We start from the raw sequence: 44952 nt of genomic DNA, 5'->3' as shown, positions 1-44952 counted from the left end.
CTTTTACAATGATCAATTAACAGTCAGCAATTCACAATAATTGTTTATTGCTTATTGTTTACTAAACATCGTTTCGTTGAAATCCAGGGAGTCGAACCCTTACCCTGCCCCTATCGGCGATCTCTGTTTTTCAGCACTTTTTAATGAACTTGCTCTCCCTGAAAGCGGCTGCAAATATACAACTCTTTTTCTTTAACCTCCAAACTTTATTTTAAAGTTTTTTAGAAAATTTTAAGCTGCTGTAAACACTACTTTTTATAAGAACTCCGCTCTTTTCGTTTGCCTCAAAAGCGGCTGCAAATATACAACGCTTTTTTATTTCCCAGCAAACTTTTTTGAAGAAAAATTTTATTCTTTTTTCTTCCCGTTTCCTTCTCAGTACCTACTCTCAATGAACTCCCGCTTCCTTTCCAGCATCGCTGCTTTCCCTGTAAGCGGCTGCAAATATACACCTGAATTTCTATTACGCAAGCCCATTCCCCATCTTTTTTTGGGCTTTTTTTAAGAAAGCACCTTAACTGGCTGAAAACTGCCGTTTTAAACCTGAAACTTTTTTTTCTTGAAATTGAAAGCTGCAGGATTGTCGCTAAGTCGTAGTACAAATTTGACAATTATCGGGCGCTCCTTATTATAGGTAGTACCAAATGTAGCGCCAATTAATCTGAAGAGGAATAACCTAATTTCTGCTTCAAATTTTGGTTTTTAACCTTCCATCTTTATCTGGTATCGCTAATAAAGCCACCTTCTCTTGAAAAAAAGGAAGGAACCACACTCCAAAAAAAGATCATGTCTTTAAAATGGCAATTATCGGCATTTCGCTGTAAGGATATCTCCAAAAGAGGGTTTAAAATCCCCGTCTTCTTCTTTTTTCAACAAACTCGTTCTTATCTCCTCTTTCCTGATTCAAAAAATCTCCCGCAGCTATCGCAGACTCTTTTTCAAAACTCTTCACTCCTTTTGCGTTAGGGATAGCAGCGGCATCCTTATAGCGGAAAAAAGTCTATGCCCAAATTTGGCAATTATCGGCCTCCTTATATATACTTTGCTTCTTCGCTATTCCTAAAACCGCTATAAGATAGAGCGGATAGCCCGGCCGCGACCTTTTCCGGGAGCGGAAACGCCCAAATAATTATTTACAAAACGCCTGGTGAAAAATAAAAGAACTTAATGTTTGTTTTAATATTCCTTCAATTTTAATAGAAAAGAATCTGCAAACTAATTTTTCAACCTACCTAAATTAATGAAAATAAATATGTTATAAAAATAGAAACAGAAAAAATTAGCTTCTTTTATTGCTGTTATTATTCTTCTCCCTCCACTTATTGGTAAGCTCGATGTATTTAAAATCTAAAGCTGTAGCTTGTGGTTCCAGTATTTCTGCCTGAAAAGATCTTTGAAGAATATCCTCGATTAGAAAATCTTCCTGATTATTCTTAGGGTCATACTCTTCCTTTAAGGAAATATCAAACAAACTGGCTGTAGTGTTGTACCAGAATGCGCGCCACCCACTCTTGAGGTTTCTTATGAGGTTAAAAGCTGTGGTTCCTGTTTGCCTGTGAATTAATTTTACGAGAATTTGTCCTTCTGTATGTGTTAGTTTTTTTAACTCTTCAGAAAATTGATCCTCAATATAATTCTGAACAATTTTAGTATACCTCTTACGGGCAGACTTAGATTTAATATCCTCTAACCTACTATTAAGTTCCAACAATCGTTCTGAAGCCAATTTGGCATAAGGATAAACTTTCCTGGTTTTCCTCCTTAATATAAGGTATTGTCTTCTCTCCTCATTATTGCTAAACTTCAGTTTTCGTAAAAGCACCACTTCATCCAGATCTATACTTGTCCTGGGAACTGTATCGCCAGCAATAATCATATAGGTTTCCTGGATAGTGTCGTTCGTCATATCTTCCTGAGCATAAACGCTTGAGCAAACAACTCCCATCAATATCATTAAAATATATCTCACGCTACCATCTTAATTTTCAGAACAGATTCTGCTAAAATCATTCCAAAATTAGTGAATCTACAATTGCAAAGCATTTTATTCTTATTAAATTCGTACAAATTTTAAAAAGCATGATAGTAGAAGACATTTTAGATAAAGAATCAGTCAATTTTCTTGAAAAATACCTAAACAATGCCGCCCCAACAGGTTATGAATCTCAAGGGCAAAAACTTTGGATGGACTACCTGCGGCCTTATGTAGATGAATTTATTACAGATACTTATGGTACTGCAGTGGGAGTGATAAATCCTGAAGCAAAATTTAAAGTTGTTATTGAAGGGCATGCAGATGAAATTTCGTGGTATGTTAATTATATCACAGACGATGGTCTTATTTATGTGATTAGAAATGGCGGAAGTGATCACCAGATTGCTGCTTCCAAAAGGGTGAACATCCATACCAAAAAAGGGATAGTAAAAGGTGTTTTTGGATGGCCGGCAATCCATACGCGTAAAAAGGAAGAAGAGCAGTCCCCAAAACTGGAAAATATATCGATAGATGTAGGTTGTAGCTCTAAAGAAGAAGTTGAGAAATTAGGAGTTCACGTAGGATGTGTAATTACTTATCCTGATGAATTTTTTATTCTTAATGAAGATAAATATGTAAGCCGTGCCCTGGACAATCGTATTGGCGGATTTATGGTGGCGCAGGTTGCAAAACTTTTAAAAGAGAACAAGAAAGAATTGCCTTTTGGTTTATACATCACCAACTCTGTACAGGAAGAAATAGGGTTACGTGGTGCCGAAATGATAACGCAGCGCATAAAGCCGAACGTGGCTATAGTAACAGATGTTACCCACGATACCACAACACCAATGATTGAAAAGAAAACTAATGGTCTTACAAAGATTGGCGATGGTCCGGTAATTTCTTATGCGCCTGCCGTACAAAACAATTTGAGGGAACTTTTGATTGAAACTGCAGAGAAGAACAACATTCCATTTCAGCGAATGGCTTCTTCACGATTTACGGGAACAGATACAGATGCTTTTGCTTATAGCAATGGCGGAGTAGCTTCGGCACTTATTTCGTTACCTTTGCGCTACATGCATACCACAGTTGAGATGGTGCATAAAAAGGATGTGGAAAATGTGATTCGTCTTATTTATGAAAGTGTACTCCAGATTAAAGACGGGGAAACCTTCAGCTACTTCGATTAATTGATCTGAATTATAAAAAATCACTCCTTTTTGGTTTCTTCTGAAAAGGAGTTTTATATTTTGACAGCTTAAACTTTCACAATATTTTATCAGATCGCAGTTGTAATTCAGATTATATTGTGGAAAAAAGCAATGACTCTTTCTCCTGAAGAGGTTAATACTATTATCGAAAATCCCAGAGAGGCCATAGGAATGGCCAATCTCACCTACGTTTCAGAACATCATCTTTCCATTACACGGAAAAAAGTAGGGCGGGGATTTGCTTACTACCGGAAAGATGAAAAAATTTCTGACATTAAAACCTTGGATCGTATAAAGAAGCTCGTGATCCCTCCGGCATGGAAGGATGTGAGAATTTCGCACCTTAAAAAAGGCCATTTACAGGTAGTAGGTCGCGATGATAAGGATAGAAAACAATATATGTACCATCCTTTATGGACAAAAATCCGGAACCAGACGAAATTCTTTAAAATGGCTGCTTTTGGGGACAAGCTTCCTAAGATCAGAAAACAGGTTGATGAAGATCTGGACCTCCCCGAGATGAGCAGGCGCAAAATTCTGGCACTTATCATTCGCTTAATGGAAGAAACCCACATTAGGATTGGAAACGATTATTACGCTAAAAACAACAAAACCTACGGACTCTCAACCTTTCGCTCCCGACACCTTAAAACCTATAAAAATGAAGTGAAATTTGAGTTTATAGGTAAAAAGGGAAAAGAACATTCGATTAGCGTAAAGGACAAGCAACTCATAAAGCTCATTAATCAATGTGAAGAAATTCCCGGTTGGGAACTCTTTAAATTTTACGATGAAAACGGAGATAAACACGCCATAGACAGTGGGATGATCAACGAATATATCCACGATCTTAGTGGCGACATGTTCTCTGCAAAAGACTTTAGAACATGGTCTGCAACAAAGATTTTTTTTGAGACGCTAAAAGAACTTGGATATACTGAAGATGAAAAAGAAAACAAGAAAAACCTGATTACTGCCTTTGATGCCGCCGCCACGGGTTTGGGAAATACCCGCAGCGTATGCCGGACCTATTATGTACATCCAAAAATTGTCTCCTCTTACGAGAGTGGTGAAATTGTCCCTTATTTCAAGAAAGTAAAGGAAGACGAAAAGAAGAACTACATCTCACTCTCTGAAACAGAAAAAATTATTCTGAAGATGATCAAGGATTATGAGATCGAAATTTGAAATTTTGGGCTTCCGCTTTAGAAGATCTTTTTCCGAAGAAATTCCAGCTTCTCTTTGTAAATTAGCGGTATGAAGAACACCATTGCAGCAAGAATAGCAGACTTTCTTAAAGAATTTCCACCTTTTTCCCTTCTGGAAGAGAAACATCTCCTTACTATTTCAAAGGAGGTAAAGGTAATTTACATGGAGAAGGGAAAACCCGTTTTCAGAAAGGGTGAGAACGGTCACGAACATTTCTATATCGTAAATAAAGGGGCCATAGACCTTCAGAAGGTAAATGAAAACGGAGAGTCAGAAACCATTGATAAATGTGACGAGGGTGATATATTTGGTCTAAGGCCTTTATTTGCCAAAGAAAATTACCTTATTAATGCCGATACCGAAGAAGAAAGTATCTTATATGCTATTCCCATTTCCATTTTTAAACCAATAGCTGAAAATAATTCGAGGGTAGGTAATTTTTTAATAGAAAGTTTTGCTTCCAATACCCGAAATCCCTATTCCCCTGAACATAGAGGACAACTGGTAACAGATAATACTGTAGATTTTAAAACAGATGCACTGTACGAACTGCAGCCCGTACCAATAGTAAAAAGAATCATCACTGTACCACCGGAAACTACAATTAGGACTGCCGCCAACCTTATGAGCAATAAAAAAGTGGGATCTATTCTTGTTGTCGAAAACGAACTTCCAATAGGTATTGTTACCGATGTTGATTTTAGAACAATGGTGGCTACGGGAAGATTGAGCATCGATACGCCGGTTTCAGAAATTATGACTTCGCCCGTTATCTGCTATTCCAGGAACATCAGCATAGCACAGGCACAGTTAACTATGATGAAGCACCATATTAACCATATTTGCATCACGAGGGATGGCACTCCAAATACAAAAGTAAAAGGAATAGTATCTGAACATGATATTATTGTATCCCAGGCCAACAACCCTTCTGTATTAATGAAGGCTATAAAAAGGGTTCCCAGCACAAAGAAGCTAAAGAAAGTGAGGAACAAAATAATGCAGCTTTTAAAAGGATACCTGGATCATAATATTCCGCTTACCCACATCTCGAAAATTATGTTCGAGCTGAATGATGCTACTATTAAGAGGGTTATAGACCGCTGCATAGAAAAAATGGAAACTCCGCCACCGGTAAAATTCGCCTGGCTTTCCCTTGGCAGCCAGGGACGAAAAGAGCAGTTACTGCATACAGATCAAGACAATGCCTTAATTTTTGCAGATGTTCCTGAAGATAAACTGGAAGAAACAAAAGAATATTTTCTGAAGTTGTCTAAAAAAGTAACAAAAAGACTTAATATCATTGGCTACGAATTTTGTCCGGCAGATATGATGGCCAGGAACCCGCTTTATTGTCTAAGCCTGCAGGAATGGAAAGATAAATTTTCTGACTGGATTGTAGAACCGGGATCAGATGAGATTTTGCTATGTTCTATTTTCTTTGATTATGACATTTCCTATGGAGATGCCAGTCTCTCTAATGCGCTGGCTGATCATATTTATAAAGAAATTAGTGGCTATAAAAAATTCCTTACTCTACTTGCGGCAAGTGCGCTGCGAAACCCCACTCCGTTAGGATTTTTCCGTCAGTTTTTAGTGGAGCATGATGGGGAAAATAAAGACTTTTTTGACATTAAAAAACGTGCTATTACTCCGCTTACAGATGCGGGCCGGGTTCTAAGTCTTTCACACCAGGTGAAAAATATGAGCAATACTGCAGAGCGTTTCGAGAAACTGGCACAATTGGAGCCGGCCAATAAAGAACTGTACCTCGCCTGCTCCTACTCTTCCAAGGCGCTGCTTAAATTCAGGACCAAACAAGGTTTGCTGCATAAGGACAGCGGAAGATTTATCAACCTTCAGGATTTGAGCAAAGAAGATAAAATTAAACTTAAACGCTGCTTTAAAAGTATTAAAGACGTGCAGGAGTTAATCAAGTTCAGATTCGAAATTTCATCCTTCATATCATGATATTTAACTGGTTTAAAAAGAAGGAACCGGAAAACCTGCCGGATTTTTGGTGCGCTTACGCAAAGAAATTTGATCAAGAACTTCCTGAAAGAATTGCCGATGTTCGGTTTGTTGTTCTGGATACCGAAACCACGGGTTTTGATTATAAAGAGGACCGGATGCTCTCCATTGGTGCTGTTAGCGTGCAACACAACCAAATAGACATGGCTGATAATTTCGAAATATATATTGATCAGGAAAAGTTCAATCCGGAATCTGTGAAGATCCACGGAATAATTCGGAATGAAAAAGTAGCAACTTTATCTGAAGAAGAAGCGGTCAAAGAATTTCTGAAATATATTGAAAATGCAGTACTTGTGGCTCATCATGCCAATTTTGACATCACAATGATCAATAAGGCGCTGAAGCGAATGGGGCTCCCGAAACTAAAAAACCGAATCTTAGATACGGTAATTCTGTATAGGAAAACAAGAATTATTTCGAACTTAATAAACCGGGATAAAAATTATTCCCTGGACGAAATAGCTGAAGCTTATACCATCGATGTCTCAGACCGGCATACTGCAGCCGGCGATGCCTTTATAACAGCGATTGCATTTTTAAAAATTATGAGTCGGCTCAATAAAAACGGACAAATGGGAAGAAAAAGCTTATTTAGATACTAAAAAAGGCTGCTTCAGGATAAACTCCAGAAACAGCCTTTTTAAAGAAATATTTCTTTATAATTACAAAGTAGTATCTATTAATTCCTGAACAATTTCCGGATTTAGCAGAGTGGAAGTCACCAAGCTTCGAAGAATCTTTCCAGGTGGTTTTAGAAAAATTTCTAAATACTTTTCGGTTTCTTGCTATTCATAGAACTCATATCGAGAATTATAGATTGACCAATTAGATGAAATTGATTCTACTCTATATTGATCTTTAATTAAATAATTGTATTGATAATCCCTTAAAGGACTAAAATAATCATCACCGCTATAAGGTTGTTCTCTTCTGGTATAAAAGATATTTTTTGAAAATGGATTATTAACAATTGTCGCTCTCCAGGGCTCTATGGATTTCAAATAATATAATGGATTGACGACATTGGGATGATAATCCAAATATTCAAATTGAAGTGTATCATTTAAGTAAGCAGCAATTACATTTTCACCAGAAAATTCAAAATTCCTTTTCTGATATATTGATCTACTACCTTCTTCATGGTTAACTTCTATTTCAAATAAATTTCCATTTTTATAAATAAGGTTAGTAGTGCTATAACTAGTGGAAATCGTACATTTTTCACCATTCCAAATGATCCCATAATCCAAAGAATTACTACCGTCGCCGTTTACTTCTATAAGTCTACCTTCCTCGTCATACTCAAAATAAATATTTTCATCACCACCATAATCTGCTTCTGTAACAAAACCTGCTTCTATAGTATATTCCCTTTCAATCAATACCGTTGTATCATTTGTACCATATGGTATCCAGTAAACAATTTCTTTAACCTTTGAAAAATCAGGAATTTTTTCTGAAGAGGGATTATCTCCATCATCACTACACGCTATGCACAAAATAAGAAAGACAAACGAAAAAACCTTTTTCATAATGGATTGTATAATTACTACAAAAATTCAGTCTTCCGGTAAAATTTTTGCAAAGCATTCATTCCTTCAGCATAACCGATTATAACCTTAAAAATTTACATCGAACTCTCGATAATTTCATCAACCACTTCAGGATTAAGTAATGTGGAAGTATCTCCAAGATTTGAAGTATCATTTGACGCAATTTTTCTCAAAATCCTTCTCATAATTTTACCACTTCTTGTTTTTGGCAAACCACTCACAAACTGAATTTTCTCCGGTTTTGCAATTGGTCCTACCCTGTCAGAAATCGACTGATTAATTTCCTTTCTCAGGTTATCCTGATTCCTGGATTCTCCCGTTTCTTTCAGAATAACAAAAGCGTACAGCGCATTTCCTTTAACATCGTGAGGGTAACCTACAACCGCAGATTCTGCTACTGCAGGATGTTCATCTATAGCATCTTCTATAGGTGCCGTTCCGAGATTATGGCCGGAAACAATGATTACATCATCTACCCTACCTGTGATGCGGTAATATCCAACTTCATCGCGCAAGGCACCGTCTCCGGTGAAATATTTATTTTCAAAAGCCGAAAAATAAGTGTCTTTATATCGCTGGTGATTTCCGTAGATCGTACGCGCCATAGAGGGCCACGGAAATTTGATACACAGTCTGCCATCTACCTGATTCCCTCTCAATTCTTCACCATTCTCGTCCATAAGCGCCGGCTGAATCCCCGGAAATGGCAATGTTGCATAAGTCGGTTTGGCCGGTGTAACATAAGGGATTGGAGAAATCATGATTCCGCCGGTTTCTGTTTGCCACCAGGTATCCACGATGGGGCTCTTATTTTTACCAATATTGTCATTGTACCAGTGCCATGCTTCTTCATTAATAGGTTCTCCAACTGATCCAAGAACTTTTAACGAAGAAAGATCATATTTTTCCACGAACTCAATATTCCGCTTAGCGAGCGAACGTATGGCTGTTGGAGCTGTGTAAAACTGATTCACCTTATGCTTTTCAACCACTTCCCAAAAACGACCATAATCAGGATAAGAAGGAACACCTTCAAACATTAAAGTTGTAGCGCCGTTTGCCAGTGGTCCGTACAAAATATAGGAATGGCCGGTAATCCAGCCAATATCGGCAGTACACCAGTAAACATCTTCTTCTTTATACTGAAAAATATTTTTAAAAGTATAAGCCGTATAAACCATATAACCTCCCGTGGTATGCACCATTCCTTTTGGAGTGCCGGTAGATCCTGAAGTATAAAGTATAAAAAGCGGATCTTCAGCATCCATAATCTCAGGCTGACATTCTGAAGATGCCTCGTCCAGTAACGGCTGCAGCCATTTGTCCCGACCTTCTTTCATGTCAATATCGGCACCAACTCGCTTTGCAACAAGGACGGTTTCAACATTTGGGCAATCTTCAAGAGCTTTATCCACGATTCCTTTTAAATCCAGCGTTTTGTTTCCGCGGAAGGAACCATCAGAAGTTATCAGCATTTTACAATCTGCATCATTGGTTCGGGTGGCCAGTGCTGTCGCCGAAAAACCTGCAAAAACAACAGAGTGAATTGCACCAATCCGTGCACAGGCAAGCATTGCTACAGAAAGTTCGGGAATCATAGGCAGGTAAATACAAACTTTATCACCTTTTTTAATTCCGTTGCTCTTCAGAACATTTGCAAATTTATTCACCCTTTCCAGAAGCTCACTATAAGAAATATGCTGCGCTTCTTCTTTAGGATCATTAGGTTCCCAGATAATTGCCGTTTTATCGCCCCGTGTAAATAGATGCCGGTCGATACAATTTTCTGTAATATTCAGTTTTGCATTTTCGAACCATTTAATTTCCGGTTTGGAAAAGTCCCAGCTAAGCACATTAGTCCATTTTTTACGCCATGTAAAATGCTCTTCTGCCACTTCTTCCCAAAAATTTTCAGGTTCCCGGACAGATTTCCGGTATACCTGGAAATACTCTTCTAAATTTTTAATACTATAATTACTCATTTTCTAGGAAAGTTGGTTATCATTAATAATTACTTCGGAAAATGTCTCTCTCATAATTCGGAGAGGAAAAAATATATTTAAAGTCTTAATATATTTACCGAGTTCTTTATTTAAGTTATAAATCTATTGAAATTTGACTAAATCAGCAGTAGTTTTCTACGTTTTTAACCGGAAATTATCCTAATAAAAAAGCGATATAGAAAATATACCGCTTTTATTATTCTGTAGTTTTATGTAAAAATTACTGAAGCTATTCCTGATTGGTGCTCATCAGGATATAATATCGATAATTGCCATTTCAGGCATGCCTCTTTAACCAAGATAATTCAGCACATTTTTATCAATGCGTTGCTGAATATTGGAAACATCAGCCTTCACAAATTCTTCTCCGGTAATCTTCTCATAAAGCTCTATATACCTTTCTGAAACAGAAGCAATGTACTCATCACTCATTTCCGGAACTTTCTGTCCTTCCAGCCCCTGGAAATCATTCTGAATAAGCCACTGCCGTACAAATTCCTTCGAAAGCTGTTTTTGAGGCTCTTTCTTCTGCTGGCGCTGTTCATAACCTGTGGCATAGAAATAGCGTGAAGAATCGGGCGTATGAATTTCATCTATAAGGACGATATTTCCGTCCCTGGTTTTTCCGAATTCATATTTTGTATCCACGAGGATTAATCCGCGTTCTGCAGCAATTTCAGTCCCACGTTTAAATAATTTCCTTGTGTAATCTTCCAGCACTTTATAATCTTCTTCAGCAACAATTCCTCTTTTTAAAATATCTTCTCTGGAAATATCCTCATCATGATCCCCGTGCTCAGCTTTTGTCGCCGGAGTGATTATGGGAGTCGGGAATTTGTCATTTTCCTGCATCCCTTCAGGCATTGCTACTCCGCACAAAGTTCTTTTCCCCGCCTTGTATTCCCTGGCAGCATGACCGGAAAGATAACCGCGAATAACCATCTCTACCTTAAAAGGCTCGCAGGTAACTCCCACGGCAACGTTAGGATCTGGAGTGGCTTCCAGCCAGTTTGGCACAATATCCTCGGTATCCTTCATCATCTTGGTGGCAATTTGATTAAGGATTTGTCCTTTATACGGAATTCCCTTCGGCATCACCACATCAAAAGCCGAAAGCCTGTCGCTGGCAATCATTACCAGCCGCTCGTCTTCTAAAGCGTAAACGTCACGTACTTTTCCTTTATAAACCGACTTCTGGCCGGGAAAATTGAAATTTGTTTCTGTGATTGTATTGTTCATTTTCAAAATCTATTGCAATTTTTAAATCAATCGCTTCAAAAACGATAAAAAATAATTTGAAGGATCATTCTTAGTGTCTTTTCGAGCGGAGTCGAGAAATATCTACTTTGAAACTCATAGCTTTCAACTGTGCTCAAGCTGACAATAGCGGAATTATATAATCTCTCCTCCGGAAAACCTCACAGGTTTTCGAAACCTGTGAGGTTTCACCATACCAAACTAATCTGTATGTTCAATTTCTTTGTAGGCGGCGATCACTTTTTTCACCAGTCGGTGTCTTATCACGTCTTTGTCATCCAGGTAAATAATTCCAACTCCTTTGACATCTTTCAGAACTAGAAGCGCTTCTTTTAAACCGGAAATCACCCTTCGCGGAAGGTCGATCTGCCCGGGATCACCGGTAATCATAAATTTGGCATTTTTACCCATCCTGGTAAGGAACATTTTCATTTGGGCATGAGTGGTGTTCTGTGCTTCATCCAGGATTACAAAAGCATTGTCCAGCGTTCTACCGCGCATAAATGCCAGAGGAGCGATCTGGATAATTCCTTTTTCAATAAAAGTTTCCAGCTTTTCATGCGGAATCATATCACGGAGTCCGTCGTAAAGTGGTTGCATGTAAGGATCCAGTTTCTCCTTAAGATCGCCTGGAAGAAAACCAAGATTCTCCCCTGCCTCTACCGCAGGCCTTGTGAGAATAATTCTTTTTACCTGCTTTTCCTTCAGCGCTTTTACGGCGAGCGCCACACCGGTATATGTTTTCCCTGTTCCTGCAGGACCTACCGCAAAGATCATATCATTTTTAAAACTCAGTTCGACAAGCTTACGCTGATTGGCTGTTTGTGCCTTTATCAGCTTTCCGCTAACGCCGTGTACTAAAACCTGTCCGCTTGCTTCAGATGCGCTGTAATCTTCCTTACTATCACTCGTAAGCACCCTTTCAATCACATTTTCATCAAGCTTATTGTATTTTCCGAAGTGATCCATTAACATATTAAAACGCAAGTCAAATTCCTCCAGCATTTCTTCGTCTCCAAAGACTTTTATTTTACTGCCCCTCGCAACAATTTTTAATTTAGGAAAGTACTTCTTAAGAAGTTCTATATGTTCGTTCTGCTGACCAAAAAATTCTCTTGGATTAATTTCCGAAAGTTCGATTACAAGTTCGTTCAAAAGCCTATGGTTTTATATTAATGTAAAGTGGGAAGTGTCTCAAATTATCAACTGATTTTTATATTTGTTATTTCGGCCGGTTCTATTGGCACCGCCTGTTTTTGCTTGTTAAGAAGATTTAAATTTAGCCAATTTTCAATTGTATTGATTAAAATAAAATTATCTTCGCTTGCTATACAAACTTAGGTAAAAAAACCCGTTACAACTTAAAAAATATATTAACATTCACCTATGGCCATCATCACTTTAACGACCGATTTTGGAGAGAAAGATTATTTTGCAGGGGCGGTTAAAGGAGCTATTTACAGTGAATTAGACGAAGTTAGAATTGTTGATGTTTCACATTCTGTTTCCCCTTTTCATATAAGTGAGGCCGCTTACATTATCAAAAATGCCTATAAAAGCTTTCCTAAGGGCTCCATTCATATTATTGGTATAGATTCTGAATTAACTCCGGAAAATAAACATCTGGCAGTTTACCTGGATGAGCACTATTTTATTTGTGCCAACAACGGAATTTTATCTTTACTGGCTTCAGAAATTAATCCTGAAAAGATCGTCGAGATAAATATCCATGATAAGATTGAAACCAATTTCCCGGTGCTGGACGTCTTTGTGAAAGTGGCCTGCCACCTTGCCCGCGGGGGAACTCTTGAGGTTATTGGAAAGAATATCAAGGAGATTAAATACCTGAAACAGTTAGAGCCTATAATTAATTCCGATAAGAACCAGATTATAGGACATGTGCTTTATATTGATAATTACGGAAATGTGGTGACCAATATTACCCGAAAATTTTTCGAAAATATCGGTAAAGGCAGGGACTTTGTATTAAGTGCCCGTATGGTCACTTTTTCTGAAATACACGAAACCTATAGCGACGCTATAAATTTTGATCTTGAAAAGGATAAACGCGGAGAAGAGGATGGCAAAAAACTTGCTGTTTTTAATTCCGCAGGATATATAGAACTGGCTATTTATAAGAGCAATCCGCATACGGTAGGTAGTGCTTCCACTCTTTTCGGACTGGACCTTTTGGATACAGTCACTATTAATTTTGAATAAATGCTGGTAAGAATTGTAAAAATGAGCTTTGCTCCCGAAAATATTGAAACTTTCCTCAATAACTTTGAAGAAAACAAAATGAAAATCCGTGCATTCGAAGGTTGCAAATTTTTAGAATTGTATAGAGGAAAAGACAATACCAATCAGTTTTTCACGTATAGTTACTGGCAGAATGAACAAGCGCTGGAAAACTATCGGAATTCGGAATTATTTAAAGCAGTCTGGGCAAAAACCAAGGTTCTTTTCAACGAAAAACCCGAAGCCTGGAGTGTGAATAAGGAGTGGAGCAGCGAGAAGTGAAGAGTGAAGAGTGAAGAGTGAAGAGTTTTTAAAAAAAATTTGAAATTAACAATCAACAAATAAAAAACTCATTTCGAAAATTTGTCAACAACAGACAGCCCATCACTGATAATTGATAATTGAAGAAAAATGTTCGCGATACTAAATAAAGAAATACAATCCTTTTTTTCCTCGCCAATCGGGTACCTGGTGATTGGGATATTTCTGGTGGTTTGCGAATTGTTCCTTTTTGTTTTTTCCGGAGAATATAATATTCTGGATAATGGTTTTGCAGATCTGAAGCCGTTCTTTAATCTCGCCCCGTGGATCTTTATTTTCCTGATTCCGGCGATTACGATGAAAAGCTTTTCCGAAGAAAAAAAACAGGGTACGATGGAATTATTACTGACCAAACCAATCGGGTTATGGCAGTTAATTTCCGGGAAATATCTGGGTTCGCTGATATTGGTGATTTTAGCTATTGTCCCTTCAATTCTGTACGTAATCACAATTTATCAGCTTGGGAATCCTGTAGGAAATCTTGATGTGGGCGCAACTTTGGGTTCTTATCTCGGACTCATTTTTCTTGGTGGTTGCTATACGGCAATCGGAATTTTTGCTTCCAGCCTTACCAATAACCAGATTGTAGCTTTTATCGTTGCTGTTTTTCTCTGCTTCCTCTGCTATTTTGCGTTCGAAGGTCTTGCGGGTTACGGAATTTTTGAAAATGCCACTTACGGACTCGAATACTTCGGAATTAGTTTCCACTACCAAAGCATCAGCCGCGGAGTAGTAGATACGCGTGATATCATCTATTTCCTCAGCCTTATCTTTTTATTTCTGAAGCTTACACACCTCAGTTTAAAATCAATTCAGCAAAAATCCTGATCTTGAAGAAAACCGGCACATATAAATCCCTGGCGATCCTGATAGTAGGTTTAATCCTGCTGAATGTCTTGGCTGCCAATTTCTTTACGCGTTTTGATCTTACGCAGGATAATCGCTATACGCTTTCTACTGCATCAAAGAATATAATTGAAGACATCGAAAAAACAGTGATTATCGATGTTTTCCTTCAGGGAAATTTTCCGCCGGAATTCCGCAGGCTTCGAAATGAGACGAGTCAGCTTTTAGAAGAATTTGCTGCTTATAACTCCAATATCAGAGTCAATTTTATAAATCCAATAGAAGAAGGTCAGGATGCAAATGCTGTCGCGCAGGAGTTTCTTCAAATGGGGATGACGCCGGCGAGAGTAAGCGTTCAGGAAAGCGGAAAAACCAGTGAGGAAATTATTTTCCCATGGGCGATTGCCAATTATGAAGATAAAACGGTGAAAATTCCGTTGCTGAAAAATACACTAGGCGCCACAGACGAAGATCGGGTAACCAACAGCGTCCAGCAACTGGAATATGCTTTTGCCAACGGACTCGATAAGCTCATTTATCCCAAGGAAAAAAAGATTGCGGTAATGCGAGGAAACGGAGAGCTTCCAGATGCCAATCTTGCCGATTTTCTGCAAACACTTCAGGAGTATTACTACATCGCTCCGTTCACATTGGATTCCGCAGCACAAAATCCGCAAAAAACCCTTCAGAAATTAAATGAATTCGACCTGATTCTGGAAGCAAAACCAACAGAACCTTTTACCGAAAATGAAAAGTTTGTCCTAGATCAATACAAGATGAACGGAGGCAAATCGATATGGCTCGTGGAAAGCGTGGCGATGGAAACCGACAGTCTCTTAAACCAATCCGGGACCACTTATGCCCTGCCCCGGGATTTGAATCTTGGCGATCTTTTCTTCTCGTACGGAATCAGGATTAATCCGGTACTTATCAACGATCTTTATTCGGCACCAATTACACTTGCTTCGGGAAGTGGCAATAACACGAGGTTTAACCCGTATCCCTGGTTTTATAGTCCGTTAAGCTCCTCCCCCAACGATCATCCAATAATCAACAATATCGAGGCGGTGAAGTTTGAATATGCCAACCAGATCGATACGCTTGCCAACGATATTGAAAAAACCATTCTTTTAAGCAGTTCCCCACGCACAAAAGTAGAGGGAACTCCGCTACAGATCAGTCTGGAAATGGTGAGCCAAAAACCGCAAATATCGACCTATACAGATGGCGAACAACCGCTCGCTGTATTGCTCAAAGGTAACTTTACTTCAGCATATAAAAATCGGATTAAACCATTTGAAATTCCAAATCCTTTAGATGAAAGTGCAGCAACAAAGATGCTGGTAATTTCTGATGGTGATGTAATTAAAAACGATCTGCAGCGCGGCGCTCCGCTGGAATTGGGATTTGAAAGATACACCGGAAGCACGTACGGAAACAAAGAATTTTTGCTGAATGCCGTAAATTATATGCTGGACGATAATGGCCTTATTGAGATAAGGACCGAAGAAATCAGCATCCCTTTCCTGGATCCTGAAAGGACAGCAGAGGAGCGTGAAAAGTGGCAATTAACAAATTTGGTTGTTCCTTTGCTCATTTTGGGAATTTTTGCTTTTCTCTTTACTTTTTTCAGAAGACGTAAATATGTTAAAAGATCCCGGGCAGCGAAATAAGATTTTCCTGCGGAGTAACATATTAACAAGAAACTTCAAATTAAAATCAACATTTCACTGTTAATCAATATTTTACAATAAACAAACTGCATTTTTCTGTTAATAAAAACTAGCGCTGCAGCCTTCCTTTTCTGAAGTAATAAAATATATTTGTATTAGATTCAAATTAATCAACAAAGCCGATGAAATTTATTGTATCCAGCAGTTATTTGCTGAAACAGCTACAAATATTGGGTGGTGTAATTAACAACAACAATACATTACCGATTTTAGATAATTTCCTGTTCGATCTTAAAGAAGACGAATTAACTGTTTCCGCTTCAGATTTGGAGACTACCATGTCCGCAAAACTTAAAGTAGAATCAGATTCTGAAGGAAAAATAGCTGTTCCCGCCAAGTTGCTTTTAGAAACTTTAAAAACTTTTCCTGAGCAACCGCTGACTTTTGTTGCAGAGGATAACAATACCATAGAACTGAGTTCCAATCACGGTAAATATGCACTGGCGTATGCCGATGGTGAGGAATTTCCTAATCCGGTAGAACTTGAAGAGCCTAGCAGTACGATAATTGAAGGTGATATTCTTGCAACGGCAATTAGCAAAACAATCTTTGCTTCCGGAAACGATGATTTACGCCCGGTGATGAGTGGTGTTTTCTTTCAATTTTCAGACGAAGGATTGACCTTTGTAGCTACCGATGCTCATAAACTGGTAAAATATTCCCGCGAAGATGTCACTGCTTCACAGTCGGCAGAATTTATTATGCCGAAGAAACCACTCACTCTTTTAAAAGGAATTTTGGCCGGAAGCGAAACCGAAGTACTTATTGAGTACAACGAGTCCAACGCGAAATTTACTTTTGATGATACACAGCTAATTTGTAGACTTATAGACGGAAAATATCCGAATTACGAAGCAGTAATTCCGAAGGAAAATCCGAATAAATTAAGCATTCAGAGAAATCAGTTTCTAAGTTCTGTAAGAAGGGTTTCTATTTTCTCCAATAAAACTACTCACCAGGTAAGACTTAAAATTGCCGGAGCCGAACTTAATATTTCTGCGGAAGATGTTGACTACAGCAATAAAGCTGAAGAAAGGTTGACCTGTTCTTACCAGGGCGACGATATGCAGATTGGTTTTAACTCCAGGTTCCTTACTGAAATGCTGAATAATCTAAATTCAGATGAAGTACAATTGGAAATGAGCCTGCCAAACCGCGCCGGAATCCTGACTCCAGTCGACGGACTCGATCCCGGAGAGCGAATTACCATGCTGGTTATGCCGGTAATGCTGAACAATTAGAATAGACCGCTACGCTGCTAGAATTTCGATCGCTGCGCTGTTAGAAAATTGATAAAACCCGATCAAAAATTTGATCGGGTTTTTTGTTTGATATTTAGATTCAGTCTTTATGATTTTCTGTGAAAATCAGCGTAATCTGCGGGAGCGTTTATACTTCAACAGGCCCAGTGCAACACCGAAGTTCCAGTCCCGCTGAGCTGTCGAAACGCCTTTGATTCAGCTCAATAATAGAGGTTTCGACTCCGCTCAACCAGACATCCTGATATAAAGAATTTAATTGGAAGCCGATAATTGGCATTTTAGGAACTCTCCTTCAGGAGAGTAATTGTGCTTTCTGATTCCCGACTCATTATTCAAAGTCAAGTAAAGAAATCTAAGAATAAGTTGAAGAAAACATTCTTGTATTCGTAACAAAAAATAATGGTCGATAATTGGAATTTTTATGATCTCACTTCCAGAAGAAACTTTCAGAAAAGATTAGTAGGTTTCGACTCGGCTCAACCTAACACCAGAGGTCGATAACTGGCATTTTTAAGTGTTGCTTAAAGCTGAGTGTGACACCGAAGTTATTGTCCCGCTGAGCCTGTCGAAGCGCCTTTGATTCAGCTCAATTATAGAGGTTTCGACTCCGCTCAACCAGACATCCGAGGTCGATAATTGGCATTTTAGAAGCTCTCCTTCAGAAAGGTGATCATCGTTCTTCCTGACTCCTGACTCCTGGTTCAAACTGATGTTCAGTAGCTTAAGAAAAACCTAAAGAAAATATTTGTGCATTCGTGGCAAAATCTACAGATCGATAATTGTCATTTTTAAGGTTTGCCTTCCGAAGAAGAAATTACGAAATCAACTTAAGTGTTAGCGGATAATGGCAAGGTTCTCCGTTACTGGCTTTAATAGCATTAATCACCGGAAGCACTATTCCGAAAATCCACACTACTGCTAATAACAATAGTCCAAGCCCAAAAAGGAAAATGAGCGGTACGCAAACGATGCTGTAAAGAAAAAGACTAATCTGAAAATTCATGATCATTTTCCCATGCTCGTCCATTCCCAGCACCCTGTCCTTTTGCGTTGCCCAAAGAATAAGCGGAACGATGAATCCGCCAATCACGGTGATTAAATCCAGTAACTGACTAATATGCGCGATGACCAGCATTTGCCGGTCTTCTCTCATTGCTGTATAACTTTCCATTTTTTGATGATTATAGTTAAAATTGCCAACGTCCCCGTCAGGCAAAGATGGTCTTTATAAATAAGACGACTTGTTTTTCAAATTGTTACAGAAATATTTTTATCTGTAATTGATTTAATTAAGATATTCCAGCTTCTAAACTGAAAACTGGCAGATTGATAGCCATTTCTTATCTTTGCAAAATGAAATTAAACGACACTATTGTTGCGCTCGCCACGCCTTCTGGCGCAGGTGCAATTGCGATTATAAGAGTTTCAGGTCCTGAAGCTATTTCGATTGTTTCTCCGGTTTTTAAAGCTAAGAGCGGCAAGAAACTGGAGGATCAGCCTTCGCATACACTTCATCTTGGAAACGTTATTGATGCTGAAAGAATTATAGATGAAGTTTTAGTGTCTGTTTTTCGCGCTCCAAAATCCTATACCGGGGAAGAAACCATAGAAATCTCCTGCCATGGAAGCCCTTACATCCAGCAGGAAATTATCCAGTTGATGATTCGGAAAGGTTGCCGTTCTGCGGAAGCGGGAGAATTTACATTACGTGCTTTTTTAAACGGAAAAATGGACTTGAGCCAGGCTGAAGCTGTAGCCGATTTAATTTCTTCTGAAAATCAGGCGTCCCACCAGATGGCAATGCAACAGATGCGCGGCGGATTTTCTAATGAAATTCAGCGGCTTCGTCAGGAATTGCTGGACTTTGCTTCCCTGATTGAACTGGAACTGGATTTTGCTGAAGAAGACGTGGAATTTGCCAATCGAAATCAATTTAAAGAGCTTATTGCCAGAATTCAGCAGGTTCTAAAACGACTTATCGATTCTTTTGCAACAGGAAATGTGCTAAAAAACGGAATTCCGGTAGCAATTGTTGGTGAGCCGAATGTGGGAAAATCTACTTTACTAAACTCCCTTCTCAACGAAGAACGCGCGATAGTTTCTGAAATTGCAGGGACAACACGAGATACCATTGAAGATGAAATGGCCATTGGGGGAGTCGGTTTCAGGTTTATCGATACCGCCGGAATCCGGGAAACCCAGGACGTAGTGGAAAGTATTGGAATTAAAAGGACATTTGAGAAGATAAGTCAGGCGCAGGTGGTTGTTTTTCTGCTAAACGCAGAAAAGTTCAAAGAGTTAAGTTCAGAGTTTAAAATTGAAATAGAAAAAATAAAAAATAAATTTCCGCAGAAACCACTACTTATTATTGCGAACAAAACAGACAGGATAGAAGAAACAGAACGAGAAAGACTTATACAGGAACTAGAGATTATTTCGGAAAACAATGAAAGATCACAGTTCTTATTGCTTTCCGCAAAAACAGGTTCAGGAGTTGAGGAATTGAAAGATAAGTTACTGGATTTTGTAAATACAGGAGAACTTCGCAACAATAATACGATTGTTACCAATTCCAGGCATTACAACGCCCTCCTCCAGTCACTTGAAGAAATAAATAAGGTTCAGGACGGACTAAATTCGAATCTATCCGGAGATCTTCTTGCAATAGACATCCGCCAGGCATTATACCACTTTGGCGAAATAACCGGCGAAATCACCAACGACGATTTATTAGGAAATATTTTTGCTAATTTTTGTATTGGCAAATAAATAGCAAATTTATTTAATTTTATTTGATTCCATTTGATATTAAATGACATCAAAATGCACTAAAACAAGGGGTTAACAGCTTCTTTTTATTTTCCATTCATTTCTATTATTACGAGGTTGGTACACCTCGTTTTGTACCTTTGGTACACCTTATTGGTAATTTTTGTATCTCGGGTGTACTTTGGTACACCTCACGTAAATTTTTTCTTTATCTTTATGAAAAAGAAGAGGTTATGAAAATTAAACTTAAAAAGAAGAAACTGGCCACAGAAAAATACAGTCTGTACATAGAGTACTATAAAGGAAAGATTAGAGACAAAGATGGCAAACAAACCCATAAAAGAGAATTCGAATATCTTAAGGAATATCTATATATCAATCCTAAAAACACTTCCGAAAAAAAGGAAAATGAAGAAACTCTTTTAAGGGCAGAACAAATTTTATCTATAAGGAGGGCGGAATATGCCCAGGGAAAGTATGGTATTAAAGACCGATCAAAAGATAAATTACTGTTCCTTACCTACTATGAAAAACTAAAGGAAGAACGATATGAGAGTAAAGGAAATTATGATAATTGGGATGCTGCCCAAAATCACATTGAAGACTACTGCAAAAAAAGAAAAATAACTTTTGAAGATATAGATGAAGAATTTGTTTTAGGATTCAAAAAGTTTCTAAACAAGACTTCCAGGACAAAATCCAATACTCCCCTTTCTCAAAATTCTAAATACACCTATTACAATAAATTTAAAGCAGCTTTACGTCAGGCCTTTGAAGATGGATATACAAGCAGAAATTTTGCCACTACCGTCAAAGGCTTTGCACAGGGTGAAACTTCCCGCGAGCATCTTACACACGAGGAGCTCCAGGCAGTGGCAGAGGCACACTGCAAACATCCAATTCTGAAATCAGCTTTTTTGTTCAGTTGCCTGACAGGCTTGAGATGGAGCGATATTAATAAACTCACCTGGTCTGAGGTACGAGATGAAGAAGATGAAACCCGGCTCGTCTTCAAGCAGAAGAAAACAGCCGGCCAGGAGTATCAATTTATCTCCAGCCAGGCAAGACAGCTGTTAGGCAAGAGAAAACGTGAAAATGATCGGGTATTTCAGGGGCTGAAATATGGAGCCCATTTCAATGCGGAAATACTTAGGTGGTGTATGCGTGCCGGTATTACCAAACATATCACCTTCCATAGTGCACGTCATACTCATGCGGTTCTCCTGCTCGAAAATGGAGCCGACATTTATACTGTCTCAAAAATTCTTGGACACAAAGAAATTAGGACTACTCAGGTCTATGCGAAGATTGTCGATAAGAAAAAGAAAGAAGCTGCGTATTTGATCCCGGAGCTCAGAATAAATCATGAGTTTTGATCTATTTCCATACTTGACCAGTATAGCCTTTATTTATATTTATGGGCGATTAGCAAATCACTTTGCCCCGAAGATTTACTGCTATTTTTTAAACGAATCCATCGTTTGGCAGAAGCAGATAGAAAAGCCAAGGATATTTTTGCACCTGATTGGTTTAAGCTTTATGCATCTTATGGTCTACTCCAATTCTTCTATAGAAATTACAGGATTACTTATTCAATTTATCACTTGGCTTACATTTATTCTAGGATTCTTTGCTTGTCAATTTACCTGGACAAAGAAATTTGAAGCCACTTTTACGCCACAACTTAAAAGGTCTACCGCCAGATCTTCTGAAAATTTTAATCTTTCTATTTCAGATCTTCAATTAATCCAGCTTTACAATGAACTAGTAAGATTCGATCTCTTAAACCAGGATTTGACTACCGTAGAAGATTTTAATAACGTTCTGCTAAAGGATTGGAAGGAACACAACTCGAAGCTTCACTTAAAGATGGACGGACCCAGCTGCAGGGAATTCTACGAATATTTCATTAGAACCTACCCCAATAACTCACTGACTATGAAAAATTTATTTGTTACTTCTAAGCTTGTTCTGCGTGCTGATGGCAAGAGTTACAATTATAACACCATCAAAAATGCTCCTATACGTACTGCGGTTTCAAAACACAATGAATCGCTGATAAAAATTTTTAGAAAGCTCAGTTGATCTACAAAATTGATTTTCCGCCGGAATAAGTCAAACCATTTTTCAGTTCAAATACCATTTACAGTAGCTTTCAATTCCTGCATAATTCTTTCAAATCTGGCCAATCTGTCTTCAAAATATAAATTACCTATAATAGCTTCCTGTAACCTTTTATTTTCTAAAATTTTCTGAAAAGATTCTACTAAATATTTCTGAACATCCTCATCAGAGGAGTTCATTATTTCATCTCGAAAATTTGAAGTGTAATTCAACAAGTAAACAATATCTTCAAAATCATGACTCATTCTTGGATCACGACCACCTCTAGCAGTAAAAGCTGAAAATTTTGTGGCCAAAAAATAAGGCAAGGGAAGGATTTTAATTGTCTTATCTTCAATATGGACAGGAAAAGCCTTTTCAAATCCCGGTTCAAACCAGGGGTTAGCTGGTGCCCATCCGACTTCTTTAGTGGACATTACGTCTACTTTAATGTCCTGTAGTCGAAATCTGCAGATAACATCATCTTCAGGGGATTGAGAAAAACCATAACTTGTCAAAATTTCCCGCAATTCTTCTAATTCTCCTGTACTAACAATTTTAAAAGTTATATCAATATCTTTAGTCGGTCGTACATCTTCTGCTGCTGGGTCATCAATGTAAAGACTAATCATAGCTCCTCCCACAAAGATTACCTTCTCATTTAGGTCTCCTAGTGCAACAGCTACTCGTTTGGTGGCTATTCTGTTTATTAAGGTATTCTTCAACATAATCTTTTTTCTAGTTCTTTAAGTGCTATATTTTTTTCCCGCACTCTTCCCAATCGCATAACATCAGAAAGAGCCATGTACTCATAGAAAACCTCGTCTTTTAAGCATGCCTTTGGTACATTGAAATGAAGAGGTTCTACTGACTGACCTCTTACTGTTCCCTTTGAATAAGGCCATACATAAGGTTCTTCACTCTGAATTAAACTACTTAAAGGTTTTGCAGAATGAGCAGTAGGCACTCCTCGAACTAATGCACCAGGCTGTTGTGGATAAACATAGGGCAAACCAGATTTTAGAAAATCCAGGAGCGCGGTTTTCATTAATTTTTTCTTATCTGCAAATAAGAGACCTGCTATTACTGATCGGTTTATGCTTTCACTTATTTCGCTAGCACTTATTCCAAGTTCATTTGCAAGATCTTTCATGTACCAGGTGTCCGCATCCTTTGCTGCTATTTTTAGCAGAACGACGATGTCATGAGGGCGCATCCCACTGTGTTTTTTCATAATCGTTAATTATTGCTGAACAAAGATAAAAATTTATTTGCAATTCGCGAATCGCGAATTAAGAATCGAGGAGATGAATAGCATTCTTCCCCTTTCCAAAGCTAGGCAAAAAAATGAGGAACCATGAACCTGAACCTCCGCTCCAGAATTCCTCATGAATCAATAGTCCTCAAAGACCTCATTCCAAAACCACCCCTTCCCCTATTTTCCCTAATAAATATGGATTATGATCAATTACCAGAATATCATTGACCCTACTTAATTGTTCAAGTATCGCATATAATAGATCAATATCAACATAATGCAATCCGGTACTGGGTTCATCTAGTATATAAAGTACCTCATCTGTTTGATCCTGTAGCCAGTTCAGTAGCAATAATCGTTGCTTCTCACCTGAGGAAAGGGATTGAACTGGCTGATCTAATCTTAGGTGTTCCAATCCTATTTCCTCTATTTGGTTCAAAAATTCAAAGGTTTTGTCAGATACCTTGAATCCGGCTAACCATTCCCTTAATTCATAGAGATTCAATGCGAGTACCTCAGCTATATTTTTTGAACCAATAGTAAGTTCCAGTATTTGCGGTTGATACCGTTGCCCCTTACATACTTCACATTTTTCAATTGCATTTGCTGCTACATCTAAACTGGTTTCCAAATAGCCTTTTCCTTTACAGTTTGGACATTGGCTAGTTTTAGTTTTATAAGAAAAGTCACCTGGTTTTCGGCCTGTTTCCCTTGCAAAAATTTTGCTTATTTCTTTGAGCAAATCCAGATAGGTTACCAATAACGTCTTTGCATGGGAACGCAGTTTTTTAGGCTCAAAATAATGCACCCCCGTGTATTTTTTCGGGAATTTTATGCTCTCACAATTCACCGGGTTTCCGGTCTCGATACCCGGGATCAGGATGTCTTTCACGAGGGTGGTTTTGCCTATCCCCGATTTACCGCTGATAGCTGTGACCCCTCCTACAGGAACCTCCAGCGATTCCTTCACCAAAGTATGCCTGGACAGGTTCTTAATGGTTATAGAATCTTTTCCTGCTTTTAATCTTACCGCTTTTGAAAATTCTTTCAGATAAGGATGGCAATCGTCTTGTCTTAAAAATTCCGCAGGCGTACCCTGAAAGGTAATATAGCCGCCCAACTTTCCCGCCTGAGGTCCCAGCTGGACCAACTGATCAGCCGCCAGGATAATCTCTTTGTTATGCTCAATGACCAGAACCGTGTTTCCTTTTCCAATAAGCTCTTTCAGAATTTTGACCAGGTCCGGGATATTGTCACTGGATAATCCTGCGGAAGGTTCATCCAGTAGATAGGTAATACCTTTCAGCGGACTGTTCAACTGTTTAATAAGTGCTATCCGTTGATCTTCCCCGCCGGAAAGGGTGGATGATTTTCGGTTGAGTTGCAGGTGATCTATATGTAACTGCTTTGCTCTTTTAATGGTGTTGCTCAAAAGAGGCCTTATCCTTGAAAGCAGTTTTCGGTCTATTTCCTCTTGGTTTTGATAAGCAGAAAGCCATGTTTCCAAACCTTTAAAATCCATTGACTTGATTTGATAAATGGATTTCCCTCCGATTTGAAAGCCTAAACGCTCCGGTTTTAATCCGCTTCCCGAACAGTGGCTACACTCCTCCAGCGAAAAAAGTGCTTTTAGCTTGTCAATATGTTTATTCTTCCGGGTCTTGTAGTATTCTTCTTTTAAGTAATGAAAAAGTCCTTCCCATACCATACTTATCTCCTGTAAACCCTGCCTTGTTTTGGTTTTAAAAATCCATTGCGTCTTCCATACAGTTTCACCCGTACCATGAAACAGAATTTCTTTTTGCCGGTCTGTCAATTCCTTAAAAGGGGTTTCCGGGGTAAATCCGTGTGTTGCTCCCAGTTCCTTTACAATCGCCATGTATTGACTTCCTGCATGCCCATAATAAGCCAAAGATTTGTTGTGCTCAAACAATCCCTCAGCAATGCCTTTCTCCTCATTGAGCACTATTTTATCTATATCAGGTAGCAATTCCTGGCCTATCCCATCGCAGATTCTGCATTTTCCCAGTTCGTGATTATTGGAAAAATGGCTGGCAGAAAGCTCCTCTCCGTCGTACTGCGCTTTTCGGGAAAAAGCGAAACGCAAAAGTTTATCTATTCCCGTTTGTTTGGCAATATCAGAGCGTTCTGTAAAGCTGTTTTCTTTACGTGTAATGCAAATGGTGGGACTAAGGCCTTCAATCTGATCCACTTCAAACTGAAAATTCACCCCTACCCTGGACTGCTGATAGCTTGAAAATTGTTTGGTCATTTCCTGCAGGCCGTAACCATGCATTGTATCAATAATCAGCGACGATTTACCCGATCCCGAAATACCCGTAATTACCGATAATTGGTTCTTGGGGAAATTTATATCCAGGTCTTTAAGATAATGTGTCCGGGCCCCTTTCATTGAGATCATATCCCCGCGTTGATTTGCCAATTCGTTTATTTCTGGTGCCTGGGCTTTTGGTGCATTCTCCACCAGCACATCGCAGGAAGTTTGAAAAAGGGGATGATTTTCAAAGCAAATAATACCTGCTGTTTGCTTTTTTAGTTCGTGCAAAGCTTTCAGAAGCTGCCTCACATTTTGCTGATGCAATCCAATACTGGGTTCTTCCAGCAATAAGAATATCTTTTTTGACTGCTTTGCGAAGTATTTGGTAAGTTTAATGCGCTGAGCTTCCCCACCTGATAAGGTATTAGAGGGTTGTCCCAGCTTTATATATCCCAGCCCCAGCTTCAGCATCAAAGACAATATTTTTAAAATTTGCTTCTCCTCGCTAAAGAAATCGTGGGCTTCAGCTATACTCAGATCATAGATCTCAGCAATACTTTTACTATTCCAATGTACTTGCAATACCTCAGGTTTAAAACGTTTGCCATTACACCTGGGACAAACCTTATTGATCGTCCCCATCACGTTCATAGAAAGGGTGATCACGCCTGCCCCTTCACAGGTTTCACACCTTCCACTCTTGTTATTAAAAGAGAATGCCCCTTTTGATAAACCCTGGGATTTTGCTTCCGGGGATATTGCCATTAGGTCACGAATTTTATCGGCCAGACCGGTATAGGTAGCAGGGTTGCTTCTCGGGGTTTTTCCAATGGGTTGATCAGATACCGTAAGCAGTTTAAGATCCTCTTTTTCTATATATTCTGAAAGCTTTTTAAGGATTTGAGGTGTTTTCCTGCCCACTACCGTCAAGGCTTCTTTTTGAGGCTGAAATGATTCTGCTGAAACGCGTTCAGGTTCCTTACCAGACCCGGGATTTTCGTTCTGCAGTTCGGTCAAGGTGGGAGTAGATAGCTCTTCATTATTTAAAAATTCCCGGATAGGTCCATTAAAAACAACCTCTCCTCCATGCGCTCCAGCTGCGGGACCTAATTCGATGATCCAATCTGCAGATCTTATAAAATTTAAGTCGTGCTCTACTACCATCACTGTATTTCCACGGCTTATCAGGCGATTGAGGATATGACGTAAATAGTGTTGGTAGTCTTCAGATAACCCGATGGATGGTTCATCAAATACATAAAGGATCCCTTGCAAGTTACTGTTAACCTGCCTGATCATTTTTATACGCTGTGCATCCCCGGAAGAGATATCAATACTTGATGTGCTTAGCAGATATTCCTCCATTCCCAGCCGAATCAGATCGAATAGTTGAACGCAAATCTTATCCACCAACGCCTGCTCACCTGCTGTAAGAGCCTGGCTTTTCAACCTGTCATATAATTCACTTAAAGAAAGAGACATCCATTCCTGAAAATTCAGTCCTTTCCATTTAAACTTCAGGTGTTCAGGTTTAATTCGTGCGCCTTTACAACTTGGGCAAATACTGGAACTTGCAAATTTTAGAATGTTCGGATTACGATCCCTTCTAAGGATATCGTTCATGATGGGCAGTATCCCTTTGTAAAAACCTTCTTCACGGGGCTTGGCTTTAAAGCCTTTCCATCTCAGCCGGGATTCTATGCTATGTTTTCCGTAAAAAACCTTAATACGGTCACTTCCGTTTAAAACTACCTCTTTTTGTTCTTCCGATAGTTTCTTCCAGGGGACATCCACATTAAAACCATGTGCGCCACACACTTTGTTTAATTCATCTACAGTGATCTGGGAATAGACGATGTAGCCGTTTGGTAAGGTTGTGGTAATCGCACCTTCCCTAAGGGTTTTGTTTTCGTCCCCAACTAACTTATCAAGATCGATATATTCCGCCTGGCCAATACCGTTACAGCGATCACAAGCCCCTTTTGGATGATTAAAAGAAAATAGAGATTTGCTCATTGCCTCCTCTGCGGAATAGCGGGCAAATAAAATCCGGAATACAGATGCCAGTTCAGACAGTGTACCGAAGGTGGCGTTAATAGACTGGAAGCGTTTTGACTGCTCCACCTTGATCACCGGTGGCAGCCCTGCAATATCATCTACTTCAGCCGTAGGGATGAATTGGGCATTTTGCTGATTATAGGCAGGAAGGCTCTCTAAAAAATAGCGGTAACCTTCATTTGCAATTATATCCATGGCAAGGGATGATTTCCCTGAACCGGATAATCCGGTCACTACAATCAATTGATTTTCAGGAATGTTTAAGTTTATATTTTTGAGGTTATTCTGGTGGGCATTGGTGATGCGCATAAAGGCTTTATTTTTTCTCTTTCAAAGAAATAAATATAAGTAGATATTGAGGCTTGCAATGGGTTTTTCAGGAAAACAAAGCATAAATTTCATCCCTCCTGAAATTAAACCCATTTTCTTGAATTTTAAACAGAGAATATCGCTCTTCTAATAACATTGTCATATCCTTCCTAATATTCCTCAGATATAAAAAATTTGCGATCCAGATTAAAGCAGGTATTTTATGTCGAACAAATCTCTTAAAACGATGATTTGTTTCGTGTTCAATTTCAGGTTTTCTCCCGATTTTCAAAAAGTTCTTTTTTGATCTTTTTTCTTTCTTTAAAGGGTAAGAGCCAGTTTCTCATCATCCCCGGGGTTGACAATGGAGACATCCAATAAATCATGAGCGGGTGACAGGGATACAGCCTGAGCCGAGGAATTATGTTTATTTCATAATTTTTCAGGTACTTTAATCTCCAGTCTTTTTGAGGCTTTAATACAACACAAAGAACTGCCGTAAATTCTTTAAAAGTCAATTTCTGTTGTTCACCTATATAATTGAAAACTAAAATCCACACTATATGATGGATTTATAGAATATTTGTACATAAAATTTAAAAAACACTTCTATATCCACATTAAATTGTGGATTTTGACGTATCTTCGATTTCAGTCATTCTTTTAAAACATATTTCCACACTATAATGTGGATCGAAGAATTAAAAAATAATGGAATCAGTACAAAAAATCGGTCACTTAATTCAGCAGCGTCGAGATCACATGCGGATCACTCAGCAACAATTGGCTGACATGGCTGATATTGGGATCAACACACTATACAAAATCGAAACCGGCCAGGCTAATCCCACTCTTAATTCCCTGCAGAAAATTGCCGATATTCTCGGAATGGAAATTACTTTACAGATCAAAAAGGTTTAAATTTTAAATGAGGCAAGCTACAGTACTCTATAAAGGCAAAGAAGCAGGTATCCTGGAACAGCACGATGACGCAAGCTTTACCTTCCGGTATTTAGAAACATGGCTGTCTGATCCGGATAATCCATCTATCAGCCTTACCCTGCCACGATCTCAAGGAGAACATCATGCTGAATTTCTTTTCCCTTTTTTTTACAATATGCTTCCGGAAGGAACCAACCGGCAAACCGTATGTAAAGCAAATCGATTTGATTCCGACGATTATTTCGGAATTCTTATTACTACCGCTCGTTATGATACGGTAGGAGCTGTTACGGTCAGAAAAGATAAAAAGAACTAATATGACAATTGATCATTGCCCCGGAACTTTAGCAGAAGGATTTAACACGTACAGCAGAACTTGTTTAAAACGGGTATTTGACGGTAGAAAGGTTTCTCATATCCTGCCTTATGAGGCACCTAACTCTAACCGCCAAACGGATAAACTTTTTGAAGATAATCAACGACGAATTTCAATATCTGGAGTACAAGAAAAATTTTCTGTAATCTTAGAAAAAAATAAACTACGTCTCATTAAAGAAGGAGAACAAGGCACGCATATACTAAAACCCATCCCCCATGTCGGCAAAAAACGTGATCAAATGCCCGCCAATGAGCATCTAACAATGCAGATCGCACGCCAGGTCTACAATATTGAAACTGCCGAAAATGCCCTTATCTTTTTTAAAAATGAGGCTCCTGCTTATATTACTAAGCGCTTTGACGTGAAAATGGATGGCTCCAAAAAAGCCAAGGAAGATTTTGCCACTCTAGCCGGAAAAACTCCTCAAACTGATGGCGAACATTATAAATATGAAGGAAATTACCTTGAGCTGTTTCACCTGATGAAGAAGTTCCTGCCTGCATATCGAGTTGAAACGCCAAAGCTCTTTAAAATACTTGTATTTAACTATTTATTTTCGAATGGTGACGCGCACCTCAAGAACTTTGCGATTCTTGAAACTCCTATGGGCGATCACCGATTAAGCCCGGCTTATGATCTATTAAATACACGTATTCACGTGGAGGATAGTAATTTTGCTCTGGATGAAGGGCTATTACCCAAAAGCCTGGCTCAAACAACTATAGCGGGACAGTTAAAAATACTGGCAGAACAGGTAGAAATGAAGCCAAGACAATTCGATCAAATTATTACCGGTATGTTGGAAAACTCGGAAAAAGTAGTTGAAATGACCCGGTCCTCTTTTTTGGAAAAATCTACTAAGCGCAATTATATCCAGAATTACCAATATAGATTGAAGCAGATGCAAAAGCTGAAGTCCTGAATCTTTATTGAATAAATCTTAATAGTGGAAGTCCCTTTACTATAAAAGCTCGTGACTATATCTTTTTTCTTTACCTAATTTTCTATTACTTTCTGAAAATCCACCATTGAAAATTCGCTTTCGAATTTTATCGGGAATGGAGGATTCATTGTTATGGATACCGGGTAAAGCGTGATTATCTTCTCTTGCAAGTTTCAAATGTATAATACCTCCAGACTCTTTATGCCGAATACCATTAATACGATCCTCTAAATCTTTCTTTTCAGGATAGATAGATTACGAATACCTTCAGTGGAAATTTACATACATGGTACTGAATGTATGCATTCTACATTATTTCCCTTCCTAGTTTAGCTCCAGAATTCGAAAAGCAAAAGCGCTTTTTTCAGTATCAACTTTAAACAATTCAATTATGGACGCAATTAAAATTCTGGAACAACTGGATCGTATTGAGAAGCTGTTACGGGCAAGTAAAACGGTCATGTCTTTGGAGGAAGCAAGTGAATATACCGGGATCTCCCGGAGCTATCTCTACAAGTTAACAGCTAAAGGAGAAATTCCTTTTTCCAAACCCAGGGGTAAAATGATCTACTTCTCCCGAGAAAAACTGGATCACTGGCTTCTTTCCAATTCAAAAAAATCAGCTGGTGAACTAAAGACTGAAGCATTAAACTACACCTTCAGGAACAAGAAAAGATTCTTTTAACCTAATTTTTTTGTTATGTCTGGCAACGAGGAAAAGATGTACGGGGTTAAGGAACGGAAAAAGAAAACCGTCTATGACTTTATTTGTGAATATGCATCAGATAAGTATGATCTTAGGTACGACGAGTTAGGCCATGAATTTCAAATTTCATTTAAAGATGAAAACAAATGGGAAATATTGGATTTGAACTCCTTTTTAATTGAACTGGATCAGTCTAATATTCAGGTCAACCCTGCCAAACTGGAAATCTATTTAAGGTCTCAATATGTTCCAAAGTTTAATCCTCTTGAGGAATACTTTCGGTCTTTACCTCATTGGCACGGAGAGGATCATATAAAGGCATTGGCATCATACCTACCAACAAAGGAACCTGTACTATTCCAGTACCACTTTAAGAAATGGTTGGTGCGTGCGGTAAGGTGTGCACTTGAAAAGGAATATTTTAATAAACAATGTTTGGTTCTTGTTCATCCGCATCAGAATTCAGGGAAATCAACCTGGTGCAGGTTCCTTTGCCCTCCTGCCCTATCGAAATACTTTGCTGAGGATATGACCACCGATAAAGATGCAAGGATTCAGCTAACAAAAAATTTCCTGATCAACCTGGATGAGTTATCCATTCTGGCAAAAGAAGAAATAAATGCACTGAAGGCATATTTCTCCAAAACGATGATCAATGAGCGCTTACCTTATGATCGTAAAAATTCCACGCTGTACAGAACGTGTAGCTTTATCGGCTCTACAAATCGTTCAACTTTCCTCAATGATGAAACCGGTTCTGTACGCTGGTTGTGCTTCGAACTAAAAAGCACCATTAACTTTTCCTATTCCAGGGAAATAGATATTAATAAAGTCTGGTCCCAGGCCTATTACCTCGCTTACATAGATGAAAACTTCTATCCGGAACTTACTTTAAAGGACATAGCTGAAAACGAAGAAAGGAACAAAACTTACCGGGAAACTACCATGGAAGAAGAGCTGCTTTGCAAATATTACTCACAAAGTTCCAATCCTGCTGATTTTAAAACCGCTTCAGATTTGGTTGTTCAATTAGCCTGTATTAATCCCCGCCTGAACATGTACTACATGGGAAGGGCTTTAAAGGCTTTGGGCTATGAAAGAATAAAATCTCCTCAAAATAGGATTTACGGTTATCTGATTAAAAAAAGGTTTAAGTCCTCTCCTTTAGAACTTTTATAAAAAGTATTTACCTAATTACCCCAATGCGGCTTAAAGGCGATGAACAGGGACTTAAGGTGTGGTAAATAGATTTATTAAACTATTTACCCATAACTACCACCGGGTAATTGGGTAAATAGAAAAATTAGCTAAAAAAGAAAGAAAAGCCAGCATTCATAGGGGCTGGGTAAATAGGTAATTAAAAAATAGAAAAAATGGAATTAAATCAATTATCGTGGAGAAGCGCCCGTAATATTTGCATCGTGAAAATACTCGCAAAATTAGGGCACTACCCCACCAGAAAATCGGAAAAAGAAGCTTGGTTTCTAAGTCCCTTACGGTCAGAAACCCAAGCCTCTTTTAGCGTCTCTTTGATCAAAAACTTATGGTTTGACTTCGGATTAGGAATAGGAGGCAATACTATAGATCTTATCATGATAATGAAATCCTGGTCTGCAAGGGAAGCTCTGGAATTTTTAGAAATCGATAAAGAATCTTTTTCTTTTAGCCGGCCGGATGTTACACATCTTTCTAAAGAACCAGATCTCCAAATACTGGACGTTCAAATTATTCAGCTACAAGCTTTAATTGATTATTTAAATTTTCGGAATATACCTTTTGAGATCGGTAGGAAATACTGTAGACAGGTTTGGTATGGATTTAAAGGAAAACGATTTTTTGCTATTGGTCTGCAAAATAATAAGGGAGGATGGGAGCTGAGAAATAGATACTATAAAACCTCCAGTAGCCCAAAAACTTATTCCTTCTTTGAAAGAGGATCTAAAAATCTATTGATTACAGAAGGGATGTTTGATTTTCTTTCTCTAGCTACCATCGATGAAGACTTAGTACAAGACTCAGATTATATCGTTTTAAATTCCCTGGCCTTTCTGGACAGGATTAAAATACTCATACCTAAATATGACAAAGTTCTGATCTATTTGGATAATGACCCGGCAGGAAAAAAAGCAGCCAGTTCACTTTTAAATTTTTTTGATAATGTTACGGATTGTAGCGATTTGTATTTGGGATATAAAGATCTAAATGAAAAATTGCAGAGTGAAGGATGCTCGAAAAAGTGAGGAAATACACAATTAAGTTTAACGGCCTGAATAGAAAGAACTACTTACTAATTCTTAGGAGTAGCACCAAACATTTGCAGGAAGTAAAAAAATGAGAGAGAGGGTAAATAGTAAATGCCTATCGGAGAATTTCAGTTGAAATGGTAAAGCAAGATGTGTCATTGTCATGACATTCTTGCTTTACGCCCGGAGGTTGCAAAGGTTCTAAAAAAAATGAAAAGGGAATACATCCAGATCCGTTGCTCGATTTACGAGAAAAAGCTACTCAAAAGAAGGGCGGCCAGGGCAGGGATTTCCCTATCAGAATATCTTCGATCTACTGCTTTTGAAAGAAATATTGTAGAACGGATTACCCCGGAGCAGTTGGAATACTACCGGATGTTGGTGCAATACAAAAATAACTTCGCACGGATAAGCAGCATGTTCAAAAAGCGGGATCCAAAATTGGCTGCAACGGTGGAGAAGCTGGCGGAAGAAATCAGGAACCATTTAAAAAACTTTAAAAAATGATAGGGAAAGGACATTCAATTTCCAGCACAAAGGTATCCATATCCTATGGCTGGAATCAGGAGAAAGAGGCTGAAGTAGTGCTGAAAGAACATTTGGCCGGGGATACTCCCGCGGAGATAACGGAAGAATTCAAAATTATCCAATCCCAAAATGAGCGTTGCCACAACAACACCTTAAGCTTTATCGTAAGCCCGTCTATTGAGGACGGAAGGGATTTAACCAAAAAAGACCTGGGAGAAATCGCTAAAAAGTTTTTAAAGGAGATGAACCTGCAAAACAATCAGTCCATTGGGTTTGTTCACCGGGATAAGGCGCATACCCATATCCATATCTATACTAATAGAATTGGTTTTGATGGAAAGGCCTACAATGACAGCTTTATCGGAAAACGAAGCCAGATAGCGGCAGATAATGTAGCAAAGGAATTAGGATTTAGCAGGGCGCGGGAAATACAACAGGATAGGCTTCAGGAATTAAAAAACCTTCGACAGGAAATCAAAATCATACATGACCGGGTCCTTAAAACAAGGCCAAAGTCTATGGATGAATATATGAGCAAAATGAAATCTCATAAAGTGGAAGTGATTCCCACTATCAATAAATCCAATCAACTGCAGGGTTTTCGGATGGAATACAAAGGCGTAAACCTTAAGGCCAGTGAGATCCACCGGTCGATGAGCGGCAATAGGTTAATCCCAACAATCTCGCAAAACCAGGGTTTTAAAAGGCTAATGCAAGCACCAAAAGAGCTTCAGGTTTTAAACAAAACGGTGCAGTTAAGTAGCAATCTCTCTACTAAAATAGCTAAAGAGCTTGTAAAAGGAGCAGTGAAAATTATAAGGGATACCGGTATAGGATATGAATATTAAAACTTTAAGTTATGAAAAAACTGGATGAAATTATGGAACTGATGGCCGATGAGATGGCTGATTTTAAAACTACTATCCTGGAGCTTCAACGGCTTTCGGATAAACTTTTTGATCTCAGCATCCCAATTACAACCGAAGCCTTGGAAAAGGACCTGAACATATTCTTACAAAAACAGGAAACGGAAAGTCAGGAAAGGGATAAAATTCTAAAGGGCATTGATAAGAAATTAAAGAATGCCAGGCTGATACCGAATTACCTGTTGATCCTTTTTGGTATCATGGAATACTTGATTTAAGTTTAGTAGGATACTTTAGTTACACCGCCAATAAAAAAACTGAGCAAAATTTTGAAGTTTACCGGATGATCATGGAATCTCAAAATAAGCGATACGATGGTTACTTCGAAGCATATCCGGAAATCAAAGAGGATTATTGCCAGTGGCTGGAAGCAGAAAACCAGGATTTGTAATGACAAATAGCCATGGCGAAAAATCTTTGAATTTGCGTCAAATGCCCTGAAACCCCCAATAAAATCGTTGAAATTTGCGGCAAAGCCTTAACCGATTAGATCAGATTTTTTAAAATTGGGTGGTGAAAGGCTGTGAGATTTCCAGTAAATCCCTTGGAAGACCCTGAAAACAGGTTAAAATTTACTGGTAATAGAACAGAAGTAGGATGCCTATGCTGTTTCAGTTCAATATTTCTAGCGGATTTTTATCCATTAAAGGCTTTCTACTTGCTTTTATTCTGCTTTCACTAATCCCGGGTGGCATTTTTGTGAGTATCCTCAATGATATCACAGATATAAAAATGGATACATTGGCGGGAAAGAGCAATGGGATGAAAAATTTCAGCAAAACCCAACGTGGCATTTTTTTAATTCTGCCGTTACTGGCAACTTTCATTTTCTTATGGTTTATGAAAGCTGCACCTATAGCCATGATTTCTTACTTTTTGTGCATCCTCTCTTTTACCCTCTATTCAGTTAAACCATTCCGGTTAAAAGAAAGAGGAATCTGGGGAATCTTTGCAGATGCTCTTGGTTCTCAGGTTTTCACAACATTATATGCCACTTTTCTTATTCTGGAAAACAGCAATGTAAATATTCCAACTGTTGAGATTATATTAATTACCCTTTGGTCGGCATGTTTTGGTATACGAGGAATACTGTGGCACCAGTTTCACGATTTGGAAAATGACATTAAAAGCGGGATCCCGACTATAGCACAATCTTTTAGCTCCCGGAAAACCGCCATTACAGGTTTCCTGATAATGGCTACTGAAATAATTGCCCTTGCCGGTATTATCCTTATCTCCGGGCAGTACTGGTGCTTTGTCGCACTCTTACTTTATTTTAGCTATATAGTTGACAGACGTATAAGGTTTTACACAGAAATTATTCCGTTTAAATACACAAGAAAGGACTACTGCATCTTTATGAATGAATGTTACCAGATTTTTCTTCCGGTTATTCTTCTTATCCTGCTAAGTTTCTTTGAACCGTTATACGGAATACTTCTCCTTGCTCACCTGTTTCTATTTCCTATAGGTATTATACAGGTTGGAAAAATGGTATTCTTGAGATAATCCCGAGCTTGACTTTCAAAAATCAGAAAACGAAATCAAGCTTTATAAAACCAATCTAACTTGAAATAGAAAAGAGAGGAAGCTATTAATATAAAGGAATCTTAGGATTACACATAGAATTTAACCTCACTCCTCTTTTTTCTATGTTATCCTTTTTAAAAATTAAAAAATAACTTTAAGATTTTTATATTACAATTACGTCACACGAAAATGCATAACAAAAACCAGGACATGAAAAATTATTTGCCAATTATTCTGGTTTTATCTTTTATCAAACTATTAATTCAATTGGTTGGAAATCGAAATTACGGGTTCCATCGCGACGAATTACTTCATTTATCAGTTAGTGAGCATTTAAAATGGGGATTTATGGAATTCCCCCCTTTATTGGTGTGATCGGAAAAATATCGTATTGGCTGTTCGATTACTCCCTTATAGGAATAAGGTTGTTTCCAACTCTTGCTGGTGTTACTATCCTAATATTATGTTGTTTAATTGCCAAAGAACTTGGCGGGCAATCAATGGGTATACTGCTTTCAGGAATTTGTATACTCGCTTTCCTTCCTTTTTATAGAAATCACACATTATTTCAACCTGTTGCGTTCGACCAGTTATTCTGGACTGCGGGATTTTATTTTTTCATAAAATTCATTAATTCGCAGAAAAAGAAATTCTTAATTTTTGTAGGAATAACTTTAGGGTTCGGCTTAATGAACAAATACACCATATTAGTTTGGGCATTTGGAATATTTATAGGATTGTTTTTCTATCGACAAGGAAGTATATTTAAAAACAAGTGGCTTTATATCTCATTCTTTATTTCTTTACTAATTTTCCTCCCCAATATCATATGGCAAATTCAAAGTGATTTTCCTCTTTTGAAGCATTTACAAGCCTTAAATGACAATCAGCTTAATGAATTGAACATAATGGAATTTGGGCTTGAACAATTACAATTTCCATTTACATTAATCATAAGTATTTTCGGAATATTCGCGTTAATAGTGGGTAAGAACTTAAAGAAGTATAGATTAGTCGGGATTGCCACTGTTACTATATTTTTCACTATGTGGCTGCTCAATTCCAAAGCATATTATGTTTTTGGAATTTATCCGGTTCTTTTTGCCAGCGGAGCAGTTAAAATAGAATCTTTACTATCTAAAAAAACCTATTGGATATATGCCATAGCCACAATAACTCTAGTGCCATCCATTTACTTTATTCCTGAGGCTACGCCAGTACTTCCAATTGAAAAGTTTGTCAAATACGCTCAATTAGAAGAAAAAAATGACCGGTTAGATTTAACCGGGGATTATGCTGATATGTTTGGATGGGAAGAACAGGTGAAACTGGTAGATAGTGTGTATCGATCTTTAAGTCCCCAAGAAAAAAACAATTGTGTACTATGGGCAGAGAATTATGGAGAAGCTGGAGCTCTTAAAATTTTAGGTAAGAAATACAATCTACCAAATCCTATAAGCAGGCACGGTACTTTTTGGACCTGGGGGCATGGTGAAAAAGATGCCGATGTCTGGATAAGTTTAGGTAATGAAAAAGCAACTGTAGAATATGTATTTGGAGATGTGGAGTTGGTCAAAATAATCACGCACAAATATGCGATTGAAGAAGAAAATGGAATTCCCCTTTACGTTTGTAGAGAACCAAAAATTGACATTGAGAAATGGTGGAAAGATTATGAAGAACACATATTCGACTGAAAAGGTCGTCAGGTAAAATTCCACATAATTAATAGCAGGTAAAAATTTAAAAAAGTAAAATCTACTTTGCAACAAACTGCTCTCCATATTGAATACCTAAAGAAGAGTTTTAAAGCAAAAGCTACCTGATTGAAAGGAGTGGTTTTTTAAATCTCGTAATAAGAAATCTAATAAAAAAGTATTGGAAAAATTTAGGTCCTACTACCTATTTTAATCCTTTTCTGTTATATTCATATTTGAATAATAAGAAGGCATTAATAATAATTGTTACATAAAGTGCTATTACTACAACATTTACCATAAAAGAAAAGCTAAAAAAATTAAGACCTCCAGTATTTCAATCCCCTTGATTGTAAGGTTAAGAGTTTTGGTCTTACAAATATTTAAAATTTTATCTTTTAGGGGAAGGGGAAAAACACCCTTTTTAAAGTAGGAATGGGTGCCGTAACCATTTAAGATTAATCCATATTATCTTTCAGAAAGTATTTCACTTCAAAAGTGAAGCTGTTGGAATAGAAGTTTGTATTATCTAAAAATTTCTCTTTTGTAGAGAACTTCTCCCTTCCAATTTACCGCCTGCACTAATATTTCCTTTTCCTGTACAATGACGATCAGAAATCCCTCATCGGAATCAATAAACTTTGTTGAAGAAGATTTACCGACATCTTCACCCCTGGATCCTGACCCGGAAATAAATTGCTGAATGGTGGATTCATCGGATTTCTGGTGTGCAATTACATGTTGATGACCCGAAAAAACAATATCTACCTTTGAATCCTTTGAGGTACTCTCCAGAAGGTTCTGAAGTGAGGTTTCTTCTTGATCTTTACCTGCTGAATACATAGGATGATGTCCTACAACTATATTCCATTTAGCCTCTGAAGTTTCCAGAGCATTGAGTAGCCATCGCTTCTGCTGCAGGGTATCCTGTTCTTTAATTTTTCTGTATTTTTCTTCCTCATAATAAGATTGCTGTAAAGGATTAGTGTCGAGGAAGATTAATCTTGTCTTGAAATCATCCACTTCTTTATCAACCAAATAGTAGTGATTTGGCATATTCCATCTCTGGCTAATTTTGGTATAATCAATTTGTGCCTCTACATTTCCCAGATAACCGTGGTTGCCAAGAACCAAATACCATGGGCAAAAAAGATTGGATCCGTAATATATATCTTCAAAACTGCTAATGATAAAAGGATCTTTTACAGATGCAATACCATCAGGATAAAAATTATCACCAGTGGAAATAATAAAATCTGGCTTTATAATAAATCCTGCTTGTTGCATGATCGCTGCAATTTCCATTTGTTTAAAATGTCCATTTCTTCCCCAATCACCTATTACATAGAAGCTTAATCCACCTTCTTTGACCGTGAGTTCTTCTAATGCTTGTGTCTTATTAGCATTATAGATTTTTCTCGTTTGGGCCTGCGAAAAAGTAGCAGATAAGATAAAGGCAAAAAGAATTCCAACCGCTCTAATTACTTGAAGTGTTTGTGGGACTTTTTTTTCTACGTTCATCGTATAAATTGTTTGACATCAAGATTATTCCTAAAAAGATAGGCATAATACCTCACCTTACAGGAACTAATAAATCTTAAACTATTGATAATTCATTGCAGCGGCATCTCCTGTTGTTTAAGTTTGTTGATAATGGTCGCAAGGAAATGCAATTTCACGGGCAGGGAAGAATCCATCTTTTCCCTTGGATTGGGATATTAGTTTTAAAACTATTTCTGGAAATTAATGAAAAATCAGGATCAAGCAGAAGCACAGGAAATAAAAGAAATCCTTCAAAATAAAAAAGTTCAGGAGGCTGTCAAGCAATCTTCAGGAGGCAAGCAGGAAAACGAAAAAGAACGATCTTCTGCTTTAGGGGTCACGGCAATCATCTTCCTTTTATGCTGTAGCTTATATATTCTGGTACAATACCAGATAATACCAATCCCGCTCACTTATGTCCCGTTGGCACAGAGGATCTTGATGGCGCTTATGTTCATAGCCATTATCCTGGTAATAAACCGTTTGCTTAAAAAAATTTTAAATAGAAGAATAGAAGACAAATCTACTGTTTACAACCTCAAGAACATAATCAACCTCTTTAGCATAATATTTATTTTCATCATTGCCCTTTCTTTATTATTTGCTAATTGGTACGCTACGGTGGTATCTTTTGGGGTAGGTTCTTTAATATTAGGACTAGCCCTTCAAAATACCTTCACGAGCTTTTTCGGATGGATTTACCTCCTTATCCGGAAACCTTATGAAGTGGGGGATCGAATTAAAATAGGTTCTGCATACGGTGACGTGATACGAGTAGGTTACCTCGATACTACCCTATGGGAATTTAGGGGAGATTATTTATCCGGGGACCACCCCAGTGGTCGAATCATCAAGTTTACAAATTCCAAAGTATTTAGTGAATACATATATAATTATTCCTGGCCACTGTTTCCTTTTATCTGGAACGAGCTTAAACTTTATATTTCATATGACAGTGACCTGTTGTTCACCACAAATACTATAAAAAAAATAGCAGAAGAAGAAATTGGGGAAGCTATGACCCGAAGAGTTAAAAGGTACAAGAAAATCCTGGCAGACACTCTTGTGGAACAACTCGAGGTTCGGGAACGGCCTTCAGTAATTCTGAAAGCACATGAAAATTCCTGGATAGAAGTCACTGTACGTTATCTGGTGAACCCCAAAACATCCGGGAAAGTCAAGACCAGGCTATTCGGAAATATTTTAAAAGAACTAAAAGAACACCCGGAAAAGGTAAGGTTTCCAAATTAAGGTATAGAAAAGGATGAACCTTACCTTCTATGCTAGGGATAATTTTTTTTTTTGGAAAGTTTGATTAATAATTGATTTCTAAGGATAGTAATAACGTTGATTTAAGAATCCTTACTCATTAAATCGAAGCCAATTTTTCTATACTGATTTTTTCTCCCTCTGCGCTTAAGCTACTTATGAACCAGAATATTTTACTGGTAATATAAAACAGAAGTAGATTGCGCCCTATGCTGTTTTTACTTAACGCTTAACTTCCCGTACGCTATAAAAACAGCACAGGAACCTCGCGCAGGTAAGTTATGGTAGATTTGGGGGCATCTATTTAAATATAAACGGTAATAATCCGGCGATTGGATTACCAGTTTTATAGATTATGACTAACTTAAAGAAATATCAGCACTATGGGTTTCAGAAATTAAAACTTTGGAGCGGCAGTAAAGCCGCTGGAAAATGTCCAGAAGTTGAAGATCACCATAGACCTGTACGAAATGAAAGAACTATTCTCAGAAAAAGGAAGGCTCTGGTTAATCAGTATATTCTTAAATACAGTTAAACTTCAGGCAGAGCAGATTTTTAATCCATTTACCTTAAGACTGTCGATTAAATTTAAAAAAGGGAAACCATCCGTTTAAAAAGAGACGGCTTCTTCTTTTTGTAATCATTTATTCTTTAGTAGGATTTCCTATACTTCCTTCCATAGGAGCTTCATTAAAATCTGCTGCGTCCTCTATTGTCATTTCTGTAATAAAATCTTCCTTAGGTGTCCTCACTTTTTTCATGCTCACTAACCAGTCATTTTCATCTTCCCTGTATCCCAAAGGCAGCAGTAAGGTGCTTTTATAACCACTACCCGTTAATTTTAAAAGCTCATCTAATTTTTCAGGAATAAATCCTTCTATTGGAGTTGCATCTACCTTCTGCTCAGCCGCAGCTGCAATTGCCAAACCAAAAGATATGTAGCTCTGTTTAGCGGAATGATGTGCCTGCCACTCCTGTCCCAAAGGTTCGTACAGGCTTAAAATATTATTTTTGTAATTGTCCATTGTGTTGTGGGGCAACTTCCTTTCATCCATGGTATAGTTAAAAACCTTTGAAACCCTTTCATCGTTATAACCATTCCAGGCTGCGAAAACCAATAAATGGGAACAATCTGTTATCTGACTTTGATTCCAGGCAATTCCTTTAATTTTTTCCAACAACGCCTTATCAGAAATAACAATAATTTTATAAGGCTGCAGGCCTGAGGAAGAAGGAGCCATACGGGCAGCTTCCAGTATATAATCTAATTTATCCTGAGGCACTTTTTTGCCATTCATTTTTTTGGTGGCATAGCGCCAGTGTAAATCTTCCAGTAAACTCATAATTCTTTATTTTGAACAAAGGTAAACCAGATTGGTTTAAAAGAGTAACTTTGTGACAAAAAGTAATAGTGACATTTAAGTAACCTCCTTGAGATATGGAAGAAAAAGTTTTAGATTTTACAGCTGTGCATGATTGTACAAAAAAGATTAGGGCAATTCACGATACGATGGATGTATTAAGCGGAAAATGGAAAATATCTATTATAGCCTGTCTTTGTTATGAACCGATGCGATTTTCGGAATTGTTAAAAGAAGTAAATGGAATATCCGGTAAAATGCTGAGCAGGGAATTAAAGGACCTGGAAATGAATAAACTGGTAATAAGGAAGGTTCTCGACACCAAACCGGTAACCGTAACTTACCAAATCTCTGAATATGGAAAATCTTTAAAAGAGTTAACCAATGTAATTGCAGAATGGGGCATAAAGCATAGGGAACAAATAGTTAATTCTCCTAAACATACTATGATCTAAAATAGAATTAGGAACAAGATAAGACCAACTTACAAATTTTAAAGGGTAAAGCTGCATCTGTCAAAAAAAGATTTAAAAGGTAACCCTCGTGAGTTCGAGTGAATTATTGGAGCCTTTCGGCAAGAAAAATTTGTATCGAGAACACCCAAGGGAGTTTTTTGCTCCAACCTGTTCTCAATACATTTTTGCTGTCGCTCTCACTACAGCAAAAGACACTCGAACTGACGTGTAGTGGTAAAAACCACTTATTCATGTGTTGATATTCCAAAAACAAAGTATGAATTAGGTACTAAATATTCATATCTTGTTGATCACTAAATAATTATCCTCATGAAGAACCTTAAGAAAGAAGATATTGATCAAGAAGTATTTGACCTGTATGATGATTACGCCCACAATAAGCTCAACAGACGCCAGTTTGTTGAGAAACTCTCATTATATGCCGTTGGCGGCCTCACGGTAGGATCTCTGCTAAGTTTTATGTCTCCTGATTATATAAATACACTGTTGGTTAGCAAAGACGATCCGCGTTTGGACTCTGGATATATTCAATATGATTCTCCCAGGGGTGGCGGAAGTATTAAGGCGCTGTTATCCACTCCAAAAGAGAAATCAGGAAAATTGCCTGGAGTCATTGTCGTGCATGAGAACCGTGGCTTAAATCCTTATATTGAAGATGTGGGCAGGCAGACGGCTTTGGATGGGTTTATTAGCATTGCACCTGATGCGTTATCCCCGCTTGGCGGCTATCCGGGAAATGATGATGCCGGCCGGGAATTGCAAAAACAACGCGATCGCAACGAGATGCTTGAGGATTTTATAGCTGCCTTTGAATATCTTAAAAATCACAAGGACTGCAACGGCAACATTGGCGTGGTTGGATTCTGTTTTGGTGGATGGATATCAAACATGATGGCGGTGCGGGTGCCTGAATTAAAAGCAGCAGTCCCATTTTATGGCGGACAGCCTACTTCCGAAGAAACCGCACAGATTAAAGCGCCTCTGTTAATCCATTATGCGGAACTGGACTCCCGGGTTAATGAGGGCTGGCCAGATTATGAAAAGGCACTCAAAGTGAATAGCGTTAACTATACTGTTCATTTTTATGAAGGGGTGAACCACGGATTTCATAACACAACGACCCCCCGATATGATAAAGCTGCTGCGGAGCTCGCCTGGCAACGTACTGTTGCGTTTTTTAAGGAGCGACTGGTGTGAGGGTTCTTGTTTAATTTAAATACTGAAAAGAGCTTTCAGGAAATATTTGAAAAGAAATCCTATCGTATAATTCAGGTTAATTGTAAATAATCCTATTACATCCATAACGAGGAAAAACTGCTAACAATAAAGCGCAAAAAAACCCAGAATAAACTGGGCTCTGTTAGTAAATCAAAAGACGTAAATTATTCTGGCATTACTACTGTGTCTATCACGTGAATAACACCATTGCTTGCCATTACGTCTGTAGCAACAATTTCACTGTAATTTCCTTTTCCGTCCATCAACCAAATTTTTTCATCTTTTTGCATTACGGTCAAGACTTCACCATTCAATGCTTCTAATTCGACCTTCCCATTACCTTCTTTTAAAGCGGCAACAACGTCGGTTGCTGATAATTTCCCCGATACCACATGATACTTCAGGATATTAGCCAATGCTTCCTGATTATTCGGTTCTAATAATGATGTTAGGGTGTTAGAATCAATTTTATTAAAAGCACTGTTCGTGGGTGCAAACACTGTAAATGGTCCTTCACCTTGTAAAGCGCTCACTAAATCGGCTGCTTGTAAAGCGGATACTAAAGTTGAAAAATCTTCATTACCAACAGCAACATCTACTATTGTTTCCTGTGCATTAGCACGTTGAGAGAAAGCCACAGTCGTTGCTATGGTCAAAATAAGAATTAACTTTTTCATAATTTTTAAATTTTAAATTATTGTTTATCAAATATATACTAAAATTAGTTCTGTTTAACTTATTTAACTTATTATTAAACAAAACAGTAAATTAA

38 protein-coding genes are annotated in these 44952 nt (G+C 38.0%); 26 read left to right on the top strand and 12 right to left on the bottom strand.

Annotated elements, in window-relative coordinates; all coding sequences use genetic code 11:
- Window positions 1-1279: 1279 nt before the first annotated feature.
- The gene (locus RM549_RS11160; RefSeq protein ID WP_311684776.1) at window positions 1280-1906 is read right to left on the bottom strand and encodes a DUF4294 domain-containing protein; all 627 of its coding nucleotides are present in this window, start codon (window positions 1904-1906) and stop codon (window positions 1280-1282) included.
- A 173-nt stretch (window positions 1907-2079) separates the two neighbouring features.
- Here RM549_RS11160 and RM549_RS11155 point away from each other — a divergent pair, with 173 nt between their 5' ends.
- The 4 genes from RM549_RS11155 to RM549_RS11140 all read left to right on the top strand — a co-directional run bounded on the left by RM549_RS11155 (window position 2080) and on the right by RM549_RS11140 (window position 7034).
- Complete coding sequence (locus tag RM549_RS11155) at window positions 2080-3168, top strand: M42 family metallopeptidase (RefSeq protein ID WP_311684770.1); 1089 nt, start codon at window positions 2080-2082, stop codon at window positions 3166-3168.
- 132 nt (window positions 3169-3300) lie between these two features.
- A complete protein-coding gene (locus tag RM549_RS11150) occupies window positions 3301-4377 on the top strand; it encodes a DNA topoisomerase IB (RefSeq protein ID WP_311684768.1) in 1077 nt (358 codons plus the stop codon).
- Between the two features lie 69 nt (window positions 4378-4446).
- Window positions 4447-6369, top strand: a complete 1923-nt coding sequence (locus RM549_RS11145; protein WP_311684766.1) for a DUF294 nucleotidyltransferase-like domain-containing protein — start codon at window positions 4447-4449, stop codon at window positions 6367-6369.
- Complete coding sequence (locus RM549_RS11140; RefSeq protein WP_311684764.1) at window positions 6366-7034, top strand: 3'-5' exonuclease; 669 nt, start codon at window positions 6366-6368, stop codon at window positions 7032-7034. The genes RM549_RS11145 and RM549_RS11140 overlap by 4 nt, the downstream gene beginning before the upstream one ends.
- Window positions 7035-7217: 183 nt before the next feature.
- On the opposite strand, the gene RM549_RS11135 is transcribed toward RM549_RS11140, so the two are convergent.
- The 4 genes from RM549_RS11135 to RM549_RS11120 all read right to left on the bottom strand — a co-directional run bounded on the left by RM549_RS11135 (window position 7218) and on the right by RM549_RS11120 (window position 12400).
- The gene (locus RM549_RS11135; protein WP_311684762.1) at window positions 7218-7964 is read right to left on the bottom strand and encodes a hypothetical protein; all 747 of its coding nucleotides are present in this window, start codon (window positions 7962-7964) and stop codon (window positions 7218-7220) included.
- 95 nt (window positions 7965-8059) lie between these two features.
- The gene (gene acs / locus RM549_RS11130; protein WP_311684760.1) at window positions 8060-9967 is read right to left on the bottom strand and encodes an acetate--CoA ligase; all 1908 of its coding nucleotides are present in this window, start codon (window positions 9965-9967) and stop codon (window positions 8060-8062) included.
- Between the two features lie 312 nt (window positions 9968-10279).
- Complete coding sequence (locus RM549_RS11125; protein ID WP_311684758.1) at window positions 10280-11227, bottom strand: phosphoribosylaminoimidazolesuccinocarboxamide synthase; 948 nt, start codon at window positions 11225-11227, stop codon at window positions 10280-10282.
- Between the two features lie 219 nt (window positions 11228-11446).
- Window positions 11447-12400 carry a PhoH family protein gene (locus RM549_RS11120; protein ID WP_311684756.1) on the bottom strand — a complete coding sequence of 318 codons (954 nt, stop codon included), beginning with the start codon at window positions 12398-12400 and terminating at the stop codon, window positions 11447-11449.
- 231 nt (window positions 12401-12631) lie between these two features.
- On the opposite strand from RM549_RS11120, the gene RM549_RS11115 reads away from it, so the two are divergent.
- The 5 genes from RM549_RS11115 (at window position 12632) to dnaN (ending at window position 17624) form a co-directional block, all read left to right on the top strand.
- Complete coding sequence (locus RM549_RS11115; RefSeq protein WP_311684754.1) at window positions 12632-13465, top strand: SAM hydrolase/SAM-dependent halogenase family protein; 834 nt, start codon at window positions 12632-12634, stop codon at window positions 13463-13465.
- A complete protein-coding gene (locus RM549_RS11110; RefSeq protein WP_311684752.1) occupies window positions 13466-13765 on the top strand; it encodes a putative quinol monooxygenase in 300 nt (99 codons plus the stop codon). It abuts the gene before it with no gap.
- 129 nt (window positions 13766-13894) lie between these two features.
- Window positions 13895-14632 (top strand): gliding motility-associated ABC transporter permease subunit GldF, encoded by a 738-nt coding sequence (gene gldF / locus RM549_RS11105; RefSeq protein WP_311684750.1) that lies wholly within the window; start codon window positions 13895-13897, stop codon window positions 14630-14632.
- A gap of 2 nt (window positions 14633-14634) precedes the next feature.
- A complete protein-coding gene (gene gldG / locus RM549_RS11100; RefSeq protein WP_311684748.1) occupies window positions 14635-16323 on the top strand; it encodes a gliding motility-associated ABC transporter substrate-binding protein GldG in 1689 nt (562 codons plus the stop codon).
- Between the two features lie 182 nt (window positions 16324-16505).
- Window positions 16506-17624 carry a DNA polymerase III subunit beta gene (gene dnaN / locus RM549_RS11095; protein ID WP_311684746.1) on the top strand — a complete coding sequence of 373 codons (1119 nt, stop codon included), beginning with the start codon at window positions 16506-16508 and terminating at the stop codon, window positions 17622-17624.
- Between the two features lie 835 nt (window positions 17625-18459).
- Here the strand turns inward: dnaN and RM549_RS11090 are convergent.
- Window positions 18460-18816: a DUF4870 domain-containing protein gene (locus RM549_RS11090; RefSeq protein ID WP_311684744.1), complete on the bottom strand. Its 357-nt coding sequence runs from the start codon at window positions 18814-18816 to the stop codon at window positions 18460-18462.
- A 182-nt stretch (window positions 18817-18998) separates the two neighbouring features.
- On the opposite strand from RM549_RS11090, the gene mnmE reads away from it, so the two are divergent.
- The 3 genes from mnmE to RM549_RS11075 all read left to right on the top strand — a co-directional run bounded on the left by mnmE (window position 18999) and on the right by RM549_RS11075 (window position 22499).
- Entirely contained in the window at window positions 18999-20414 is a 1416-nt protein-coding gene (mnmE, locus tag RM549_RS11085) for a tRNA uridine-5-carboxymethylaminomethyl(34) synthesis GTPase MnmE (protein WP_311684742.1), read from the top strand.
- 233 nt (window positions 20415-20647) lie between these two features.
- Window positions 20648-21790 (top strand): site-specific integrase, encoded by a 1143-nt coding sequence (locus RM549_RS11080; protein WP_311684740.1) that lies wholly within the window; start codon window positions 20648-20650, stop codon window positions 21788-21790.
- Complete coding sequence (locus RM549_RS11075; protein ID WP_311684738.1) at window positions 21780-22499, top strand: hypothetical protein; 720 nt, start codon at window positions 21780-21782, stop codon at window positions 22497-22499. Before RM549_RS11080 ends, RM549_RS11075 begins: the two co-directional genes overlap by 11 nt.
- A 47-nt stretch (window positions 22500-22546) precedes the next feature.
- Here RM549_RS11075 and RM549_RS11070 read toward each other — a convergent pair whose 3' ends face one another.
- The 3 genes from RM549_RS11070 to RM549_RS11060 form a co-directional block, all read right to left on the bottom strand.
- Window positions 22547-23245 (bottom strand): nucleotidyl transferase AbiEii/AbiGii toxin family protein, encoded by a 699-nt coding sequence (locus tag RM549_RS11070; protein WP_311684736.1) that lies wholly within the window; start codon window positions 23243-23245, stop codon window positions 22547-22549.
- Window positions 23239-23751 carry a MarR family transcriptional regulator gene (locus RM549_RS11065; protein WP_311684734.1) on the bottom strand — a complete coding sequence of 171 codons (513 nt, stop codon included), beginning with the start codon at window positions 23749-23751 and terminating at the stop codon, window positions 23239-23241. The genes RM549_RS11070 and RM549_RS11065 overlap by 7 nt, the downstream gene beginning before the upstream one ends.
- Before the next feature lie 178 nt (window positions 23752-23929).
- The gene (locus RM549_RS11060) at window positions 23930-28420 is read right to left on the bottom strand and encodes an ATP-binding cassette domain-containing protein (protein ID WP_311684732.1); all 4491 of its coding nucleotides are present in this window, start codon (window positions 28418-28420) and stop codon (window positions 23930-23932) included.
- A 711-nt stretch (window positions 28421-29131) separates the two neighbouring features.
- Between RM549_RS11060 and RM549_RS11055 the strand changes: the two genes are divergently transcribed.
- From RM549_RS11055 to RM549_RS11005, 11 genes are all read left to right on the top strand, one after another.
- Window positions 29132-29341 (top strand): helix-turn-helix domain-containing protein, encoded by a 210-nt coding sequence (locus RM549_RS11055; RefSeq protein WP_311684730.1) that lies wholly within the window; start codon window positions 29132-29134, stop codon window positions 29339-29341.
- Window positions 29342-29348: 7 nt separating this feature from the next.
- A complete protein-coding gene (locus RM549_RS11050) occupies window positions 29349-29678 on the top strand; it encodes a HipA N-terminal domain-containing protein (RefSeq protein ID WP_311684729.1) in 330 nt (109 codons plus the stop codon).
- A 1-nt stretch (window position 29679) separates the two neighbouring features.
- Entirely contained in the window at window positions 29680-30663 is a 984-nt protein-coding gene (locus RM549_RS11045; RefSeq protein ID WP_311684728.1) for a type II toxin-antitoxin system HipA family toxin, read from the top strand.
- Window positions 30664-31075: 412 nt separating this feature from the next.
- Complete coding sequence (locus RM549_RS11040) at window positions 31076-31369, top strand: helix-turn-helix domain-containing protein (protein ID WP_311684725.1); 294 nt, start codon at window positions 31076-31078, stop codon at window positions 31367-31369.
- A gap of 15 nt (window positions 31370-31384) precedes the next feature.
- Window positions 31385-32569, top strand: coding sequence for a VapE domain-containing protein (locus RM549_RS11035; protein WP_311684723.1), 1185 nt, complete (start codon window positions 31385-31387; stop codon window positions 32567-32569).
- A gap of 194 nt (window positions 32570-32763) precedes the next feature.
- Window positions 32764-33630 (top strand): DUF8464 domain-containing protein, encoded by an 867-nt coding sequence (locus RM549_RS11030; RefSeq protein WP_311684721.1) that lies wholly within the window; start codon window positions 32764-32766, stop codon window positions 33628-33630.
- 213 nt (window positions 33631-33843) lie between these two features.
- Window positions 33844-34140, top strand: coding sequence for a mobilization protein MbpA (mbpA, locus tag RM549_RS11025; RefSeq protein ID WP_311484064.1), 297 nt, complete (start codon window positions 33844-33846; stop codon window positions 34138-34140).
- Complete coding sequence (locus tag RM549_RS11020) at window positions 34137-35009, top strand: relaxase/mobilization nuclease domain-containing protein (RefSeq protein ID WP_311684719.1); 873 nt, start codon at window positions 34137-34139, stop codon at window positions 35007-35009. Before mbpA ends, RM549_RS11020 begins: the two co-directional genes overlap by 4 nt.
- 11 nt (window positions 35010-35020) lie before the next feature.
- Window positions 35021-35305: a DUF6730 family protein gene (locus RM549_RS11015; RefSeq protein WP_311684717.1), complete on the top strand. Its 285-nt coding sequence runs from the start codon at window positions 35021-35023 to the stop codon at window positions 35303-35305.
- A gap of 385 nt (window positions 35306-35690) precedes the next feature.
- Window positions 35691-36596: a UbiA family prenyltransferase gene (locus tag RM549_RS11010; protein WP_311684715.1), complete on the top strand. Its 906-nt coding sequence runs from the start codon at window positions 35691-35693 to the stop codon at window positions 36594-36596.
- Window positions 36597-36955: 359 nt separating this feature from the next.
- Window positions 36956-38314 (top strand): glycosyltransferase family 39 protein, encoded by a 1359-nt coding sequence (locus RM549_RS11005; protein WP_311684713.1) that lies wholly within the window; start codon window positions 36956-36958, stop codon window positions 38312-38314.
- Between the two features lie 525 nt (window positions 38315-38839).
- Here the strand turns inward: RM549_RS11005 and RM549_RS11000 are convergent.
- On the bottom strand, window positions 38840-39835 hold the full coding sequence (locus RM549_RS11000; RefSeq protein ID WP_311684711.1) for a metallophosphoesterase: 996 nt from the start codon (window positions 39833-39835) through the stop codon (window positions 38840-38842).
- A 225-nt stretch (window positions 39836-40060) separates the two neighbouring features.
- On the opposite strand from RM549_RS11000, the gene RM549_RS10995 reads away from it, so the two are divergent.
- Complete coding sequence (locus RM549_RS10995) at window positions 40061-41107, top strand: mechanosensitive ion channel family protein (protein WP_311684709.1); 1047 nt, start codon at window positions 40061-40063, stop codon at window positions 41105-41107.
- A gap of 662 nt (window positions 41108-41769) precedes the next feature.
- Here the strand turns inward: RM549_RS10995 and RM549_RS10990 are convergent.
- Window positions 41770-42468 (bottom strand): NAD(P)H-dependent oxidoreductase, encoded by a 699-nt coding sequence (locus RM549_RS10990; protein WP_311684707.1) that lies wholly within the window; start codon window positions 42466-42468, stop codon window positions 41770-41772.
- A gap of 95 nt (window positions 42469-42563) precedes the next feature.
- Here RM549_RS10990 and RM549_RS10985 point away from each other — a divergent pair, with 95 nt between their 5' ends.
- Both RM549_RS10985 and RM549_RS10980 read left to right on the top strand, forming a co-directional pair.
- Complete coding sequence (locus tag RM549_RS10985; RefSeq protein ID WP_311684705.1) at window positions 42564-42941, top strand: winged helix-turn-helix transcriptional regulator; 378 nt, start codon at window positions 42564-42566, stop codon at window positions 42939-42941.
- A 330-nt stretch (window positions 42942-43271) separates the two neighbouring features.
- Window positions 43272-44159 carry a dienelactone hydrolase family protein gene (locus RM549_RS10980; RefSeq protein ID WP_311684703.1) on the top strand — a complete coding sequence of 296 codons (888 nt, stop codon included), beginning with the start codon at window positions 43272-43274 and terminating at the stop codon, window positions 44157-44159.
- 185 nt (window positions 44160-44344) lie between these two features.
- Here the strand turns inward: RM549_RS10980 and RM549_RS10975 are convergent, their stop codons facing one another.
- Window positions 44345-44857, bottom strand: a complete 513-nt coding sequence (locus RM549_RS10975; RefSeq protein WP_311684701.1) for a fasciclin domain-containing protein — start codon at window positions 44855-44857, stop codon at window positions 44345-44347.
- Between the last annotated feature and the right edge of the window lie 95 nt (window positions 44858-44952).

Origin of the sequence: Autumnicola patrickiae (assembly GCF_031846525.1) — a bacterium.
Lineage (GTDB): Bacteria > Bacteroidota > Bacteroidia > Flavobacteriales > Flavobacteriaceae > Autumnicola > Autumnicola patrickiae.
The sequence above is the reverse complement of the archived record's forward strand: the minus strand, read 5'-3'. Positions and strand labels throughout refer to the sequence as shown.

Excerpts from the sequence above, each read along its gene's own strand:
- mbpA (WP_311484064.1), top strand. The coding sequence starts at position 33,844 with ATGAAAAGGGAATACATCCAGATCCGTTGCTCGATTTACGAGAAAAAG.
- gldF (WP_311684750.1), top strand. The coding sequence starts at position 13,895 with ATGTTCGCGATACTAAATAAAGAAATACAATCCTTTTTTTCCTCGCCA.
- RM549_RS11050 (WP_311684729.1), top strand. The coding sequence starts at position 29,349 with ATGAGGCAAGCTACAGTACTCTATAAAGGCAAAGAAGCAGGTATCCTG.
- RM549_RS11030 (WP_311684721.1), top strand. The coding sequence starts at position 32,764 with ATGGAATTAAATCAATTATCGTGGAGAAGCGCCCGTAATATTTGCATC.
- RM549_RS11060 (WP_311684732.1), bottom strand. The coding sequence starts at position 28,420 with ATGCGCATCACCAATGCCCACCAGAATAACCTCAAAAATATAAACTTA.
- RM549_RS11035 (WP_311684723.1), top strand. The coding sequence starts at position 31,385 with ATGTCTGGCAACGAGGAAAAGATGTACGGGGTTAAGGAACGGAAAAAG.
- RM549_RS11075 (WP_311684738.1), top strand. The coding sequence starts at position 21,780 with ATGAGTTTTGATCTATTTCCATACTTGACCAGTATAGCCTTTATTTAT.
- RM549_RS11040 (WP_311684725.1), top strand. The coding sequence starts at position 31,076 with ATGGACGCAATTAAAATTCTGGAACAACTGGATCGTATTGAGAAGCTG.
- RM549_RS10990 (WP_311684707.1), bottom strand. The coding sequence starts at position 42,468 with ATGAGTTTACTGGAAGATTTACACTGGCGCTATGCCACCAAAAAAATG.
- RM549_RS11115 (WP_311684754.1), top strand. The coding sequence starts at position 12,632 with ATGGCCATCATCACTTTAACGACCGATTTTGGAGAGAAAGATTATTTT.
- RM549_RS11160 (WP_311684776.1), bottom strand. The coding sequence starts at position 1,906 with ATGACGAACGACACTATCCAGGAAACCTATATGATTATTGCTGGCGAT.
- RM549_RS11080 (WP_311684740.1), top strand. The coding sequence starts at position 20,648 with ATGAAAATTAAACTTAAAAAGAAGAAACTGGCCACAGAAAAATACAGT.
- RM549_RS11110 (WP_311684752.1), top strand. The coding sequence starts at position 13,466 with ATGCTGGTAAGAATTGTAAAAATGAGCTTTGCTCCCGAAAATATTGAA.
- RM549_RS11140 (WP_311684764.1), top strand. The coding sequence starts at position 6,366 with ATGATATTTAACTGGTTTAAAAAGAAGGAACCGGAAAACCTGCCGGAT.
- RM549_RS11070 (WP_311684736.1), bottom strand. The coding sequence starts at position 23,245 with ATGTTGAAGAATACCTTAATAAACAGAATAGCCACCAAACGAGTAGCT.
- RM549_RS11150 (WP_311684768.1), top strand. The coding sequence starts at position 3,301 with ATGACTCTTTCTCCTGAAGAGGTTAATACTATTATCGAAAATCCCAGA.
- acs (WP_311684760.1), bottom strand. The coding sequence starts at position 9,967 with ATGAGTAATTATAGTATTAAAAATTTAGAAGAGTATTTCCAGGTATAC.
- RM549_RS10995 (WP_311684709.1), top strand. The coding sequence starts at position 40,061 with ATGAAAAATCAGGATCAAGCAGAAGCACAGGAAATAAAAGAAATCCTT.
- RM549_RS11125 (WP_311684758.1), bottom strand. The coding sequence starts at position 11,227 with ATGAACAATACAATCACAGAAACAAATTTCAATTTTCCCGGCCAGAAG.
- RM549_RS11045 (WP_311684728.1), top strand. The coding sequence starts at position 29,680 with ATGACAATTGATCATTGCCCCGGAACTTTAGCAGAAGGATTTAACACG.
- RM549_RS11005 (WP_311684713.1), top strand. The coding sequence starts at position 36,956 with ATGGGGATTTATGGAATTCCCCCCTTTATTGGTGTGATCGGAAAAATA.
- RM549_RS11145 (WP_311684766.1), top strand. The coding sequence starts at position 4,447 with ATGAAGAACACCATTGCAGCAAGAATAGCAGACTTTCTTAAAGAATTT.
- dnaN (WP_311684746.1), top strand. The coding sequence starts at position 16,506 with ATGAAATTTATTGTATCCAGCAGTTATTTGCTGAAACAGCTACAAATA.
- RM549_RS11055 (WP_311684730.1), top strand. The coding sequence starts at position 29,132 with ATGGAATCAGTACAAAAAATCGGTCACTTAATTCAGCAGCGTCGAGAT.
- RM549_RS11015 (WP_311684717.1), top strand. The coding sequence starts at position 35,021 with ATGAAAAAACTGGATGAAATTATGGAACTGATGGCCGATGAGATGGCT.
- RM549_RS10980 (WP_311684703.1), top strand. The coding sequence starts at position 43,272 with ATGAAGAACCTTAAGAAAGAAGATATTGATCAAGAAGTATTTGACCTG.
- RM549_RS11020 (WP_311684719.1), top strand. The coding sequence starts at position 34,137 with ATGATAGGGAAAGGACATTCAATTTCCAGCACAAAGGTATCCATATCC.
- RM549_RS11155 (WP_311684770.1), top strand. The coding sequence starts at position 2,080 with ATGATAGTAGAAGACATTTTAGATAAAGAATCAGTCAATTTTCTTGAA.
- RM549_RS11010 (WP_311684715.1), top strand. The coding sequence starts at position 35,691 with ATGCTGTTTCAGTTCAATATTTCTAGCGGATTTTTATCCATTAAAGGC.
- RM549_RS11090 (WP_311684744.1), bottom strand. The coding sequence starts at position 18,816 with ATGGAAAGTTATACAGCAATGAGAGAAGACCGGCAAATGCTGGTCATC.
- RM549_RS11065 (WP_311684734.1), bottom strand. The coding sequence starts at position 23,751 with ATGAAAAAACACAGTGGGATGCGCCCTCATGACATCGTCGTTCTGCTA.
- RM549_RS11135 (WP_311684762.1), bottom strand. The coding sequence starts at position 7,964 with ATGAAAAAGGTTTTTTCGTTTGTCTTTCTTATTTTGTGCATAGCGTGT.
- RM549_RS11000 (WP_311684711.1), bottom strand. The coding sequence starts at position 39,835 with ATGAACGTAGAAAAAAAAGTCCCACAAACACTTCAAGTAATTAGAGCG.
- mnmE (WP_311684742.1), top strand. The coding sequence starts at position 18,999 with ATGAAATTAAACGACACTATTGTTGCGCTCGCCACGCCTTCTGGCGCA.
- RM549_RS10985 (WP_311684705.1), top strand. The coding sequence starts at position 42,564 with ATGGAAGAAAAAGTTTTAGATTTTACAGCTGTGCATGATTGTACAAAA.
- RM549_RS10975 (WP_311684701.1), bottom strand. The coding sequence starts at position 44,857 with ATGAAAAAGTTAATTCTTATTTTGACCATAGCAACGACTGTGGCTTTC.